We start from the raw sequence: 57,671 nt of genomic DNA, 5'->3' as shown, positions 1-57,671 counted from the left end.
AAACAGAATCGCAAAGTCCGTTGTATGGGGCGGTTCGATGTATTTTTCACGAATTTTTTTCGCTTCTAATTTAATACGGGTCTCCAATGCTTTCCCGGCAGATTCAATCTCCAGAATATCCACCCGGTCTTGCGCATCGGACAACCGCAAGTAATCCTCAATCGGAAATTTCGCATCAATTGGCAACCATACTGGCGCATCAATTTCACGTCCTGGTAAGCGAATCGCAAATTCAACCAAATCAGCGCTGCCAGGCCTTGTACTAATATTTTTTTGATATTGATCTTTGGTTAAGGTCTGTTCAATCAAAGCACCTAATTGCACCTCACCCCAGGTGCCACGAGATTTCACATTGGTCAGGACCCTACGTAAATCACCAACACCGGTTGCTAGCGTTTGCATCTCACCTAGTCCACGATGCACTTGTTCAAGTTGGGCAGAAACCTGCTTAAACGATTCACCCAGACGTTGCTCTAAGGTCGCGTGTAGTTTCTCATCAACGGTCTTACGCATTTCTTCGAGTTTTTCAGCATTATTTTTTTGGATTTCATTTAAACGCTGTACTAATGTTTCCCGCATCTCACGACCTGTTTGGGTCAGATTTTCAGTAACTACGGTGCGTAAAGTCGTAATATCACGATTTAAATCGGTCTTTAAGTCAGCGGCGGAATGACGATTCGTTTCTAAAATTTCCCGCCCCGTTTGGGCGAGATGTTCAGTCACTGAGGTTCGTAGACTCGTCATATCCCGGTTTAATTCAGCCTTTAAATCATTCGCCGAATTACGATTGGTATCGAGTAAAGCCATCACCGCACCATTCAATTGTGCAATCTTCTCTTTTAACTGCTCCATCTCAGCTTGTGCGCCTGGATTATTTTGGGAAGTAGCTAATTTCCAGATGATGAAAACCAGTAAAACGCCGATAACGAGGAGCCCAATTTGTAAAAAATCCATATGACTAAAATTCCGAAAAGTTGTTGCAAAAAAGAATCAATTCAGCGTAACAGTTGATTAGCTCATTATATGAGCCATGTAAAAAATACACTGCATCAGTGTAATATTTGAATAATACATTGTAGAAAACCTTAAAGGGAGTCGTAAAATGAACGAATTACTTTATGTAGTCCTCGTGTTAGGAGGCATCTTCTGTTCAATCATTGTTTTTACGGGAATACGGGTTGTAAACCAACAAACTGCCGTGATTGTGGAACGTTTTGGGAAGTATTCTAGAACCTTACATGCCGGATTAAACCTGATTATTCCGGGCATAGAGCAGTGTATTGCCAAAATCGATTTGCGCGTCACCGAAATCAAATCCGAAGTAGAAGTCAAAACCTCGGACAACATGTTCGTGAGATTACCGATCAACATCATGTTACAAATCCGGGAGAATGCTGTTGCCAATGCACACTATAAATTATCGAATCCAAGAGAGCAAATTGCCACTTGGGTTCTCAATACCATTCGGGCTACTACGTCCTCGATGAAACTACAAAATCTGTTCGAGGATCGCGAAAAAATTGCGCGTGAAGTACAAGAAGAGCTAAAAGAAAAAATGGAAAGTTTTGGCTTTGAAATTATTAGCGTACTCGTTGACCAACCCATGGTTTCGCATGAAGTCCAAGCGTCCTTTAACCGCGTCGTTGCGTCTGAGCGAGAAAAAGAAGCTGCCACCCAAGAAGCGGAAGCCAAGAGAATTCGTATCGTAGGCGAAGCTCGTGCTGAAGCAGAATCACAGCAACTCAGAGCGCAAGGATTATCAGAAGCCCGCCGCATTTTAGCGGGCTCTATTTCGGAAGCCGTAGAACTTGCTAAACAAAAAGGGATTGCTGAACATGATATTCTGCATCTACTGATTGAAACCAATCGCTTAGATACCATTAAATATGCGGCTGAGCACGGCAAACTGGTGGTGATGGATATTCGTGATGGTGTGAAACCAAATATCAATTTATAGCCACTGTCCCAGTGGCATGATTTCAAAAGTCGACCGTGACAATAATATTGTCCATATAAACACCCACATTAGCATCTTGTCTTTCGGGGATTTGACCAAAGATGTTCAAGGTTGTAGTCGTATTATTACTGTTGATGTTGTTCTAGAGATCGCTTCGTATTAGAATTTACAAAATCAAAAAAGTATTTCATATCAAAAAAAATCGGAGACAAGATGGTCCACACCAATCTTCATAGCAACTATTCAATCTGTCGGTTTAGTCCTTTTTTATCTATCTAAGGAAAGCTGATGCAACTCAACTTTGATCAGCAACATGTACTTGTCTCTGGAGGTAGCAAAGGGATTGGTCTTGCCTGTGCGACAGCATTTTTCAACGAAGGTGCCAACGTCACCATCATCTCTCGCAGTCAAGATAACCTCAATAGCGCGTTGCTAGAGATTTCAGGACAATCAACGCATCCGCGCCTCCAAGCGATTGCTGCCAATTTATCAGATGCCTCTGCAGCCTTAGAGGCTTTAGATCTTTCAGAAATAAAATTTGGTTCGGTCAAGGTTTTGATTAATTGTTCGGGAGCAGCGAAACGGGTAGGTCCTGATGATCTAAACCCACAGGCTTGGCAAGCCTCGATGGATGCCAAGTTCTATCCCTATATCCACCTCATCGATCCCGTCATCAAACGCATGGCGAAACAGGGTAGTGGCAATATTATTAATGTGATTGGCCATGGCGGCAAAATTGCCAAAGCAGTGCACATTTCTGGAGGAGCTGCGAATGCTGCCCTGATGCTAGCGACCAATGGCCTCGCTACTGCGTATGCGGCGCATGGTGTAAGGGTCAATGCCATTAATCCTGGCATCACCTTAACCGGTCGCTTAGAAGGTCTCATCGAAGCGCAATCCAAACAAACTGGGAAATCAAAAGAACAAGTACTTGAAGAATTTACCAGTGATATCCCAATGGGACGTCTTGCTAAGCCTGAAGAAATTGCTAATGTAGCTTTATTTTTAGCTTCTCCCCTAGCTAGTTACATTACTGCTAATATTATTACGATGGACGGGGCAATGTACCCCTTTATTTAATATCAGGAGACACGCGTGATTATTTATCGACTATATGCAATGGCAAATGGTGATTCCGCCATGGAAAAAAGACAGATTCCTTTGTCCGGGGAAAATCGTCCGATTTCCGAAATTTTTCCGGTGAAAGAAATGTTCTTTCGGGAAACGCCCGAGGGCCATGTGCAGATGCATCACAATGCACCGCGTCATCAACTCATTATTATCACTTCAGGCATCCTAGAAATTGAAGTCAGCTCTGGTGAAAGATATATCTTAAAACCTGGCGATTTACTTTTGCCAGATGACTTCACGGGCAAAGGTCATATTACCCGCTCGCTGAGAGATGTTAGAGGTTTTGCCCATATTATTTTGCAGGATGATTTTGATGTTTCTACATGGCCTATCTTGAAAGGATAAACATGCATCTCTTACTCAAATCGTTGATTAGTGCGTTTGTCCTTGCCGGCACTTTGATGACTCCACTCAGTTACTCTCAAAGCGCAAAACCTCTCAAAATGATTGTACCGTTTGCTGTTGGTGGTGCTTCTGACACCTATACTAGACTCGTCATTCAGAAAGTAAGTGAACAGACCGGTAGAACTATCGTGGTAGAGAACAAGACTGGTGCGGGTGGCAGAATTGCCTTTGATTATGTCGCCCATCAAACTCCCGATGGTTCAATGGCCGTTTTGATTGATGCCACCTATGCCATGCTGCCAGGTTTATTTAATAACCTCACCTGGGATGTGAGTACGGATTTAGTCCCTAGTGCATTTATTACGCAAACACCATTTGTTATTTTGGTCCGATCTGAGTCTTCCTATATGACTCTGAAAGATTTAGTCGCTGCCGCAAAAGCGAACCCCAACCAACTTAATTATGGCTCGGCAGGGGTTGGTAGTACCAATCACATTGTGACGGAACGCTTCAATGCATCGGCAGGTATTAACCTGACACACGTCCCATTCAAAGGCATGAGTGAAGCAAATTTTGCCTTGCAGTCCGGCAATATTGATTTGATTATTGCGGCTTTGCCTACTGCACTAAGTGGTATTCAATCTGGCAAATTACGCCCGCTCGCTGTGAGTTCTGCGAAGCGCGCAGCTTTATTCCCTAAAATACCAACGGCTGAAGAACAAGGTGTGAATGGCTTTGTCACCTCCAATTGGTTTGGCTTTGCTTTTCCGAAAGGAACTCCTAGGGATCAAATCCAGTTACTCAATGACTCCGTCAATAAAGCTTTAGCAGACAATGAGGTGAAAGAAAAACTGAGCGCACAGGGTGCAGAAATTATCAATCTAACAGTCGATGAATTTGCCAAGTTTGTGCAAGAAGATACCAAGCGTTGGACGGAGATTACCAGGTCAAAGCAAATCAAGATTAATTAATAGAATTAGGATTACTAAGTATTCCTAATAGTCAAGAATTGCCTTGATGATGAGATAAATTCTGTAACTCACTAAATGAGTGAACCGCCCTTAGAGAAATGCTTGGCCTAATTGAATGAACACACTTGCTAAAGTTGTTCCTTTTGGGTGATTTAACCCACTTAAATCAATATTCTCCTCTTTAGCTAGTTCTAAAAATTGCTGCATATCACTTAGTATCGTTGGTGGCAATGAGTATCTAAAATCAGTTGGGAGAATGGACACTAGCCTCAAGATATCTCGCAAATGTTTCCTAACATCAGATGAATCAATCCTCTCACCAATACGTTTACGTCTACTAAGGTCAAGCCACGCTCTTGCTTTTAATGGGATAAGAACCTTTGCGTCAACCCAAATAAAATTATCTTTTTTATTATTTTTAATTAACTCATAATAATCATCTTCCAACAAAATGGCGGAAAGACTAGAAGCTTGTTCTACTAGAGGAATGACTATTATTTCTCGATGATTTCTTTCACGAAGAAAGTCAGGCTTCCTTGAAAAGAGTTCAAGAATAACTGGATAAGCAAATGTTTGAGGTTTTTTAAATCGATAAAACTGTTTGGTACCATCACTCTTTTGCTGGATTTGATATTTACCCTCTTTGATAAATTGCCAAAATCTTTCAATGAACTCCATCGTCAATGCATCAACTATTACTACAATATCTAGGTCTTTAGTGGTACGACTGAATTGCTGACCTGCATCTTCCATCGCTAACTGGGTTGCACTTCCACCGATGAGAACATACTGATCTTGATACTCCTTAAATACTTCTTCAAAAAACTTAAGCCCTAATTGCTCTGCCATTAAATCATTCCTGTCATTAACTCCTTAAGAGATAACTTTACCCTATCGTCATCTATCTGCTCTAAGGATAAACACAAAGAGTATGGGTCTATAACAGAGTGAACATGGCCCCATTCTTGGATATTAGAAGTTTTGACCCTTTGGGGTGCATAACGCCAAATCTCCAACTCTAAAGCACCATCAATTTGCTCAGGTACTACTTGATTAGCGTCTAACTCTTTTTCTATTTTTCGCCAATCTACTTCCCCAATCGCTCGCACAACATTTTCTGGTTCTCCTAAGTGGGTTTGCTTTGCTAAGGCACTAAGTCCTGCGAGGGGAAATTCCCTAAGCGATTGATTAGGACTTCGAATCCAAAGACGTTTTCGTGTAGGATTTTGCATGTACGGCTTGGAAGCCTCCCACAGCGGAATATCTTTAATCCTAAGTTGCAATAACCCGTCTTTTTTATATAAATCCATATCCAACCAACTATGCGCTAATAGCTCGTTCTTTATACGTGTCATCGTCATCATGCTGTAACCCATAGATAACGCAAGTTCTTTGGCGTTTAATTTATTGGGTAAATTGTTAAGTAATGCATTAATTACAAAAACTTGTGTTGCCACTTGTAACTTATCATGGGTCTCAGATCCGTTCGCTAATTCTCGCTCTTGAAACTGAACCCCTAAAAGAGGTAAATAAGCCTGTTTAAAAGGAATGATAAAAGGAGCACGCTGAGCAATCATCTCTTTACGGAAATAACCCTGAATTGATTCTCCAATCCAAATAACAGGAATCCCAGCTGCTCTTTCTATCAGGGCCCTTTGCTTAATTAAAGCTGATAATGCTTGAGTACCTTCTTTGTTAATTATCAGAAGTACCTGATTATTAGATAGTTTAGCTTTACGAATTTCATAAGTTTGAAGGATGTATCGCGGCAAGTTCACGGCTCCTTCCCAAGCACCCTCTGACAACAGATCTTCACCTAGAGTCTGTTGCAAATAATTACCCACTCGATTTATTAGAACATTCTGATTCTTCATTGCTATATTTTAACATTGATATTTATTACTAACATAGTGTATGTTAGTAATTTTAAAAAAATGTTAATTAATTGATTTTATTAAATTAAATTTAAATTTATTAACAACAATGATTGAGTTCATCAGGTTCATCTCAGTGAACTCAAGAAATCTCTTAAAAAACTTATTTATCTATCGAAAAACGATGAATCGTGGTTGCGCATCGCTCTTCAATTAATGAAATAATTTTGGCAATAATTGGGTGATAACAACCCTTGCTCTCAAATTGAGTTTGTACTTCTTTTGCAAGATGTGGTAATTCCTTAGCAATCTCTAGTACTCTTTTCTTTAATGGAGAGTAGCCCAATTGTGCAGCCGCTCCCATCTGTTGCCAATGACGCGCATACAGTTCTTCAAATCGATACTTACTACCAATTTTCATCGCCATTTTATCGGTAAGATCCGGATAGACTGCGGTTGATAGAACATCATACAGAGGTGCTAATTGCGGTCCATTTTTGCCATACAATAATGAAAAATTTTTAGCATGAGCATCGTTATTACCCACCAAACAATTAAAAATAATGTAATCCAATAATCGTAAAAGATGAGAGGCACTCGGGCTGGTTACTTTACGGATTAATGCAAAGCCATCTCCAATAGTTGGTCCACCTTCATTTTGATATTTAAGCTCAGGCGGAATACCTAATGCTTGGCAGAAATCTTCTTGGTGCAATCTTTTTAATTGCCCACGATGGTCTAAAGTACGATCGTAACGCTCGACTAACAAATATGTCCTATTTTTTGTATGGCCAATCTTGGCATTGGCAGTCAATAGCTTTAGTTCCTTAGCTAAAGAAAGACAAAATGCTTCATTGTAGACACTGCCCTCAACTCCGGATATCTCTGGCTTTAAAATATACGAACTTGGTACATTATCCTTCGGAAGACCAATCTCAAAAGGACTTACCGATTCATCCCTTTTTTGTATTTCTCTAACAACGACTGGTAATTTTTCTTGAGCTCCTGCAAGTGAAAGTCTCAATCCAGACTCTCCAGCTAGTAATGGTTTCTTCGATAACCTCTCTAGCACCCCAAATAACTGATCGTCATTAAGCCACTCAATAGATTCAGTGACATGTTCTTCGATGGGAGGAGATTGACCAGGTTCCAAAAAAACTAAAGCACCCGCACATTCGCCGCCAATACCATCCAAGATTGCAAAATCATTTTTACTAGATACTTTTAAAATTTTTGCCACCGCTGAACGTTTATTTCCCTCTGGTAATAGTCCAGCAAAAAAAGGCCTTGCAATCTTATCTTCGAAAGGCTCGGCAACTAAGGGCAAGGATTGAGAAAGAGGCTGAGCATTCTTCGATTCTAGCCACATCGGTAAATATCGAAAGGTGAGTTGCCCCATATTTTGAGTAAGCATTCCAACGCACTCTCCAAAAAACCAAACATTGAGATCTCTAACCATTTATTGATCTCCATCAAGTTCATTACGGTTGAATGGGGTCATACCATCTACACTTAACACGCCACCCACAACCTGTAAAACTCTCATAATATTTTCAAATCGAAGAGTGGGTTTACCAGCCTCTAACTCGACAATAAACCTTACCCCCACATTAGCGGCTAAAGCTAATTGAGGTTGCGTTAGTTTTAAGCGCTTGCGGGTCTCGCGCACCACACGACCTAAGTCTACAGAGTTTTGTATTATTGAGCCCATAAATATTTCCTTATCGGGAAATATTACTAGAGTTTGTTAAGTTTTTCAACATAATTTCCCGTTCGGGAAATTTATCTACTTATTGCTTAAATAATGAACAAAATTTCCCGAACGGGAAATAAATAGATGCATTACTGATGAGGATTTAATGCAAAAAGGATCCACGATGTCCCTAGGAGTGACACTAGTCACCAACAACGAAGCAGATTTTTTGAATTACCCCAACCTTATCGTAGAAAACTGGGTCAGCAATCACTAGGATTTATTCTAAATAACGACTTAGCATAATCAGATTGTTAATTTTTATTTAGATTTTTATGCAATATAAGAGGTATTACACCACCAAAGTGTAGGAGTTCTAATTCCATCTTAGTATCCACCGCAATGTCCGTTTCAATCTCATCAACATTGCCATTGATTCGTGTAATCTTGACTACTATTTTTCCTCTTACTTTTATCTGGTCTTTTTGAGCGGGAATACTTACGGTATCACCAATCATCATCTGTAAAGTGTTTGGAGTGACTCCAATTGGCAGCACAAGTGGCAATATACCCATACCAATTAAATTCGAACGGTGGATACGTTCATAACTGACTGCAATCACCGCTCTTACCCCTAACAGCCGTTGCCCCTTAGCTGCCCAGTCACGCGATGAGCCCATCCCGTATCTTTCACCGGCAACAATAACGACAGAATCACGGTCCTCTTTGTACTTTGCTGCTGCTTCCCAAATCGGCATGACTTTGCCAGATGGAACATGAAGAGTATGCCCAACCGGTAGATCTGATGTGATGTGATTGATTAGAGACTTTGCATAAAATGCTGCGCGCATCATCACTTCCCAGTTCCCTCGCCGAGAAGCAAACACATTGAGATCCCCACGGTCATCACCTTTGCTGACTAAATAGTCAGCAATAAAACTGTTCGGTGGAATGGCGCTCGCCGGGGATATATGATCCGTAGTAATGTCATCACCTAAAACTAATAATGGATAGGCCGTGTAATCACCCAGTAAGCTACCTTCATTCACGCCAGCAAATGGCGGCCTCCTTAAAGTGGTAGAACTTTGCTTCCAGGGGAATAAGGGCGATTCACTAACTTGTATCGCCTGCCATAGTGGATTGTTGGTAGCAAGCACAAAATCATCTTTGAAATCTTTGGTATCCAAACCTTTTAATAGATACTCTTGAATTTCAGAATCAGTGGGGAGAAGGTCTTTTAAAAATACAAGCTGGCCATTTAGATCCGTCCCGAGAGGATCTTTATTGAAGTCTACCTGTGCATTACCTGTCAAGCCAAAGGCCACCACTAAAGTCGGTGACATGATGAAACTTAAATCAATCTCAGGATTGACTCTACCTGGGAAATTACGATTTCCGGAGAGAATTGCAACTGCTTTGCACTCGCCCTTTTCTTGGGCAAGTCGCATGGACTGGGTCAAAGGTCCAGAATTCCCAATACAGGAGGTACAGCCATAGCCGACAATATCAAACCCAATCGCAGCAAAGTCTTCTAATAATCCAGCCCTTTGTAAATACGATGCAGCGGCAGGCGATCCTGGGGCTAAAGAAGTCTTTACCCAAGCTGGTGGCTTTAATCCTAAAGGCCTCGCTTTCCTCGCCATTAATCCAGCAGCAATTAATAATTTCGGATCGGAGGTATTCGTGCAACTCGTAATCGCAGCAATCGCAACTGGAAATTTTGGCATGTGTAAGTCGTCACTCTTTGGCACAAAATCCACCATGGCCAGCGCATTCACAATCTCTGATGCGTCCATCCGGTCCTGCGGTCTTCGAGGACCTGCGACAGAGGGTACCAAAGCGTCAAGATCAATCTCAATTTGTTTGGTGTATCTCGGGCATGCATCAGGATCAAACCAGATACCAAGGCGGCGACAATACTGCTCAATCAAGGCAAGATGTGTCGCACTTCGGCCGGTCATTGTTAGATACTCTAAAGTACTCTGGTCCACCGGAAAGTAACCCGTCGTTGCACCATACTCAGGGGCCATATTGGCGACGACTGCACGATCACCTGCAGATAAGGAACTCACACCTGGACCAAAGAACTCTACAAAGTCACCGGTCACATCTAACTGACGTAAGCGCTGTGTCACGGTCAAAGCGAGATCCGTTGAACTAACGCCAGATGGCAATTTACCAGTTAATTGAACGCCAACCACATCTGGAATTTTCAACATCGTTGGCAAGCCAAACATGACAGTCTGGGCTTCCAGTCCGCCAACTCCCCAACCTAACACACCAATGCCATTGATCATCGGCGTATGGCTATCGGTACCAATCATCGTATCCGGAATTGCCCAGGTTACTCCATCACGAACTTGTGTTGTCACCACAGTTGCGAGTTGCTCTAAGTTAATCGTATGCATGATCCCCGTACCCGGCGGATGAATTTTCACATTCGTGAGTGCCTTCGAGGCCCAGCGTAAAAATTGGTAGCGTTCTTTATTCCTTTTAATTTCTAGGTCAATATTGAATCTTGCGGCATCTTTATTGCCATATTGCTCCACAGCTAAGGAGTGATCGATAGAAATATCAACCGGCAAGGAAGGGTTTAATAATTCAGGATTTAATCCCGCTTCCGATAAAGCGTCACGCATCGCAGCAATATCCACAAGTGCTGGGGTACTCGTCGTGTCATGCATTAAGACACGATTCGGCTGAAAAGCAATTTCGGCTTCACTACTTCCAGTCGTGAGCCACTCGAAAATCGACTGCACGGCATTATCCCTCTCACTACCGTCCATATTCCGCAGCACATTTTCTAGTAGGAGTCGCATGACAACCGGGAGTTGATCGAATTGATCTCCAAATAATTTAGGTAAATCGATGATTGCTAACTCTGTGCCATCCTCAAGCTGTAGCATTCCCACATTTGCATTTTTTAATTTTTCCATCAAGGGATTTTGCATATTTTTAGCAAATATTGCAATACAATAAAGTCGACTTCTAATTCATCAAAGGGATTGCTCGTGCGTTCATTCATTCAACAACTCTCCATTTATACATCGTTGATATTCTCCTTATTTGGGGCCTTAAGTAGTAATGCCCAGGAATATCCCTCCAAGCCGATTACGATCATCGTGCCTTTTTCAGTAGGTGGTGGAGTGGATACCGTAGCCAGACTTCTCGGTGAAAAGCTAAAAGACTCCTTAGGTCAAAGCATTATTGTGGATAACAAACCAGGTGGTAGCGGTATGATCGGTGCTCTTGCGGTAGTGAAGGCCAATCCAGATGGTTACACTTTACTGTTAGGCTCTGCTGGCGAAACAGCGATCAATCCATTTGTTTATAAAACAAAAATGCAATATAGCCCTTCGAAAGATTTGGCGCCGATTAGCTTAATTACTAAAATCCCAAATGTATTAATTGTGAATGCCTACTCGCCTTTTAAAACCATTGGTGATATTGTTACTTTTGCAAAAAATAATCCTGGAAAACTATCTTATTCTTCCAGTGGCGTGGGTAATCCACAGCATTTAAATGGTGAACTGTTAGATGAATTAGCTGGCACTGAAATGATACATGTCCCCTACAAGGGAGCAGCGGGGCAAATTATTGATGTGACTAGTGGTAACGTTGATATGACCTTTGTGAGTTACTCAGGAGCGAAGAACTTTATTGAATCAGGCAGAGTAAGGGCGATTGCATTTACCTCAGCAAAACGCCAAGACTTTTCACCAAATGTGCCAACAATCAGCGAATACAAGCCACTTCAATCTTATGAACTTGAAAACTGGTTTGGGCTCTTTGCACCAGCGAATACCCCTGAGCCTATTTTGCAAAAAATCAACCTAGAAGTAACCAAGGCTTTACGTGATCCAGCATTAGTCAAAAAATTACGTGAGCAAGGTGGCCAACCAGCGCCAATGACGACACAACAATTTAATGAATTTATAAAAAAAGAGTCGTTAATTTATGCTCGCGTTGTTGAAAAGGCAAAGATTACAGCGGACTAATTACTATCTCATTTTAGTAATCAATGCTGTAATCAATGGTTTTTTAATCATGGATGCCCATTATTAGAAAATCTCAAACAACCACTGTGTATCCAGGTTGCTTAAGATTTATCAAATTTACACTTGATTTCAGACAAACTACTACGTGTATTGATTAGGAAATGTTCATCCAAAATAATCAACCATAAGTGATGGTTCCATTTACTAGTTGGGCATGAGAGCTAGTAACACCTACTAACTCAACTAAGTTATCACCATGACCTACTCCACTACTCGTATGGCCATCAGTAATTAATACATAGGTATTGCCGCCATTCTCCCATTTGGCAAAATGCCCAGAAGTGGGATCATTACTATAAGCAATAGCTGCTTCAGCCGCACTAATTTGCTTTTGAAGTGTATTATCTTGACTACTGAATACTAAATTACCAGTAGATAAATCAATATGAGCCAAACCTGCCAATTCGGAACCGGAGTTTCCTGTAACAGTCAGATGATTATTAGCGTATTCAATGAGATCCCTACCACCCCAATTAAATATCCGGTCAAAATGTGTATCAGAAATATCACCTGATTGATTATCTTGTAAGAAGTAATGCTCACGACCAGATCTACCATCCCAATCATGGGTAGTACTTGGATTCACTGGTTGATAGACTGCTAAGTCCGCAAGAGCTGTATTAGTGAGGGAGATTGTATAAGTCTGACCACCATTCGTAATATCTACTTCAGTACCAGCACCACCATTAATCGCATGCTCTGTAATCGTCGCAGTAGAACTAAGGCCTGCCACATGTGTCAGATCTAAAGCAGTAACCTTCGTATTTTCAACAATATCACCCAATGTCGTTGGAGCAAATTCAATGTACGGATTCTTGACATGACTTAAATCCAAGCCATTTAAATTTGCTGCTGTGTCATGCACTGAGAGTAAATAACTCGAGTTAATATGGTTAAGTACTTCAACATCACTAACTACCTGTGTTGCACTCACATTGATTTGTGGCGGTAGAACATCCGATAGTACGATTGGCATAACGCCTAAGTGACTAGCTAATGGTGCTAAAAGGTCTAAGTTTGCTTGGAAGTTCGCTGTAGTATCAGTTAAGGTACCTGCTAACTCAAATTGTAAGTGCTTGTAAAAAGGTGTTTTGTAGTAGTTTTCAAACTGCTCAATCGTTGGGGCTTCCACCACAAAACTACCTCCATTCATTTCGTAAAAACCATTACCACCCAAAGCATTGAGTAGTTGACTATTAGTGATGTGGTTTACAAAATCTAAAAGGCTCGAAAAAGGGCTTTGAACGACCCACCGACTATTTGTGATACTCCAACTAGAGTGTGCATTCAGCAGAGTATTGAGAGTATCAAACGAAACTCCTCCGTTAGGGCCGTAGATATCACCGTTAGTCACCAAAGTCAAATTATTGAACGAATAGTTTTCATTAGCAATCGCTTGTAGGCGCCAATCCAGAACCCAGTTAATGTACAAATTAATCGGACCACTAGTAGTAACATGAGATAGTAAGTCATAACTCTGTTGAGACGAATCACTCACAGTAAGTAGGTTGCCATCGGACACCACGATATTAGCAAGATGACCAGCATTATTCAACGATTCTAATTGAGCCCAATAAGTTTGAATATGTGCTGCAGTATCACTCACCCCAACTTGAGTAATTAAGTTATTAGTCAATAGACTACTGACATTAGCTGCCAAAACACCACTGACAGCATACTGATGAGGAGTACCAATCAGTCCAAACACTGCGCTATCTGTAACGAACTGATCTTTAGTAATTGCTAGTACTGGCGTACCACTATCCGTCAAGCTAATACTATTCAATACTCCCGCTTTAGCTAAATCCTCAAAGTACGTAAGATGAGATAGTAAATAAGTACTAGAAACCTGTGGACTCACTGAGAAGTGTTGATGCGGTAATTTTTGAATAACATGAGGACCATCATTGATTTGGGCTTCACTTAAGTTCAGAGTTATGTTGTCCGTTAAATCAATCTTTGAAATTTTAGAACTTAGTGTTTCAAGACTAGCTAAGTTAGCAATAACATTAATGGTTAAATCAGAAATTTCAATGCTAGCTACATTTGCCTTCGATGCAATAAGCGATGCTTGATCAACACCGACTCCAGAAACATTTAAGGCAACGCTATAGCCAATATGCGCTTGAATCGTATCAATTAAGTTCGATTGCGATACTGATAGGTTGATATTTGTATTGGCACTATCGCTCAATAGAATCTTACTAGGCAGATCTACTGTAAGACTCTGTAATTGACTTGCATATAACTGAATATTTGCTGCACTATCACTCACAACCAAACTGTTCACTACAAAGTTCTTATAAAGAATAGGATTTATAGTTAGTGCTTGGCTGGCAGTTAATGTTTCACCATCAGCAAGTTGGACACTAAATGCAGGATTAGTCGAACTTTGTCCTTGAGCCATCAACAATAGAACATCTTGGTCATTAATGAACTGCTGGGCAGTTAGAGAGATAATTGGTCTAGTCAAATCTGTCAAATGAATAGCACTTATTTGACCAATTTGAATAGCAGGTTTTAATAAATTCAGACTTGAGAGAATATGATCTGAGGAATCTGAAATTGCCACTTTACCATTCGTAAATAATTTTAAGGTGGCAGAATCATTCGAAAACTGAGAGGTTGAAATAGATATGAAATTACTAGGGTCAGTCACTGTAATAGCGGTAATCTTAATACTTGAATTCAAATCTACCTGAATGTTATTGAGGTAAGAAGCAATATGACTTGAAGTATCAGTAATTGAAAACGATGCATAAGCTGAAAGATTTGAGATTGATCTAAGTTGTTCAATACTAAGATTAGCAGCTGGCAACACCACACTATATAAATCGGTTTTGTTTGGGTCAAGAGCTGTCATAATATCAATCACTACCTGATGACCATATTGATCACTAATAGTCAATTCTGCTCCGCCAGCAATTGCAGACTCACTAGCCGTTACATTACCCACAAATCCTCTCGCTTGTGAAAAATCAAAGATGGGCAATTGACCATGAGTAGAGTATTTAGTACCAGTGCCAGCGATCAGCGGTGAAGTGGCACCAGAAATATCTGTAAAAATAACCTTATTGACCTCATAGCCTCCGCCAGATAAGCTCATAGAATATCTTTGAAGACTAGCGACATAGTCACCACTAAATAAGCTACTTGCATAGCTTTGCACATTAGCAAAACTATCTTCCACCCAAATATTATTGGCTAAAGCGATAGCAGATTGCCAATTATTGACCTTAGCAAGATTAACTATCTCACTAGCAATATTGGCTGCTGTATCTTGCACTGCTAAGTAGCTAACCAAAGGCCAAAGAGTAGAATCTTGCTGATTTTCTAAAAACGCATTGATATTGGCTACCGTATCGTGTAACCGAATAATAGGTACATTATTATTCGCACCTACTCCGGAAAGCATATTTGTCGTAGCCATTAAGGCCTGAATTTTCCCTGTAATATTTGCAGCTTCAATATTAGCAACGGTATCAAAAATCTCTATCAAGCCATTTGTTGATGAAACTCCCGTGAGTGTAGATCCTAAAGTAGAGTTCAGTAAAACTTTAAAGGTATCAGCACTTGAAGAGTTTCCAAAAGTACTGTAAAGATTATCTACCGTATCCCGAATAGCTATACCTAGCTTACTTTGTGAATGGTTCTTTACAAAATCAATCAAACCGGACACAGCAGAAGAGCTGAGTTGCTGGTAATTTGATACTGTATCAGATATCTGCACCATATCTAATTGATAGTGAGAAGTATAGATAGCAGCCATTGCGTTCTGATTGCCGGTAGAAGTTAATGAGGCTAAAGAGTCTGACCAATCCACACGGCTTACTCCATTGGTACCACTTAAATTATATGCATTAAAAGCCGAATTAAGTCCGGCGCCATACGAGGTCAAATTCGTCGAGGGAGTTACTGCAGCAGCTTGGGTAGCAGCGATACTCGCTAAACCAGGGCTCAATAAACGACCAATCGAGTCACGGATTATGACGAAATTTCCAAAACCCAAAGAGTAAGAACTACTCAGGGCCTCTTCGGCATGATAGGCTGTATCAACAATAACAGTAACATCCACATTACTCATTGGCACATTACTTGTTACAGTTTCAAGCATTGAGTAAAAGTTCAATGGACCGCTAGCTATGCTGTAAGCAATTAAACCCTTACTAGCTAATAGATTCAGAACCCCACTAGCATTATCACCGTGATTTAAAGTAAGATTTTGAATATTTCTAGGGAGATCCTTAACGATATATAAAGTATTTGCATGAATATCATTTAAGCTCGTTGGTAACTCCGCAGCACTGCCGATCCAAATTGACTGACTACTGGCAAAATCATTCGGAAAACCACCTCCAGGAGGCGCAACACCAATACCAGCTCCACTTGAAACTAAAAGGGTGTGATATCCAGAAAGATTTTTTAAAAGCGAACTACTATTAATACTTGGTAAAGCAATTCCTACAACCCCATTAACAGATCCCAAATAGTAGCTAGAGAAAAGGTAATTACTTTTTGTAGTATTGAACTGATGAGAACTATCCGCATAATCAATATAGACATTAACATTTTGAGTACTACTAGTTTTGAGCGCTAAGACAGAATGACCTATTGGAGAGCTATTGGAACCAATAGTGTACCCAGTGTTGAGAGGTAAGATAGAGTTACCTAATTGACTACCAGCCCAACCTATAGTATCGATGTAATTAGTATGGCCAACTCCGTCACTAATGGCAACTGGAGTATATCCACTGGTGCTAGAGTAAGGTATTGGTGCGAATCCATTATTTAGAAATGCTCCTATTAGAGCTCCAGAAGCTTCTAAATTATAAAGTGCTGAACCTGCAGCGCGAATATTGTTAATGGAATCAACAATTGTAAACACACTACCTACCGGTGCGGTTTGAGCACTCGTTAATACTTGAGACACGCTGCCATTGTAAACAGTGACTGCAGATTCTAAGGAACTGCCCACTGCTATCACATTGGTAGAGGTTAACAAGCCACCAGACAACGGAATATGAGCCAACTTCAACCCATTAACAGCTTGTCCGCTCGAATCTGTGAAGTAAATTTGAGTAGATGAAGCCAAAGAGCTATAAGTATTACTGATTGCACCAATAAAATCATCAATCGGGAAATTAACAGCAACACCTGCTTTCAGGTGGAGTATGTCTTTGACCCAACTATAACCCGAGCTACTCACCATATGAACTTGAATGTCAGTATCTATCGGTGAATAGATAGCTAATGGAGTCGAATTATCAACCGGAGGATTAATAATCGATAAAGTTACCCCATTAATCTGCAGAGTTGATAACGATGGATTGTATCCTAAAGAATCAGCCGTAAACGCTATGTTAGATAAAGCTAACTGACCATTATTAGCTAAAGAAAGTAGTGATGTATTAGTTTGCAAAGCGATGGAAACATCTGCCGCCGAATAATTACCAGTGACAAAGTACACGCTATCTGCACTTGCTGATGGGGATGGTTCAGGATCGCTTAGTGAAACTCCATGAATCGATAAAGAAGTATTGAAATTTAAGCCTCCGTTATTAAGCGTCGCAAAGTACCCTGGTGTAAATGACAAATTACCAGTCGCAACATTAATACCCTGACTATCCAACCCTTTTGCAGAAATCGTATAAGTAGTGCCAGCGATGATTTGATCAACCATCGGCCCAAAGGTAATATTTGCACCCGTTGAATCTTGATGGAAAGTGATGTTAGAGCTTGTACTGACCCCATTAATGGTTGCAGTAGAAGTGACCACCCAATTAGCAACAGCGGCATTACCCTGCAGAGTAATGGGCTCAACAGCAATATTTGACGGTTGATAGGTTGCTGGTGAAGGTGAATAAGCAGCAAACTTGTAATTAGCAATTAATTGCAAGACTGTATGATCAGCAACAAATTGAGAACTTGAGATAGTTACCAAGTTACTAGGGTCAGTCACTGTAATGGAACTAATCGATGTAAGATTTTGTTCAAGATAGTCTAGTTGAGAAGCGATGTTAGCTGCTGTGTCGGAGATCACAATTGAACCATGATTTGTAATCTTGGCAATTACATCATGATCGCTAGCAAATTTGGTCAACGAGAGATTAATGAGGTTACTATCACTAACAGTAATTGACACCACACTGCTAATGTTTTGATGTAAAACATCTAAGTGGCTAGCAATGTTGGCTGCCGTATCTAGTAGTTGATAAGTTGTAACGCTCGCTGTATTTGCTACAAAATTATTATCAAATACTGTGCTTGGGGCATTAAGAACAATTAGATTTGCGGAAGCATCTCCACCATTCAAATTAGCCACATGGTATTTCACCATCTTGTCGTAAGTGGTATAACTAGTATTCGCATTTGAACTCGTTAAGGAAGCTCCATAAACACTAGTATCGTTCGCCAATAAAGCAATCAGATGATCTAGAGTATCAACATTATTTACCTTTGTACTTGCTAAGGTTGTCCCGTCATTATCATAAATCTTATGCATGATGGCTGAGTCATAGATGCTGTAATCTGGCCAATTAAAACTACCGTCGGTTGGTGAATTTGTCAGAACCACCTTATCTATTTGGCTATTACTTGCTAAAGAGTATGCATTTGTTCCGTTTGTGAAAGAGATCACAAAGTTATTTACTGTGACAGAATTAGGTCCAAGATTGCTGACCTGAGCCAAGAAACTCGAAGATGAACTGCCACCAAACGTTCCATTACCCCAGCCTGTAAAGTCAATTAAGGTTAAGTGGGTTAATTTATTACCTAAAGCTTGTAAGGCACTTATCGCAGCAGCGTTATGAACATTGGCACTGTTATCTTGTATAGTTACCGAACTAATGTTAGTAAAATCTGTAATCGCTTCTAGTTGAGCAATACTGATATTGTCAGTTAGGGCCGGTGTTGGAATTACGCCATCCACAACAAACTGATAACCTGATTGGGATAACAAGTTATAAACACCCTGATCGGCGGTGTAAGTTGCTTGACTAATGTGAACTAAACTAGTTGGATCAGTAACATTAATTGAAGCAAGGCTACTTAAATTGAGCTGTAAAACATCCAAATGGCTGGCAATATTTGCAGCAGTATCTAATAATGCAACGGAAGTAATATGGCTATTATTAGAAAGAATGGTTAACGCATCCACAACCTTAACATTGCTTACTGCAATGCCGTAGTTACCATGGATTAGTGCGAGAGCTCCTGAATCATTAGTAAGTTGAGGATAAGATAGGGTGATAGTTTTATTATCAATCAAGACAATACTTGTGATCAACTTATCTACCGATACATCTGCTTGGATTATATCGAGACTATTAGAAATATTTGAGGCTGTATCAGAGACCGTAATAGTGGATGGATTAGTAATCTTAGCAATCACATCGTGATCATCAGTCAGCTGGGCAACAGAGACTGTTAATGGCACAACATCTGTTAAAGTAATACTTGTTATTTTGCTATTAATTGCCTCAAGACTATCCAAATTAGTAGAGATATTGGCTGAACTATCAGCAATCAACATTGAAGTAACATGCGGATTAGTCGCGATAGTTGATGCATCGGCGGCTAGAACGTCAGTGATATTTAGATTATATGAATAACTATAACCTTTAAGGCTAACATCATACCAATCAGCTCCGCCAGCAGGATCATTAAATTCAATAACAGATTTCCAACCATTACTTACTGATGGCTCTTCAAATACAGCGACCGTGCAACGGGCGTGTTGAACAGTTAAATTGATATTCGTTGCATCTTCTACATATGGCAGTGTTGCAAGATCTAAAACATCTGAAAAACCATGTCCTCTAAAATTAGCTTCAAGACCTGTCCAAGTAGGCATCCAGTTATAACTTGAAACTAAAACACCGTTTTGGACAACTGAGATTACTGTTGGAACATCAACCCCGTATTTTCCAACGGCTCCATATTCCAAATTCTCCCATTGCAAAGTGTTATTAGAAATAATTAAATGAGAGCGACCATCGACATATGCATGGATTTGAAGCGCTTGATTATCCACCCCACCCACTATCTTATTTAAGACTGCAGCATCAGCAGTCAATTGATGTGAAGTAATGGTTAAAGCTTGATGGTCAGTAATGACGATGCTACCCAATTTACTGCCCATAGCTGCTAACTGGTTTATACCTGCAGCAATATGATTGGCGCTATCTGATACAGTAATTGAGGAAATGTTTGTAATCTTTGCAATCACATCCGCATCATGAGTTAATTGTGAAACAGATAAATTAATTGGCGAGTTATCACTTAAAGTAATACTTGTTATTTTGCTATTAATTGCCTCAAGGCTATCCAAATTGGTAGAAATATTGGCTGAGCTATCTGCAATCAACATTGATACGACATGCGAGTTAGAAGTGACTGAAGTTGCATCAACTGCCAGTACGTCAGTGATTATCAGAGTATAAGAAGTATCCGTCAGTTTATTGACTGCAATCGAAATACCGCCGCCATTATCTACGTAGAAATTATCAGATATGAAGAAATCTACTGTTGTTTCTGTTGTCAGGCTAAAGGTATATGGATGTGCCTTACCGCTTACGCTTGTATTATCAAGACCATAAATAAAAGTATTTCCGCTCCACCTCGCAACATAATTCCCATTAATTTCAATGTTATATTCAGATGAGTAATAATTATTTCCTGGGTCTCCCCAAGGACCCCATCCGCTATAAATTGCGCCTAACTCTCCTTTTTGCAAATAATCAACGACATACTTTCCAGGTGCTAATGTAATAGAATTCAACCCTAAAACATAAAGGCCATCCCTGTAACCTGAGTAAACCGTCGAATCTAAATTAAGTTCTGTGATTAAAGTTTTAGAATTATTTCCATTAGTTGATCCTACATTTACTATTTTCTCAAGCACATGAGAGTCAGCAGTTAACTGATGTGCGGTAATGGTTAATGACTTTTGGTCAGTAATCACAACACTACCTAACTGACTTCCCATCGCTTCTAATTGATCAATCGCAGCAGATAGATGGTCTGCTGTATCAGAGACTGTAATAGCAGATGAATTAGTAATTTTAGCAATCACATCATGATCAGTAGTTAATTGAGCTACTGAAACCGTAATTGGATTTTGATCACTTAAAGTAATACTTGTTATTTTGCTATTAATTGCCTCAAGGCTATCCAAATTAGTAGAGATATTGGCTGAACTATCTGCAATCAACATTGATACGACATGCGAGTTAGAAGCGACTGATGATGCATTGGCAGCTAGAACGTCAGTGATATTTAATTTGTATGCAGAGTCGGCAGTTGAGTATTCAACGATGTACCCGGTTATTCCGCCGCATAGATTTGGTGCGTCATCCCATAATAGGCCTATTGGCGAACTCCAATCATAGGATCCAGGCGATGCAATCTTGCCATAAGGCGCCCCACCAGGAACATCACCTGCCCAATTATCTAACCAAGGCAAATACCAATTCGTATAGGCATCACTAACTGGCGTACTTGATCTAAATCCAGTATTCGAAAAAACTTGTCCAGCTTCTGGACCATCTACCCATTCCCACGCGGCGTTATTTGACGGCATTCTAGATGCGCCAATCCAGTACCCTCCGCTATTTACAGTTTGCGGTAGCTGAGCAAATAATTTACCAAGCTCTATATTTTCAGCAGCACTAGTGATGTTGACTAAATAACCATGCACACCATTGATTGTAGAATTTAATGCGAGTGTCCTGGCTTGCGTCCAACTGACATAACCATTATTTAAATTATTCGGATCAAGATCTTGTGTTTGAATTAATTGATAAATGTGTCCATTCTCTGCATCAAAAATTTGCGTTAATGGGTTCGTAATATCCTGAGCAGAAAGTCCTCCACCAGCTATCTTACTTAAGACAGATGCATCAGCAGTTAACTGATGTGAAGTGATTGTTAAAGGTTTGTGGTCGGCAATGACTACACTTCCCAACTGACTTCCCATCGCTTCTAATTGATCAATCGCAGCAGAGAGATGGTCTGCTGTATCAGAGACCGTAATAGTAGACAGATTAGTAATCTTGGTAATCACATCGTGATCAGTAGTTAATTGAGCTACTGAAACCGTAATTGGATTGTGATCACTTAAGGTGATGCTAGTGATCTTACTATTAACTGACTCAAGGCTATCCAAATAAGTAGCAACATTAGATGATGAGTCAGCTATTAGCATTGACACAACTTGGGGATTCGAGGCAACACTCACAGCATCAGCTGCCAGAACACCATAGATCACTAAACTATCATTGCTGCCGTTTATTGTGATTGTTACTTTTTTGATTGTGCCATCAGCTGATAAGACGCTAAAGGTATCATTTAACGATTGGCCATCATTAAGCGCCTGAACTGCAGAATTGCTATCGTCAATCGTATAAGTCCAGTTACCAGATGCATCTACATTATATGAGCCATATGCAAAGTCACTTACAGTACCGGTACTCACAACCTGAAAAGTATTGACATTGTCTACATCGGAAGCGGTTAATGTACCAGTTACTATTTGGGTTCCGGTGATTGCATTGGCGATACCACCCGCCTCAACTACCGTACCTGTAGAAGTGCCACTGATCACGGCCGCATCATTGGTTCCATTAATGGTGATGGTGATGTTTTTCTGGGTACCATCGCTCGCTTGAACAGTAAAAGTATCAGTTGTGCTTTGGTCTACATTAAGGGCTTGCACTGTGCTGTTTGTATTATCTAAGGTGTAAGTCCAAAGACCATTCGCATCCATGGTGTACGTACCATATGATGAAGCGGTTGGATTGGTGATAGCAGTAAAGTTATTGGTAGCGTGATTAATATTACTGGTTAAGGTACCAGTTACCGTTGGAATTCCTGTAATTACGTTATCAACCCCGCCAGCTTCAATCACCGTACCAGTAGAAGTACCATCGATCACGGTTGTATTATTGGTCCCTTTAACAGTGATCGTAACATTTTGTTTAGCTGTTGCACCCTTGTCATCAGTCACCGTTACGGTAAAGGTTTCAGTATGACTTTCGTCTTGCACTAAATCGTGATGATTTGCGTTATCTAAGGTATAAGTCCACACGCCAGTAGCAGCATCAATCTCAAAGCTGCCATATGTTCCTATCGCGGCGCCGGTATAGGTCGCAGTTGCGCCATGATCCACATCAGCTGAACTTACTTGACCAGTTGCCGTGAGACTAGTATCTTCTTTTACTTCACCTGCTTGGGTGGTGCTGGTAATAACTGGCGCATCGTTGGTGCCTTTAACAGTGATGATGACATCCTGCTGAGCCGTTGCACCCTTATCATCAGTTACTATGACAGTAAAAGTTTCATCATGGCTCTCGGACTGTGCCAAATCTTGATGATTGGCATTATCTAAAGTGTAAGTCCATTTACCCGATTGACTATCAATTACTAAGGAGCCGTAAGTGCCGACGTTATGATTTACACTATAGGTAGCAGTTGCGCCATGATCCACATCATATGAAGTCACTTGACCACTGGCAGTTAAGTCAGAATCTTCCTTCACTTCAGCAATTTGTACTTTACTTGTGACGATTGGAGCATCATTAGTGCCAACAATAGTGACAGTAATCGTTTGAGAAGTAGATCCTCCTTTGCCATCATTTACGGTCACAACATAGATTTCATCACGGCTCTCACCTTCAGAGAGGGCATGATCTTCCTCGTTATCTGAGAGTGTGTATGTCCATTGACCTGTCCTACTATCGATTCCTACAGAGCCATAAGTGCCATGAGTATGATCCACGCTGAAAGTAGCCGTTGATCCATGATCACTCTGTGTTACATTTATTTGGCCACCAGTGTTATTCGTACCACCTCCCCCAACAATACCGTTTTGCGTGCCACTGGTGATAACGGGGGCATCATTAGTGCCATTAACTGTGATGGCAACATCTTGCTTGGTTGTTGCACCTTGATCATCCGTCACAGTTACGGTAAAGATTTCAGTATGACTCTCATCTTGCGCTAAGTCCTGATGATGCGCGTTATCAAAGGTATAGGTCCATTGACCTGTTTTGCTATCTAGGGCCAAGGAGCCGTAAGTACCAATATTATTGTCAATGCTATAGGTCGCAGTAGCATTGTGATCCACATCAGCAGACGTTACTTGACCAGTAGCAGTTAGGACTTCGTCTTCTTTGACGGTACCAGATTGTACGGTGCTAGTAATGATTGGATTATCATTGGTGCCAACGATGGTGATGGTCACCTCTTGAGAAGTACCCTCTGCGGTATAGACCGTAAAAGTATCCGTCGTGCTGTCACCCACATTCAGGGTTTGTATATCGACGCGATTGTTATTCAGCGTGTAAGACCAATGACCCGTCGCATCAATCGTGTACGTGCCATAGTTGGTTTGCGCTGGTGTACTAATTACGTTAAAGGTCTTGGCGCTATCCCAATCACTGACCAATAAAGTGCCAGTCACTGTTGGTGTGTTAGGGATCGCATTAAAAAGACCACCCGCCTCTACTACCTCACCCATCGAAACACCCTCGATGAATGCCGCATCATTAGCGCCATTAATCGTGATGGTCACCTCTTGAGAGGTGCCATCTGCGGTATAGACCGTAAAAGTATCCGTCGTGCTGTCACCCACATTCAGGGTTTGTATATCGACGCGATTATTATTCAGCGTGTAAGTCCAATGACCCGTCGCATCAATCGTGTACGTGCCATAGTTGGTTTGCGCTGGTGTACTAATTACGTTAAAGGTCTTGGCGCTATCCCAATCACTGACCAATAAAGTGCCAGTCACTGTTGGTGTGTTAGGGATCGCATTAAAAAGACCACCCGCCTCTACTACCTCACCCATCGAAACACCCTCGATGAATGCCGCATCATTGGTTCCATTGATGGTAATAGTGATATTTTTCTGGATACCGTCAATACTGCTTACTGTAAAAGTATCCGTCGTACTTTGACCTACATTGAGGGCTTGCACTGTGCTGTTACTATTATCTAGGGTGTAAGTCCAATGACCGCTATCATCAATGGTGTAGGAACCATAGCTCGCGGCAGTTGGAGTACTAATGGCAGTAAAGGTATTGTTGGAATTAGCAACATTCAAATGACCTGTTACAGTTGGGGTCTCTGTAATGGAGTTATTAACACCACCCGCTTCAATCACCTTACCTGTTGTGTTGACCAACTTTGCTAGGACATCAGCATCATTTATGAGCTGTGATTCGCCAATCTCTAATGCATTATCATCGGTTTGCTCAATGGCGGTAATTTTTGTGGCATTGGTATGCAAAGCATCAAGTTTGGCAGCGATATTGGCTGCCGTATCAGAGATACTGATTGACTTAATGTGGGTGTTAGACAACAACCCCGCTACATCCGCAGCCAATACTTTGGTCACAACCAAATTATAAGCCCCCAATTTCGCTAGGACATCAGCATTACTAGTGAGCTGTGCTACGGTAATGGTTAATGGATTAGCATCGGTTTGCGTAATCGCGGTAATCTTGTTCAGGTTGGCATGTAAAGCATCGAGTTTGGCAGCGATATTAGGGCCTGTATCAGAGATACTGATGGAAGTCACATGGCTATTACCTACTAAGCTAGTCGCATCAGCAGCTAAACAATTAGCCACTACCAAGGTGTAGGTACCTAGCTTCGCTAAAACATCTGCATTATTTGTAATCTGCGATGCGCTAATGGTTAATGGATTAGCATCGGTTTGCGTAATCGCGGTGATCTTTGTTCCGTTATTATGCAAAGCATCAAAATTAGCAGCGATGCCAGCAGCCGTATCCGAGATCGTAATCTCACTCACCTTCGCATCAGCACTAGCTACTCCTGCAAAAGTTGCTGTTACAGCGCTTAAAGTTGCGGTGAAGTTTGTAAACTTTGCAGTCAATGCAGCGCTGTATTGTGAACTAGTTAAGGCAATATTCGCAATCGTACCAGTTTCTGTAATGGCAGTTAACTTACTACCGGCATTGATTAAAGCCGCCAAGTTGGCAGCCAATGCAATATTGGTAGCTGTATCAGTTACGGCAAGAGAGACAACATGGGTATTAGCTGATATCGTGGTAGTGGTAGCAGCTGTGACGTTAGTGACATTTAAGGTATAGACCCCTGCATTGATTTTGGCTAGGGTCACTGCATCTGCAGTAAGCTGTGCGCTAGTAATTGTTAATGGACCAGTATCAGACTGAGTAATCGCAGTAAGCTTGACGCCAGCAGTCTGTAAGGCATTGAGATTATTCGCTAAATTAGTAGCAGTATCTGTAACTGAAATGGAGGCTACTTTGGCGTCAGTGAGAACGGTTGCGGCATTGGCCGATAGTACCCCACTAACTGTCGCAGTAAAATTACTAAACTTGGAAGTTAAGGCATTACTGTACTGTGCTGCAGTCAAACTAATTGCTGCAATTGTTCCAGTTTCGGTAATGGTGGTAATTTTAGCTAAATTACTAATCAGGTTCGATAAGTTAGTGGTGATATTTGTGGCACTATCAGTGATCGTCACCGCCCCAACTTTAGTATCTGCTGTTATAGAAATAACGTTAGCAGCTAAGACGCCACTAACTGATGCAGTAAAGTTACTAAATTTGGCAGTTAAAGAACTGCTGTATTGTGCAGTTGTCAAACTAATCGGAGTAATCGTTCCAGTTTCAGTAATGGCAGTAATCTTTGCTAAATTACGAATCAGGTTGGATAAATTGGTGGTGATATTCGTGGCACTATCAGCGACCGTAATCGAAGTCACATGAGTATTACTAATAGTGGTAGAGACATTCGCAGCAAAGACGTTGGTAACTACTAAAGTATATGAACCGGCGATTTTAGCTAAGGTTGCAGCATCGTTAGTTAACTGAGTTGCAGTGATAGCTAATGCGGTTACAGTACCACTTTGAGTAATGGACGTGATTTTAGCGATATTAGCCTGCAAAGTATCCAATCCTTTTGCAATATTAGCACTTGTATCTACCACTAAAATCGACGCTACCTTAGCATCAGACGCCACTGAAGCAGCATCCGCAGCAGCGACACCACTGACTTTCGCAGTAAAGTTAGTGAACTTAGCAGTTAAGTTACTGCTGTACTGCGCTGCAGTAAGACTAATTGGAGTAACTTTGCCAGTTTCAGTAATGGAAGTGATCATTGCTGAATTACTGATAATGTTCGACAAACCAGTGGTGATGTTTGTTGCACTATCTACAACCGTAATCGATGTCACATGCGTATTGCCGATGGTGGTAGTGACATTAGCAGCTAAAACATTTGTAACCGACAGGGTATACGTGCCGGCGATTTTAGCTAAGGTTGTAGCATCACTAGTTAACTGAGTTGCTGTGATAGCTAATGCGGTTACGGTACCACTTTGAGTAATGGACGTGATTTTAGCGATATTAGCTTGCAAAGTATCCAATCCTTTTGCAATATTGGCGCTAGTATCTAAAACTGAAATCGATGCTACTTTTTTGTCGCTAGCTATTGATGCAGCATTAGCCACTAAGGCACCAGTAATGGTCGCAGTAAAATTACTGAACTTGGCCGTTAAGCTACTACTGTATTGTGCAGCATTCAGGCTAATTGGAGTAATTGTCCCAGTTTCAGTAATTGAGGAGATTTTCGTAATATTACTAATCAGGCTAGGTAAATTGGCGGCAATATTTGTGGCATTATCTGAAACAGTAATTGTTGTCACATGCGTATTGCTAAATAAGGTAGCAACATTCGCTGTTAAAACGTTAGCTATGTTTAACGTATAGTTCGATGGCAATAGCGCAATAATTTTATTATCATTATTGAATTGAAGCGCTGTAATCGACAACAGTGTGGGAGTAGTTGAAAACACAACCGATGCAATCTTTCCGTTCGATGCCATCGTATTGAGAGTATCTAAGTTTGCAGCAATATTTGTAGCTGTATCAGATATTGACAGTGGAACAACCGCTAATGGGTTGGCATTATATGCTTTGATTGCATTTACAACATTCACTAGGGCCATGTCGAACTCACTATTTAATTCAAATAATTTAAATATTAACCTTGATAATAAGTGCAAGAAAATTAATCAACTTCATTAGATAATTATTATTTTTATAACCAATTTTTATACTTGTTATTCTTAATCTTTATTGCATTAAGACATAGTTCAAAAACAATAAATAATCTCACCATGGAGTTGCCACTATTAAACCAATCATTGAGACATCCCATCATTGTTTTTGCATGCTGACGATCGTTGATGTCGGCAAAATCCCGTTTAAACGTGTTAACAAATGCTTCTGCGATACCAATTGATTGAAGGCTTCTAAATGTTTTAAAACAAAAGATCTCAAAGCCATCAGAGCACCAACGAGAGTTGGAGTGTAAAGTAACTACTTTCCCTTTGTGGACTTTCTCAGACTTCGGTTTACCGGTGTGCCTGGTTAAGCACAAGTTGTTTTGCTTCATGAGTCGATCAACTTGTTTATGATTCAAAGCGGGCTGCTCTGAACATTTACGGAGACGATTGAGTAATGTTCCAATCCGACGATAACCATACGTCGGCCTTTGATCGACTAGAGTGCAGATTGACGCAATACCTCGGTATCGCTCGTCTCTTGATAGTTACTGTGTGCTTTATGAGTTCCTTTCATCCCTTGGCTTAAATGAGATCTCGGGATGCCGAGCGTGTCTGCAATCATTTTCATAGAATGTCGTCCTAGAGCAACGAGCGCAACTGCAAGATCAGTTTTCTTGGCTAGCCAAGTCTACAGCATCCTTCAAGATCCCATTCTCTAAGGTTTTTTACCTAATACACCTTTTTATTCGCAGATACGACATTTCAGTTCCTTGACTTCCAAAGCTGCCACAAAATCATCATCTACTTAAATCGTTTTTTTCAACCTTCAGACTTATGATTTTTCCAAAGAAATAACAGCCTAGGAGAAACACCATACTTTCGTGCAATATGCGAGACCGTCATGCCAGGTTATTTGGTTTCTTGCACACAACGCATCTTTTGTTTTACTGAAAGACGTCTTCTTCTTTGGGCTTCAGTTACAACTTGAATGGTTTCCATATTTTTCCTTAAACATAGTCTTATGACTAGGCTTACGCCTAGTCTTTTACTTAAAAACTATGTTCGGTTGAAATAGCGGCTAATACAGGAACATACCTCTGAAACTCTTCAATTAAAACATCTGGGGTTAACTCAGTGGACTGAACAGAATTAAAGTTAACACTTACTACCAAGAAAAATACGACAATTAAAAAGGGATTGCAGAGTTTTTTTTCAAGCTGGCGTATATTAAGAAACAAATTGCAACCTATTATTTAAATTTCAGAAAATCATAAATATTGATTATTTTTAATATTTTTTAATCCTGAGTCTTTTCACTCATCTTTTATTAATATTTTGATGTTTTTTTGGAGGAGGTTGTAGCGCCATCCTTTGATCCATCGACTCACTCACCTTTCATCATCATCCAACAATTAGCAAATCATTTAGATATAAAGACGATGTTTAATTTATAACTGTTCTTATTAATAATATATTGATTTTGATCAATTTGTGAGGAAAATGAAAGCGCTTGCGCGAGTCAAACTGTTTTGCTGGCAACAAGACCTGTTTCGACAGTTTGCCGAGAGTTTTCTATGAAGCCGTGATCTGGAGAAGCAATTTCTACTAGTTAGCGACATTGCGATAATTGCCTTAGGAAAACAATCAGGCGACTGACCTAAAGAACTAGAAATTCAATGTTCAATGCAAAATAATAAAAGTAGTATAAAGTAAACTCTCTTTAACGCTGATTTGAGTTCTATTCGAACAAGCTAACGATATGTTCATGGGCCCAATCAAGCAAATCATTGTTTTCAGGTTTTGCTAGTTCAACCGCCAGTTTTTCAAAAAAAATTACTTTTCCATCCTCATCTACCTGAAATGGTAACTGGGGTTCTAGCAAAAACGCATCATCCCAGACAATCGTGTCAATAATGTCTAACAGCCGAGTGGCTTTCACTTCATAGTCTTCGTTCATGTTTGTTATTTTGTTTAGTGATCAGCTTTTGACATTTTATAAAAAATATAAAATAAAGCCTAGTATAGTAGGAAGTAGCTTGAAGATGTTTCTAGGAGTTTCAAATTAATTTTGATAAAAAGCTAATTGCTTATATACGCTACTTAAGGTCAGAAATAGCTGTCAATGACCAATACGGTTTAGATCCCATTCAGATTCGGGTTCTAAATGAGATATTGTTTAGCCATACTGCAGGTAAAAACATCCGTGTCGGTGATATTTTGACACATCAAGAAATTGCCTCGCAAGCCACTTTACATGCAGCCCTCAAAAAACTCGTCGCTCAACAAATCCTCACCTATCGAACAACTACTGAAAATCGCGCTAAATATCTAGAAATCACAAAATTAGGCTTTGCGAGGTACAAGGAACTTTCGAAACATTTTATTGAATAGATGCGTCGTTGTAATAAATATTCACTGTACCATTCTATAATGAAAAAATCAGTCAATAGCTTTACAACGTCAGAAAATTTCTCAATAAAATGAACCCTCTTTCTCTCACTTGCGACTCTCCATCTTGACACAACTCATGCCTCCTTATGCTGGCGAAGGCGGAATTCGCACCATCAGAGAAGTCGCTGACGACTTGAGGCAATTTCATCTAAAAGCCACTTCTCTAGGCAACAAATATAGATTCAATACTGCTATTAGGAATTTCACCCACACCTTCCGATTACGCATAGGAAGCGCTTGGGTAAATAACGGCATGGTTCAGGGAGTGCTTTAATGCGAGCGTTGATTTGTGGCATAGGTGGTCAGGATGGCGGTTACCTCGCTAAGTTTCTGCTTGGTAAGGGGTATGAGGTATATGGTACCTCTCGCGACATCCATCTGATGTCAAACCGCGGCCTGCATGTACTAAACATTGCCGACCAAGTAGTATTACGCTCGATGGCAATCAACGATTTTCGCAGTGTTCTCACGGTGTTGGCCGAAGTAAACCCAGACGAGGTCTATAATCTTGCCGGTCAAAGCTCAGTTGGTTTGTCCTTTGAGCAACCCGTGGAAACCATGGAAAGCATTGCGATTGGCACGCTCAATCTACTAGAAGCCATTCGTTTTTTAAAGCCATCGATCCGCTTTTACAGCGCAGGTTCGAGCGAATGCTTTGGTGACACCGGGCATGAAGTTGCCGACGAAACTACCGCGTTTAAGCCACGTAGCCCGTATGCGGTTGCCAAAGCGACGGCCTTTTGGCAGGTAGCCAATTACCGAGAAGCCTACAAACTACATGCCAGCAACGGAATCCTGTTTAATCATGAGTCACCGATGCGACCCGAGCGGTTTGTCACCCGCAAAATTGTGGCGACCGCTTGTCGAATCGCTCGTGGCTCTGAAGAGATATTAACCCTAGGCGACACCAACATTTGTCGTGATTGGGGCTGGGCGCCTAATTATGTGGAAGCAATGTGGGCCATGACCCAGCAAGATCAGGGCGGGGACTACGTAGTGGCTACAGGTCGGACTGTATCACTCAGCTACTTTATTGAACAAGTATTTGCTGAATTGAATCTAGACTGGCGAATGCATGTGAATAGCGATCCGCAACTCTATCTCCCCTCAGACATTCGCCAAAGTCACGGCAATCCAGAACGCGCTCGCCGGGTACTTGGCTGGCACCATACCCTAGAAGTCGATGAAGTGGTGCAAGAAATGGTCCGTGCACAATTGAAAGCTGAGTCCAATGCCTCTTCAGTTTGAGCCATTCATTGAACAAGATCTGACACACTCCCTTTATAAAATTGGGGGCGATTGTTGCTGGGTCGACCATAAGGCGATAAATCCTCTATGCGGAGATTATCGATGGCAATGAATCAACTCAAAAGACTGTTTAAATTAGCGAAGTCACGATTGCGTGCAGTACGCTGCCAAGTCTCCACCTTGACCGAGCCACCCCATCGACGCTTTCTATCGGATAAGCCTGTTGCTTATCAGCAAGCGATCGCAGCAGCAGAAGCCTATGTTTCCCAATTAGAACCTGGTGCCGTTAGCTGGCTCCATTACAAACCCTTTGACCCGACTCCTGGCAACCCGCAGTACTTTCGACTGATGTTTGATTTACTAAATATGTTACAGGTCATGCAAATCACACCTCGAGGTCGAATTCTTGAGGTGGGTAGTGGTCCAGGTTGGGTTACTGAAATTCTTCTAATGTTGGGCTTCTCGGTCGAGGCTTTAGAGCCATCGACCGATTTGATTGACATCGCCAAAGAGCGCTGTGGAGCACTAACCACCCACTATCGACACACCGACCATTCAAGCGTGAGATTCCATCAAGCCACCATTGAAGATATTGAGTTCGACCAAGAAAGTTTCGATGCCATCTTGTTTTTTGATGTGCTTCACCATGTCGTGGATGAAAATCTTGCTCTCGAGAAGTGCTTTCGTTTCTTGAAGCCAGATGGTTGCGTAGGTATTGTGGAAGGCGCATGGCATCCTAGTTTCAAAGCTTTGGAGCAGGCGTGTATCGATGAAATGGCTCGGTTTGGCACTTTGGAAAATCCCTTTTCTACCGAATACCTCGATCTACTTCTAACTAGAACCGGATTCATCGAGGTGCAAAGGTATGCCGCAGTCAATGGCTTTTTCTCTGAAAGTCAGCTTACCCAACCCCTCAATATGTTTACTGTACAACCCTTCGTCGGCTCCAATAATGTGACCGCGCGTAAGCCGAATCAAGGGGAAGTAAGATACCCCCCCTGCACCGTAACAAATTTTAAAACCGATGTGCACTTGAAGTTGCTTTCAGGAGGCATTGACGCTGAACAGAAGCGAGCAATTGTTCAAATTCGCCTAAAAAATAGCGGTGAAACGTTGTTCAATCATCGCACCCAACAAATCGGACACATTACCATAGCACTGCGGCAAGGTAAGCCTGACACGCCGCTATTTATAGAGTGCCGCGAGCGTCATGTATTACCCTCGTCACTAATTCCTGGTGACGAGCTAGTCCTAAAATTGGAGTACACATTACCTGCAACGACCTCATCATTTGAGCACTGGGAATTAGACCTTGTCGCCGAGTCGTGCTACTGGTTTTCTAGTCGTGGTATCGATACCTGTTCAATTCCGAAGCTCATCACGCCATGACAATCCTGACATCACTATGGTCCTACCGAGGATTTATCCTAGGCAGCGTCAAGCGCGAATTTCAACACAAATACCAGCGCTCCCTGCTCGGCCCTGCTTGGACTGTGATCAATCCACTGGCCATGATTTTGGTCTACACCATCATCTTCGCCCAAGTCATGCAAGCTAAGCTTCCCGGTGTTGAAACGACTTATGCATACAGCATCTACCTTTGCGCAGGAGTTTTGACCTGGGGTCTGTTCAGTGAAATTTTAATCAGAGCACAGAACACTTTCCTAGAGAATGCCAATGTCCTCAAAAAAATCAACTTTCCTAGATTGTGCCTACCGACGATCGTAGTGCTCAATGCCGTCGTAAATTTTTCCATCATTTTTGGTCTATTCACTGCTTTTTTACTGCTAAGTGGCCACTTTCCTGGTTGGCCATTTTTAGCCCTACTACCTTTGCTTAGCATCTTAGTCTTCCTCGCCATTGGCCTGGGTATGACTTTGGGCGTACTGAATGTATTTTTTCGCGACGTAGGTCAGTTTTTTGGGATCTTTTTACAATTTTGGTTTTGGCTCACGCCCATTGTTTATCCACCACAGGTCTTGCCACCACTCGTTTCGAACTACATGACATTGAACCCGATGGCACCCCTCATGGCAGGCTTTCAAACCATCTTAGTCCATGGGCAGTGGCCTGAGTGGATGACATTAATTTATCCAGCTATTCTGGCATTACTGGTATGTTTACAGGCGATGCATTTGTTTCGCCGACATGCATCCGACATGGTGGATGAACTGTAATGGGCACGATTTCAGTTACTCAGGTCGCCAAGGCTTACAAACAATATCCGAGTCGATTGGCCCGTCTTGCCGAATGGCTAATGCCGACGCGTAGCCCGAGACATCAATTGAAGTGGGTGTTGCAAGACGTAACTTTTACGGTGATGCCGGGTGAAGCATTGGGGATTGTTGGTCTGAATGGCGCGGGTAAAAGCACACTTCTAAAAATCATCACCGGTACGACATTGCCGACTGCTGGGCAGGTTCATATTACTGGGCGCGTGGCCGCTTTACTGGAATTAGGACTGGGTTTTCACCCTGACTTTACCGGTCGCCAAAATGTTGTGATGGCTGGCCAATTACTCGGCTACAGCCTGCAAGATCTCACCGAACTAATGCCAGACATTGAGGCGTTTGCAGAGATTGGCGACTACCTAGATCAACCGGTTCGTACTTATAGTAGTGGTATGCAAATGCGTCTAGCGTTTAGCGTAGCGACGGTGCGACGCCCTGATGTACTGATTGTGGACGAGGCCCTGTCGGTAGGCGATGCTTACTTTCAACACAAAAGCTTTGAGCGTATTCGTGCATTTCAGAAGCAAGGTACCACCCTGCTAATGGTCAGTCACGATAAGCAGGCCATCCAATCTATCTGTGATCGGGCCTTGCTATTAAAAGCTGGTCGTGTGGTCATGGAAGGAGCGCCCGAAGCGGTGATGGATTATTACAATGGTCTACTCTCGGAGCACCAAGAGCAGTCGCTGCGCCAAAGCACAGACAATGCCGGCCAAGTCAAAACCGTCTCAGGCACTGGTGAAGCAAGTATTGAAGAGATCGAACTCTGCGATTTAACAGGTCAGCCCCTCGACATCGTATTTGTCGGACAACCAGTTCGTGCTCGGATTCTCGTCAAGGTGAACGCAACTATCGACAGTCTGGTGCTGGGATTTGGCATCAAGGATCGTCTGGGACAAATGATGTTTGGAACGAACACCTACTACACCAGTCAAGTCCTGCAGCACCCTGAATTAGGGACGCACTATACCTATGAAGTCGAGTTTGCCGCGAACCTTGGGGTTGGCAGCTATTCGATTCACACCTCATTGGTTCGCAATTTTTCCCATATTGAAACCAATTATCAATGGGTAGATGGTGCGCTGGTGTTCGAAGTAGTTAACAAAGATAAGTATGAATTTGTCGGTTGTAATTGGAACGAACTGACATTCAACATCAAAAAATCAGCTCCCAAACTAGCAATCCAAGCGCTAGGTAGCACCGTGGCCATCGCCAAACAGGACGCTACCCTAGGCCGTAAACTGGTGGTGCTCGATGTCGGTTGTCGATGGGGGTTTGCGCAGAAGTTTATGGCAGCAAACGATCTGTTCCAAATCTTTGGGTTTGATCCGGACCCAAAAGAATGCGAACGTCTGGCTAAATATTATGCAGATCCTGCCATCACATTGATCCCGTTGGCATTGGCACAAACTGTAGGTTCACGTACGCTATTCATCACACAGGAACCGGCTTGCAGTTCTTTGTTGGAACCCAACCCAGACCTCACAGAACACTACCCAGCCTTAGCCTGTGCGCGCCAAGTGTCGACCACCGAAATTGAGACTACGACCCTAGATCTTTGGGCGGCAAAAAACAAAGTGGCAATCGTTGATTACATCAAGATCGACACCCAGGGCTCTGAGTTGGAAATTCTAAAAGGCGCTGAAGATATGCTGCAAAAGGTACGCTGCCTAGAAGTAGAGGTTGAATTCAACCCGATTTATCTGGGTCAACCGATTTTTTCAGAGGTAGATATTTTTCTCAGAAGCCAAGGTTTTGTGCTGTGGAAACTCAGTAATCACGTGCATTACTCTCGGCAGGGCTCACCAGATAAACCTTTGGGTGAAGACCATATTTTTTATGACGACAAACAGGCAGTCAAACACACCGTGTACGGTGGGCAAATTTATTGGGCCAACGCGCACTATGTCAAACAACACGTTTTGAGTACTACTCCAAGATCTCCACAAGAGTCAGCTTTAGATATTGCGCTATTTGACACTTTGGGGATGCCCGATGTGGTAGATCATTTACGCCAGAGGCCAGGGACTGAAGACGTCAAATGATGATTTCCTACGCCCAGAATTTTGAGGATGTCATGCTTTGGCGGGCACTCAAACACATCGAACACGGTTTCTATCTGGATGTCGGTGCCAATGACCCCACTGTCGATTCCGTCACACAATTTTTTTACGAACAGGGTTGGTGCGGTATCAATATTGAACCACTGACTAGCCATTGGCAGGCCTTACAAGAGGCCAGGTTGCGGGATATCAATCTGCAATGCGTAGTTGGCAGTTTCGAAGGAGAGATTAAACTTTGGGAATGCGACGTGCGCGGCTGGGCAACCACTGACGAGGAGGTGATTGCCCACCATGAGACCAATGGCCATTTGGGGCGTTACACCAAGGTGCGTCAGACCACTTTGAATCAGTTGTGGTTAGAGCATGTGCCTTTAGAAGTGCATTTTTTGAAGATCGACGTTGAAGGATCTGAACGCTCGGTCCTCGAAGGGCTGGATCTCCAACGCTTTCGCCCTTGGATTGTGGTCGTCGAAGCGACACGCCCGAACACCATGATTGAGGTGCATGCACAGTGGGAACATTTACTACTAAATGCGAATTATCAGTTTGTGTATGCAGACGGTCTAAACCGTTTTTATATAGCAGGAGAGCATCAAGAACTGAAGGCCGCATTTAGCTATCCGCCTAACTTCTTCGACCACTTTGTAACAGCACCGCACTTGGAAGGCAACCTTTGGGCACAAACCATTGCAACCCGTGCCGAGCAAGCTCTGCAAGACCTGGAGATGGCCGAACAGTGTGCTGCTCAGGCGCTAGCATTGGCCGCAACCACAAATTTACGGGCCAACCAGTTAACAGAAGAGCTGAAAGTGTTACAAGCTCATGCGAGCGACCTTGAAGCCAAGCTTGAGAAGTTTTTAAACAACCCCTTTGGGCGACTCACTCGTACCATACGCCGAATTTCCAACATACTACAGCAATTAAAAGCAAGCCGACTCAAGGGCACTCTAAAAGGCTGGTCTGCTAGCGCGGCGCGCTACATCGTCTCGCGGCCACTGCTCAGAAAAACCGGCGCGCAGTTACTGACCCGGTTTCCAGCAACAAGGTCCCGCCTCAAAAACCTCGTGCGCAGCGCTCCCACAACTCACTCTAGGCAGGGTGTAATTCCTTTGCATCTAGCGCATCTAGCGCCCCGAGTTCGAGCCTTGTACGCGGCTTTGCAAGATGAGTGGCAAGGTCTTAAAAGTAGCTCCAACCATGTAACCGCAACAAGTGCCAGCCGCAGACTTCGGCTCGCCTATGTATCCCCATTGCCTCCTGCACGCAGTGGCATTGCCGACTACAGCGCCGAATTATTACCAGCTCTAGCGCAGTACTACGACATTGACATCGTGATTGAGCAGCCTAGTTTATCGGACGCTTGGATCAATACCCACTGTAGGGTTCGAGATGCAAAGTGGCTGCTAGACAACCCGAAGCTTTACGACCGAGTTCTGTATCACTTGGGTAACTCTAGTAACCATCAACATATGTTTCACCTATTGACCAAAGTACCCGGTATCGTAGTGTTACACGATTTTTACCTAGGCGATGTCCTTAATTACTTGGAAGCTTATGCAGTGGACGCCTTCGCCTGTCAGCGTGCTCTGTACAAGTCGCATGGTTATGGCGCTTTGGCGGCCCGATCACTACCTGGCCAGTTCGCTAAGATTGCTGAGCAATACCCAGCTAATCTCGAAGTGTTGCAACTCGCACAAGGAGTGATTGTTCACTCCCAGTACTCAAAACAACTTGCCAAAACTTGGTATGGACCGCAGTTGGCAGAACATTGGTCCGTTATTCCGCTCCTGCGCCTGCCTAACAGCAAGATGGACCGCAACGCGGCCCGACAGGCACTGGGGCTGCAGCCAAGTGATTTTATCGTCTGCAGCTTTGGCCTTATGGGACCGACCAAATTAAACCATCGTCTGCTAAAAGCATGGCTTGATTCATCCATGGCAGATGACGAAACCTGTAAATTAGTCTTTGTCGGTGAGGTACCGACCACGGAGTATGGGGCACAAATGAAACTGGCAGTGCAGGCAAGTGGCTTGCAGCACCGCATTCATATTTCTGGCTGGACGGACCCTACCCGCTATCGCCAATACCTCATGGCAGCTGATCTTGCCGTACAACTTCGGGCCAACTCAAGGGGCGAAACTTCGGCAGCCGTGCTGGACTGTCTGAACTATGGACTACCCACCATCGTCAATGCCCACGGGTCCTTGGCCGAATTGTCGCCCGACACAGTCTGCTTGCTAGCCGATGATTTCGAGGATACAGCACTGACCCAAGCCATTGATACACTGTGGCGAGACGCCAACCGCCGGCAGGCGATGGGGCAACTAGGGCGGGAAAGCATCCAAACCATACATGCACCAAACACTTGTGCAGACCAATACAGACTTGCGATTGAACGCCATCACGCAACAGCCAGTCTATCAGCGCAGGCTATCGCTCAGGCGACCCAAACACTAACGTCAGTCACAGGGACTCCACCCGCAGATGCGCAATTGATTCAAATCGCCCAAACACTAGCCCGTCAGCTGCAACCGATCCGCACCAGTCGCCAACTGCTAGTGGATGTATCGGCCACCTGTAAGAATGACCTTAAAACAGGTATTCAACGTGTCGTGCGTGCGCTAGTTTGGTCGTTGATCCAGACGCCACCAGAAGGATTCCGCGTCGAACCAGTCTACCTGAACTGCGACACCGGTATCTGGCACTACTGTTACGCCCGTGAATGGACCTCTCAAGCACTGGGAATTAGTAGCGGCTGGCTACCCGATGATCCAGTAGACCCTATCGATGGTGATGTCCTGTTGATTGCTGACTTCACCTCGGGGCTGGCCGTTGCAGCTAATCAAGCAGGCGTTTTTTCTAGCATGCAGGAAGCTGGCGTGGGAGTCCACTTTTTTGTCTACGATCTGCTACCGATTCAAATGCCACATTGTTTTCCACCCGGTGAATTTGGGTTTTCTGAATGGCTAAACACCTTGACGGCCACCGCAGATAGCGCGATTTGTATTTCCCAATCGGTCGCCTTGGACTTACAAAATTGGATAACCACAGCAGGCCCACAGCGAGATCGACCCTTGGGTATTAATTGGTTTCATCTAGGTGCCGATCTCGTGAACTCAATTCCGACCAGTGGTCTGGCGCAGAATGCACCCGAAATTTTGCATGCCCTTCAGGCCACTCCTAGTTTTCTGATGGTAGGCACCATAGAACCCCGCAAAGGGTATTTGCAGACTATTCAAGCCTTCACCCAACTATGGCAGTCTGGAGTAAATATCAATCTAGTGATTGTGGGACATGAGGGCTGGACTGGACTACCCAATGACCAGCGCCAGACTATTCCGCAGATCATGCGCCAGATCCAAACACATCCCGAACTAGGCAAGCGACTACTGTGGCTAAAAGATGTCAGTGATGAGTACTTAGCAAAGCTCTACAGCCACAGTGTCTGCCTCATTGCTGCCTCGGAAGGCGAAGGGTTTGGCCTCCCCTTGATCGAAGCAGCACAACAGGGACTACCCATCATCGCTCGGGATCTTCCGGTATTCCGGGAAGTAGCCGGCGAACATGCCTTCTATTTCGAGGGTTTAGATCCACCAGATCTCGCCCAGGCAATTCAAGCTTGGTTAGTACAAAAGGCAGACCATCAGCAGCCCCAATCGCAGTCGATACCATGGCTCACCTGGGCACAAAGTACAAAACGGGTAATTGAGGTATTGCAGCATGCAAATAGCATTTAACGCAACGGCGCTGCTGAGCCCGCTGACTGGCATCGGTCAGTACAGCTATCACCTAGCTATGGGTCTGATGGCACAACAAAATCTAAAACTTGATTTTTTTTACGGCGCCTTCTGGAGTAAGCAGCTACGGAGTTCGCCGAACGGCACCTTAGCAGCCTCGCTACCGTGGTTACGACGCCATATACCCTACTCCTATGAATTGCGACGCTGGCTGCAGAACTCGCAGTTTCGCCAGGGAACTCAACGTAAGCAATTTGATCTGTACCACGAGCCAAATATATTGGCACTTAGGTTTGATGGCCCCACCGTCATTACGGTACATGATTTATCCTGGATTCGGCACCCAGAGGCCCATCCAGTAGAGCGCGTCAGGGCGATGAATCGCTATTTTGAAACCGGTCTTCGCCAAGCGCATGCCCTCATTACAGATTCGACCTTTGTGAAGCAGGAAATCATCGATGTATTCGGAGTTGCGCCAGAACTCATTACACCAATCGCACTAGGGGTGGATACACTTTTTAAACCCTTGACGCCACATCAGACACTTGCTGTCTTGAGCCGTCACCATCTGGAGCATGGGCACTATTTTTTAGCCGTAGGCACGCTCGAGCCGCGCAAAAATCTTGCGCTAGCGCTCAAGGCATACCTGCAGTTACCAACTGCCATTCAACAACGAAATCCACTAGTTCTAATTGGCATGAAAGGTTGGCACACTAGCGCACTAGAACAACAAATCGCACCATTGATTCGCAAAGGGCTAGTGCGCCAACTGGGTTACTTAGAACGCGCTGACTTGGCGGTTTTGATGGCGGGTGCGCTGACATTGGTGTATCCCTCAATCTATGAGGGGTTTGGTTTACCACCACTCGAAGCCATGGCCTGCGCCACACCTGTGATTTGCGCAAATTCTTCTTCGCTGCCCGAAGTCGTAGGAAATACTGGTGTGTTAATTGACGCTCATAACGATCTAGCGCTTGCCAATGCCATGGTGCGGATGGCCGAAGATGACGAGTGGCGTACCGAACTGGCTCATCAAGCAGTCGAACGCGCCGCCTCCTTGACCTGGGCTCACTGTGTGGACAAGACGATCGGCGTGTACCGGACACTCATGTCCTAACGCCAAGGGAAAACATCATTATGCGCGTACTCCATTTTTTCAAAACCTCTTTCCCGGACTCCATGGGTGGCATTGAACAGGTAATCAATCAGATTGCTCGTGGCTCCCAACTGTTAGGTGTGCAAACCGATGTGTTATCGCTGACCTCTAATCCATGCCTAGCCACCATAGCCATCGACGGTTACCAAGTGCACCGCGTCAAACTCAACTTTGAAATCGCCTCCACCGGATTTTCTTACTCTGCATTTGCCCGCTTTGCCCAACTGGCAAAGCAAGCGGATGTCATCCACTACCACTATCCTTGGCCATTCATGGATCTGGTGCACTTTGCCACTAGAGTAAAGAGACCAACTCTCGTAACCTACCACTCAGACATCATCCGACAAAACCGCCTATTAAAACTCTATAGGCCCTTACAACAAAAGTTCCTGGCTAGTGTTGACAAAATCGTCGCCACATCTGCCAACTATGTTCAATCCAGTCAAGTATTGGACGAATATGTACATAAGCTAAGTGTCATACCAATTGGCTTAGATAAAAGTACCTACCCAAAACCGACGCACGAAAAACTAAACTATTGGCGGGATCAAGTGGGTGAGAAATTTTTTCTGTTTGTGGGGGTGCTGCGATATTACAAGGGACTCCACATTTTGTTGGAAGCAGCCCAAGGACTGGATTACCCGATTGTCATTGTCGGTGCTGGCCCGACTGAGATCGAGTTAAAGAACCAAGCTAACGCATTGGGTTTAAAACACATTCATTTTCTAGGGTACTTACCTGACGAGGACAAAGTTGCGCTTTTAACACTTTGTTTTGGCGTTCTCTTTCCGTCCCACTTACGATCTGAGGCTTTCGGAATTGCACTACTAGAAGGTGCCATGTATGGCAAGCCGATGATTTCTAGTGAAATTGGCACAGGCACCACATACATCAACATTGCTAATGATACGGGTTTGGTCATTCCCCCCAGCGATGCAGTCGCTTTGCGACAGGCGATGCGTTACCTTTGGGAGCACCCAGAAGAGTCCGCAGCGATGGGAGCAAATGCACTAATGCGCTACACAAACCATTTCACGGCTGAAAAAATGGTTCGTTCTTATGTGGATTTGTACAAAGATATTGTTCTTTAAAGTACACATAGCAACGCTCATTTCCCACCTTCATTAGTGCTAAGAGGATGATATGAAGTGAATTTAAGATTAATTCAAGAATTCAGAAATATTGAATCTAGTAGTGAAAGATAAGCGTACAAAAGAATAAGAATCTTCCCTCGTGAGATTTTTAAAATGAGCCTACTACCTTCAAAAATTCAGCCTCAATCGCATCGAATATTTCTTCAGGTACTGTGTTGGCGAATTTCTTGCGACGATTCACCGAAATTTTTCCGTTTTGTTCCATACAAACCAATATTAACGTATTAAGATCTTTACCTCGGATATCGTACTGATGATCAATAGCGCGATAGATGAGATCGTACTTTGCCAAAAACTCGGTCTCTTCTTTTAGGTCTTTTTCTAATGCTTGCTTGGCCATTTCCAGACTAAATTCAACGCATGTGGTGGCATTCCAATAGCGGTACAAGGAATCATCTGATTTAAATGTCATTTGATAGTCATCACCATCAATCCAAATGACCTCCCAACGCTTACGAGCAGGTTCAGAAAAACTTTTGAGAGCTGCTAGGTATAAATCTTCGTTCCGCTTCATCGCGATGGATACCGGCAATAATAAGCCATTCTTTAAAGAGTTTGATTGACACAAAGCATGATGAAATAAAAAGCGTGATAAACGACCATTACCGTCCATAAAGGGATGAATGAAAACAAACCCGAATGAGACAATTGCTGCCGCCACTAAAGGATCTATTTGCTTTGTTGTAACATTTGCAAAATCTAGTAAACCCTTCATTAATTGACTTACGATTTCGGGTGGAGGCGGAATATACGTTACTCCAGCAGCACCTCGAAGTGGACTACTTAACCAGTTTTGTTCATGTCGGTAAAATACTGCTCTATCTAGTGGATTAGTAATTACGGTGTTTTGCAATCCAACTAAGAACTCCTCATCCAAATGGGTGGTGAGATGAGCTTTTTTAAGCAGCTCTACAAATGCTTCTGCTTTTGTTGAACTTGGGGTTTCACGTTCAATCTCAAATGAACTTTTGGTCTCACTTAAATAAGCCCAAGACATTGTCCGATCTGATGTAGTTGAACCAAGTTTCGACAGAAAATCATTTGCCTTTTGCAAAATATTCAATTCAAGCAAACGATTGATGATTTCGGTTCGCTCAACGATTACGCAGTAATCCAAAGAACCTAGGCCATTGAAATTAATTCGCCATTTAGCATTGCGTATGCTTGGGCCAGTAATGTATTTTTCAGGATCAAATAAATTAACCATTGCCCCTTTAATTACTGGGACACCCTCTAATTCTTTCTGATTAAAGGCTTCCCACAAAAAACAAGCTGTACGAATATAAACACCAGTTGGTGATTCGCGAATTACGGCTAATATTTCTTGAGCCGAGATTTTTCTTAGAGCCTGCGATAATAATTGAAGATTAATTCCTTCATACTTCAGCGCAAATAAAAGATGACTCAATGGGCTATCCTGTTTCGGCGCTACCTTTGCTGGTATCAATAGTGCGCTCAATGTAGGCGTTACACTCGTTACCGAAGCAAGGCGTGAAGGTCGTTGTGGCTCAAAGGCGCTTAAATTAAGCTGATTTTTTAATTTTGAATAACCGACATCACTCATATTTTCCGTAGCCCCACTTTTTCTTACGAAAAGATATCATCGCACACTTTTTCTTACAAAAACACACTTTTTCTTACAAAATAACACATTTAAACACTTTTTCATGCATAGATTAATAAATCTCTTCATTTTCAAACATATTCGTACTTTTTTATACGAAATAGTGCGTTAGGAGATTGAAACAGAATGAAATCAAGATGATGGTACTGTCATCGTAATCAAATCAGCAATATTTGCCATTTGTATAAACTTACTTAGCTTCTCAAGCAGATCATCTGCATTGCAATGCGGTGCCCCAAACGCAACGAGTTCCCTAAATTTGTTTTCTAATGCCTTTGAGCTCATAGGTGACTGTGCTCCATTCATCACACGAGTGATTACCTGACCATTATTCAAATGAATGACTACCTTTGCCTGATCTGTACTCAGTTGTTCATCTCCGGTAATTTTGATTTTTTCACGGCAAGCTTTCACTACTAGATCATTCGCAGCATCGTCAGTGAAGACGCGCACACCAGCTTCACCCTTTAACAGGGCAACAGCAACTGCATGCTGAAGGCTGAGCTTGGCTTCCAGTCCATCAACCGGATGGATTCGATCCGCACGCATCTGTGATAGCGGATGAACCCTCACCGTGATACGTTCAATATCCTCTACAGCATAGATTTGGGCACCGGCACTAGTAAGGCAAGCTTCCAGTGTTGGATGCAATAAAAAGCCACATGGGTAGGGCTTGAAAGTATTGTCTGCCGCAATCCAGTTTTGACCTAGCCCTTCGCAAAGACCTTGATCGAATGGTCGTGAGCCCATTACCTCATTAAATCCGAAACGAGCTTCCAGCACTCGGTCATTGGCCGTGATGGAATGTCTTGCGAGCTGCGCGGCCATTAAGCCATTACGCGCCGCATGAGCGATATTTAAACTCTTGGCCATGCTCCCTAAACTAGCTACCAAGCCGCCTGACTGGGTGGCTGCGTGACCTATAGCCCAAGCCATTTGTTGTGACGAGAGTTGCATGAGACGGCCTACAGCAATCGCTGCCCCAAAGACGCCGCAAGTGGCCGTAATGTGCCAGCCCCGCTCGTAGTGACCTGGCGAAACGGCAAGACCTATACGACACTCAACTTCCATCCCCAACAAAAAAGCGTGCAAGAAATCTTCGCCGCTCACAATCGTCTGACTAGACCAAGCGACCAAAGCCGATGCCACGGTTCCAGCAGGATGAATACCTGTCGGCCAATGGGTGTCATCGAAGTCGAGAATGTTGGAAGTAAATGCATGAATCAATGCAGCATTGGCAGGGTCAAACTTTTCAGCACGGCCAACCAGTTGTGAATCACCGTGACCGAAAGGCGCTAGCGCTCGAATGAGTCGATCTGATTCAGGACTGTTTGCGCCACCAAGGGCGCAACCTAGCCAATTCATCCAAGAGGCAGCAGCCGAGGTTTTTGTGCTAACGTCAACATCGGCCCATTGCGAATCTACCACCCACTGGGCAAGTGCATGCGTAGGAGACAGGATGCTTATACCCATCCTTAGTTTGGAACAATGCCAGCTTTTTTGACCACTGGACTCCAGCGATCAAATTCATGCCGCACATAACTTGCCGCTTGTTCAGGTGTGCCACCCAAAGCTTCTGTTCCCTGAGATGCAAAGCGTTCGAGAACATCGCTGGACTTCAGTGCTTGGTTCACTTCACGGTTTAAGCGAGCAATGATGTCGGGCGGTGTTCCAGCTGGGGCCATCAAACCATACCATAGTGCAACATTCACCGAAGGATAGCCTAACTCAGCAAAAGTTGGCGTATTGGGTAATAGTGGATTTCGGCGTGGACTCGCAGCAGCTAGGGCTCTGAGCTTTCCGGTCGTAATGTACGGTATTAGCGAAGGTGCGCCATCAAACATCACTTGTACCTGCCCACCGACAAGATCAGCTACAGCAGGGCCACTACCACGGTAAGGGGCGTGGATCAAAGCGGTTGATGTTGCTGCGATAAATAACTCACCGGCCATATGCGGTGCACCACCGTTGCCAGACGAAGCAAAGGCTAACTTATTTGGCGACTGCTTCGCAAGCGTCACAAACTCAGGTAAGGTTTGTGCTTTTACATCAGCGTTAATCGTCATGATTAGAGGTAAGCTTGCCAACATCGTGATGGGTGTAAACGATGTAATCGGATCATATGGCAACTTCGTCATTAAATGAGGGCCAATGCCATGGGTAGTGATCGAGTTTTGTAATAAGGTATAACCATCGGGCGCTGACTTTGCTACGAAGTCACTAGCAACAACACCGCTGGCCCCCGCCTTGTTCTCGACGATCACAGGTTGGCCCATTGAAGTTGAAAGTTTTGACGCCAGAAGCCTAGCGATGAAGTCGGCAGCTCCCCCAGGTGGTACCGTCACGATGAGTTTAATCGGGCGATTGGGATATGCGCCGGCGTCTTGTGCCTGAGCCCAAGGCACCATTAAAGTGCAAAGAAATACGCAGACATATTTAGTCAGTTTGGACGGCATTAAAAAATCTTTCAATGAAATAACTTCAAGGAGAAAACGCGTGGAAAAAACCAGATGATTAGCTCTGATCATTTGAAGCACTACTGTCAAAGCAGTTCAACGTAGGCAACAAAAAATTCCAGTGGTATTGTCCTGAATATTTGTTTAAAAAAATTCCACTTCAGATTACATCTTACTAGAGTTGACCTATTGAGTTGGGCAGTTATTCACTGAATTGAAGCGATGCTTTAACTGCATTGCAACTCAACAGCAATGACTCGTAACCTACTTCTTACTTCAAGGTTACAAAATATTTCTGAGGAATTAAATATTTCTCTCTTTGGGAGGGGTGTTAAAAATTAGGAGAGATCATTAATTCGAAAGGAGTCAATTTAACTAAAAAGACAGACTAGTCTGACTGTAGGGTACACCAAACCTCAACGATTTGACGGCGTTTTACCTATTAGATGGAAATATCAGGCAGACCTAGGATAGAATCTAAAGAGGACATTGGTATTGCCTCTATTAAAAAAGTTTGCAAAAAACTAGTTTAATCAATGCTTGCGTCCGCTCTTTATGCTGTACAGACCAAATTATAAATAAGTAGGAGACCAAATGATTCCATTAAAAAAAACAGCTAACTTTTTAGTTAGCTGCCTTGCAACAATTCCTCTATGTTTTTCCTTCATTTTTTTGCAAAGCCTGCAAGCACAAACGAAGGAAGAGTTACTTAGTCCTAAAAAAAATCAAGTTACGACCTATGGGATGGGATATTCTCAGCAACGGTATAGTGATTTAAAACAAATTGATCGAAAAAATATAAAAAATTTAAGTCCAACTTGGGCTTATAGTATGGAAAATTTGTCCGGGGAGCAATCTCAGCCGCTGGTTTATGACGGTGTTTTGTATGTGACAAATGCGAAGTGGACAATGGCGGTGGACGTTGAAACCGGTCGACAACTATGGAGAACTCAGGAAGATTTTGATCCTGCTGCTTTAAGGGTTGTCTGCTGTGGTGTTTCAAATAAAGGTGCTGCGATTTATGATGGCAAAGTTTTTAGAATGACCATTGATGCTCACATTAAAGCCTTGGATTTAAAAACTGGGAAAGTACTATGGAAGAAAAAATTTGCTGAATGGCAAGACGGTTTTTCGGGAATTGCAGCTCCGCTAATAGCCAATGGTGTTTTGATCTCGGGGACCTCTGGTGCTGAATTTGGTGTAAGAGGATTTTTAGATGGCTGGGATCCTCAGACAGGTCAACATTTATGGCGCAAATATACGACTCCAGCCCCTGGCGAAGCAGGTTCTGAAACTTGGCCTCAGGGTAGCGATGCCTATAAGCGTGGTGGAGCAACTCCATGGATCACAGGTTCTTATGATCCTGAAACAGATTTAACGTACTGGGGAACAGGAAATGGCGGGGCTTGGAATCCGATTGATCGCCCTGGTGATAACTTATATATTGCTTCAGTCATAGCGGTTCGTCCAAAGACTGGTGAAATTGCTTGGCACTATCAATTCACGCCTGGGGATCCTTTTGATTTCGATGCCGTCAATGAGAATATTCTTGCGGACATTAAAGTCAATGGTAAGTTAAGAAAAGTGTTGATCCATGCTGATAAAAATGCATTTCTATATGTACTTGATCGGGTGACCGGGGAGTTGTTAGCTGCCAATGAATTTGCCAAGCAAAACTGGGCAAAAGGAATTGATTTGAAAACAGGTCGACCTGTACCAACAGATTTATTAGATCGCATTAAGGCCGGTGAGGAAGTAGAGTTTTGGCCTGGTCCTAGAGGTGGTAAAAATTGGGTACCTATGGCATTTAACCCTAAAACTGGACTAGTCTATTTAAATGCAGCCAATCAACCGCGTATCTTTAAATTCTCCAAGCTAGACGAGTACAAAGTTGGTCAACGGTATCAAGGTGTTCAAACCAGCGTGCCACCACAAAACCCTAATGAACCTAATGGCTTTTATATGGCATTGGATCCTTTAACGGCCAAACCTAAATGGAAAATTCCATTGATGGATTACATGCAATGGGGTGGCATGTTAGTGACTGATGGTGGGATACTTTTTTCAGGTAAGCAAACCGGTGAATTCGTTGCATTTGATGCTGAAAATGGCAAAAAGCTTTGGGAATTCCAAACCGGTTCTGGAATTAATGCACCCGCGATTACCTACGAGCATAAAGGTAGGCAATATGTCACCGTTTTATCTGGTCGTGGAGGTGGAGCACCAAATACACCAACCGAATTACGAGAAAAAATTCCTTTAAGTGGCATGATGTGGACTTTTAGTCTTCCCAAAAAGTAACAGGATGTAAATGAGTAAAGGTAGCGGATTAAAGTAGTTTAGATAATCCGCTTTTTTTTTATCTTACTTTTAGAGGCTAGATTTATTGAACCCCATAGACCACGGAGCTTATGTAAGATAATTTTTATTTACAACAATAACGAAGACTTCTTTGCGGGCAGTACATACCTCATCAAAAAGCTACCTAAAAAGGGCCTCAGCGAAACTCATCACCCCCTTGTATCGCTATAAAACTTAATGACTTTTTACTTGGGCTTCAAGACTACAGAAATATCCCGTGCGCCGTGCAATATGCGAACGATAGTGACCTTCTTTGTTGTGTACTCAAAAAAGACCACGTAATTTCCATGCGCACATGAGCGCAAGTCATCAGACAGTTCGGGCCGCAACCGATAGCCTGCAGGGTTGAGACAAATCTTTTCGCAATGAAAACGCAACTCAGCCACAAAAGTTACCGCAACAATTGGATTGTCTTGTGCAATGTAGTCGCTGATCTACTCAAGATCGACCGCCGCCAATGGCGTAATCAGCAACTGTATTAGTAAACTTTGCGAGTCACCTGCAGAGCATATTTGGCTTGTAATCGATCAAACACTGGTTCCGCAGCAAGGGCTGTGCCGCTAGCCTTGCCTGCAGCGATATCATTTCTCAGCGCTTGGAGTTGGATGGCGTGTTGGCTCTCTATGTCCTCGAGCAATCGCAGCCCTGCATGGACGACTTCACTGGTGTTGTTGTAGCGACCGCTTTCGATTTGATCACGGATAAAGGACTCGAAATGCGGGCTCATGGCAACGCTAGTGGGCATTACTCACTCCTAACAGTTAATAACTATTATTTTTTACCAGCCAGCGCGCCTTGTCAAGATTGACCGGATGTAAGCAGAAAAGAATCCTCAGCCACTCGCATGAGTACCAACCCCGGCAACTCTGCTGCACTCCAGTAACCGTAAACCTATCAGGGCAACTCCTTCGCCGCACCTAGCCTGTCCCGCTGATGACCCGTCGTCGAATAAGATAGTTCGCGAGATCGCTGAGGCAATTACAAATCAAAATTTGAGGGCGAAAAATTGGTGGGTAGAAATAAAGTATTTAGAAAACTATTATTTTGGAACAAGGATAAATAGAGAGTTCAGCTCTCGCAAAATAGTTTCTTTACCTCATTGACCACCCGTGTGCATAAAATTACTATGCTAATGGGGGTCAGACTAATTGTAATCGTCTTCCCGTTGGTGCTTTATGGCCAGAATTGTTAACACATCTAATGCAGGTTCAAAACGGTAAAGCGCCATGTAGCCATCAGCGCCAAAGTCGATGACTAATTCACGCAACTCTTCGCGGTCTAAGACAGGTCTGCCAATCATAGGCGCATTGTTTAGGAGCAAAAAAGCGTCACGGATAGTTATCATTGCACGATTTGCTACATTGACATCTTTGTGTACAAGAAACTTATGTAACCGTAACAAATCAGAACGAGCTCTAACTGAAAGTCTTACTTGTGGCATTCAGTTACAGGTGCGTTAGGATTGTCTTGAATCTGGTCAACCCAGTTGCTGAACTCGCTCAGGGTAATATGAAGCCCAGTTTCTTTATAGTGCTCAAAAGAAGACTCGGCTACTTTGATGAAGTTTTGGCGTGCTTCCTCGTTTTTTATATATTCAAGGATAGCCTCCTTCATAAGGTAATGAGGAGTTCGTTTTTTGGCAGATGCTAAGTTAGCAATACGGCTACGATCTATGTCGTCCAATTTAATGGTAACTGTACTAGAACGAGACTTTTCAACTGAAGAGGTTTTCATGGTGTCACTTAGTAACAAAGAGTAACACCTATTCTAATTAATTTCCCTATTAACGTCAAGAATCCATTTTTACTCCTCAAGTGACTGACTCTTGGATACAGGGCAGTAACTCAATATCAAAAAGTACCAGGCATCCAAGCTCTAGCAATTAAGGAAAAGGTTTCAGCATCCTATATCAGCAAAGTCATCGATTGCGCTTTACTTGCGCCCGATATCGTAAGGGTCATCATGATCTGGAACATCCCCTGCTCATAGAGAAATTTACAGGGTGTTTGATTATCAATTCAGATGCTCTGTACTAAATCAAACTAAAAATACTGTAATCAGTTAAGGAGATTCAAAACCCAACTTTCTTGAACAGGAAAAAAGAGGGAATTTATACTCTATCGAATATTCATATTTTTTGCTCAAATCTAAAACCGACCATACCAGAACCAATTCAATAAAAAACAATGATTGACTCAGTAATGCAATTGCATTACCATAAATAAAGTTGATAAATTTTCATTTATAAATGGGAGTCCGATGATGAATATCGCAATACTCGAAACCGAATCCACCCTTACAGACCGCTACCAAACCACCGTGCCCGAGTCAGTTCGTCAGGCCTTAAAGTTAGGTAAGCGCGATAAGGTGCACTACTCCATTTTGGATAACGGAGATGTACTCCTCAGTCGGGTGCAAAAGACAGAGCCTGATGATCCAGCTCTAGACCAATTCTTAAGTTTTTTATCGAATGATATTGCTACACACCCCGAGCGCATTCAAGCATTAGATGGAGCCTGGGTCAATCGCTTACATACCTTAGTTGGTAATATACAGATTGACCTAGATGCACCACTACCTGAAGATGAGGTTTAATCATTTCTTTAAATTTAAAACCTCTTACCATTTCAGGTTGGACTATCTTTGCCCATCCTTTATTTCTTGATCAAGTTCAAGCCTTAGTTGATGAAGTAGAAATACTGAAACAGAAAAATCCTGCCTCATATCAAAATAAAAATGCATCCAAAAGATTGGCAGCGATTTTAAAACTTACCAATGAAATAATCCCACAAGATCCTTCTCTAGCCATCTACCGCCAAGGCAATACCCTTGGCGAACATCACAAGCACTGGTTGAGGGCAAAGTTCTTTCAGCAATATCGATTGTTCTTTCGATATCATGTGGCCAGTAAGATCATTGTTTATGCTTGGGTTAATGACGAAGACACGAAGCGAGCATACGAGAGTAAGAGTGATGCTTACCTGGTGTTTGCAAGAATGCTTAGGCAAGGTCATCCACCAGATGATTGGGAGTTACTGGTTAAAGAGGCAAAGACTAACTCCACTGCCAAATCCTTGGAATGAGCAACGTAAGTACCTTGGCTTTGCCTCAAATGGAAAAAGTTGGACCGGAAAAGATGTTTGGTATGTTTTATGGTAGATAGAAATAAAAAAAGCCCGTAAGGGCTTTATCTATAAGGACTACTGGCGGTGGACGCAGTCACCGCCCATATTGTCTCAGCATCCTACCCTGCTTACAGGGAAATTTACAGGGTATCTTTTCAGAAATTTGCCCAATCTCTAATAAAAATATTATTAGAGCCATTAAGTAGTTGGAAATAAATAAAAATGCGAATTATGAAACAGGGAATAACAAGGAATTAACCCCAATTAATCGCTCTTATATTCATCAATTACAGATCGAGCCTCCCGAACATAAGAATCCGAAAGTCCTCTTAGGGCTGAGGCCAAATTTATAAAACCTGCATTTTCAACATCATCTGCCTTTTTTTCATAATCTTGGGAAAGTGAAAGCTCTTCGCTTCCTGATGGATCAACCGAATAGACACCCCTCTTATTAAATAATCCATTTATATACCCATTTTTCGCTTTTTCAAATCTGATATCGTCTAGTATTTCTGCAACATTCTTATTTAGCCACAAACCATCAGAATCAGCTGGAGCATAGGCAAGCACTTGACCGATATTATTTAAGCCTACATTTAAGTGACCAGATTTCTCAATTAGCTCGAAAGTTTTATTGAACCAATCTAAAAATTTCATCTCTTCAAATTTTCCATCAAGACCCATCCCAGGGGGAGTTTTCCAGCTATGTAAAAGAGTCCAAGCAAAATTAGCTTCCATACGCTCTTCTTCGGTAAATTCAACCTTATCCGCGACAGAATTAGAAGACTTATAAATCAAAGAAATATTTTTTTGAAAAAACTCAGGACTATTTGAAAGTTTATTGTGGAGTGCAATAGGGGTTGCACCATGATAACCATCTAGAATATCTAAGTATCCCCACTCTATCTCACATAAACTTTCCATAGAAACATATTTGGATTGTTGTAAATACTTTAATAATTCTGCAACATTGTATACATCGAGTCCCCCAGTTCTACGAGGAAACTCTAAAGATTTCTTTAGCGCACTTAAACATAAATCAAAATTTGGGGATTGTTTAGCATATAACAACCTCATCAAACAATCAATTGCAGAGCCGGTTGCATCATATTGAATTAATTTTTTTATTGCAACTTCCAAATTTTCATCAACTTGTGATGGAACGAAATTTGGATTCGCCCAGTACATTGACTCAAACTCAGTAAGTAAAATGGGTATTCGGTTCCAAACCTCAATTTGAGCAGGTAAATCAGACAAAAAAGATGCTTTTGAATGGTCAGACCAATTACCAATATTTAACCTGTCCACCCAATCCCAGCCTAATATTAAATGTCGTCTCCAAACATATCCCTTGATAAAATTTCTTAATTTCTTATCTGATTCATCATATATCAGAGGTAATAGGTATTCATCGACTTCAAAAGTCGAAATAAAGCCAAAAGCGAATCCAACTTCATACGGATAAATTACTGACTTAGAAAAACTAATAACTGCTTCGACTCCACCATCACTATAAATTTTAGAAATTGCACCAACACGAATTTCATCCAAATCTTTCCGCTGCGTCTCCCAGTCATCAATTTCATTAAATAACTCAAAATCACGTGCATTAAAGTAGTGTCTATAAAAAACAAAAATACTTTTTGGTTTAATTAATTCAGCAATTTCAGAAATTTTTTCTAGATATGAATTATCCAAGGCCCAAATAGCGCCAGAATATTTATGATGCTTTGTAATAAATAATGTTAATTTTTCCCATAAAATTTGACGATCGTCATCATTCATTCCATCATCTAACAATTCTCTTAAGGTCAACGAAATCCTATCAATTACTGACCTAGATAGCCCATCCAAAACATCAAAAAGCTCGGAAATTTTACTTATATTTTTTCCAGCCAGATCAAGTAAAAGATTAGAATAGGCCCTAACTTGAACGAGATAATCCTCATTACTAATTCTAGGAATACGCTCAATCAGGTCAATATTATTCCATTTAGGCTTTTTGATACTACTGGTTGAGTTTTGTCTATTCGGCAATAAAGAAATCAACAACATCCACCCCACTTCAGGTGATTTTTTTACGATAATCCTCATCGATTTAAGCCGTTTTTCTTGACTTGCCAAAGTTTGAGGATACCAAGGTAAAAACATTGCCGATAATGCCCTAAATTCATTTCCAACATCACTAAATTGCTTAATCTCGATTAATTTTGATAGCAATATTGAGGCTTTTAAAAAATTTCGCTCATCCCATCCAAGAACTTCAAGACTAGAAACTATTTCATTGAACAAAAAATACTGCGAACCAGGGGTATTGTGTTTTTCAAGTTTCATTTTTCTACCGTAACATCAATAATGAATTTATTTTCTATAAATGAAAAAAACTGATTAGGCGAAAGCTCCGCAAATAAAGGGAAAAATTTGACAAACTTGGGGTATGAATTAGCTGTAATTAATTCATAAAAATGAGTAATTGATTGAAATACAAGATTATCAATTTTATTTACAGTGCAATTTTTAAAAATAGAAGAATGAAACTTAATGTAACCCAAAGAATTGACGACGCCATTAAATAGCTCATCAGATACAAATTCCTCCAATTCAAAGATAGAGCAAAATAATCTTTTAAATATTTCAATATCTTCATCAAATATCTGCTTTGAAAACAACTGAAAAAGTTCATTTTGGTTTTTAATTTTCCAAATGCCGTTTTTATGCGTAAATGGACAATTCGAGAACTCAAGAATTTTTCTAAATTCAATAATCCAATCGAAATATTCTTTTCCAATAAATTCAGAAATAAGGTGTCGATCATTCTTATCTTTTTCATTCCATCCACCCAAAAAACATAATTTCAAGATTTCTGGAGCATATTGATGTTGGGTAAAATTTATTTGCTGTGCTGAACCCAAAGAGTAAGTCAATCCAATGTTATCTGGTGATATTGTTTGAGGTAGATTTATAAATAAATCCTTTAAGTACTCAGGCAAAACATCGACTGTTATAGTTCCCCCATTTTGATTGCAACTCATAACATAAGTAACAATTTGTCCCCAAACAGAGCTTGGATTCATATGCTTGAACTGAGAAATATGTGAATGAAGCAAAGAAATGGCCACCCCATATTCATGACCAAGGTCATAACCTAAGTAATAAAAATGCTTTAAAAATAACCAAACCTCGTCCTTCGATAAAGCAACATTTTGATTAGCTTTTTTTAAATGATGCTCAATTACGTTTAATTTTTCTTCACTTTTATTTGGACTATATTTTGCAGTGGCAACATGAATGTAAAACTCATCAGAACTTACAGTATATTTTGCTTGATGTAACAACCACTGAAAATTGACCTGATCAACTTCAGTAATAAAGTTTGTAATTAAGGCAATGCAATCTCTATTCTTTGAAAAAATAGCTGAATTATTGAAATCTATCCATGCTGCAGATATGACTGAGCCAAAAATTTCATTTTTCTCAGTTACTGCTATAGAGTTCTTTATTTGTGCTAACAGCTTTCTTTCCTCACCAGTTGTAAAATTTGTAACAGTGACTATCAAATCATCTACCTCATAGCCATCAATTTTTCCCTGCAAATTAATCTTGCTAATTGGCCAGGGTGGCAAACAAGGCGTTCGCCCTCCGGTTAACATCAACGTTACAAATGAAGCTTGGATGTGGGTCTCAAAATGCACTCCTCCACCACCCGTAGAAAAGGGATTACTCAGTTGTTTTTTTGCGCTCATGTAAGCACCTGGTTATTTAAACTTATATCAGTTTACTAATATACATAGAAATTTATGTACAAATCAGTGTATACGAACTGAATACAATTATTTGATAAAGCTTTAATTTAATAAACTCAAAAATGCTGAGAAAGAAAATTTAACTTCCATCATGACACAATAGAAAATATAATTTTTAAAAGACATCGCAATGAAGTCTAAGATCCATGACTGAAAAGCAATTCAGAGAGGCTTTAGGTAACCCTAAGCACTTTCACCAATGTCAAAAGGGGTTTTACAGAGCTGATAAATTGATCTAGGTATGTGATTACTATATTAAAAGACTAACTAATACTGTACACATGAATCTGCCCCAAATGAGAAGAGTCATTAGGCAGTAACCAAGTACAAGGCTCAGCCTAAATAATCCTGAGTAAGGCGACAATAAATACCTATAATTTAATTCAAAGATTTGTCGCGTGCCTAAAGCTACGATCTTCAATAATCTTAAATGATCTTTTTGCCATGCCAGCTTTTAACACTCTAACTTTAGAATCTGAATTAATCAATTTTAGAATGTTTACCATTGAAGTTTGGCAGTTCATCCCTAGAATGACCTCTCGCAGAACCAAATCCTCTGAAAAATTTACAAAATTTAAGCTTAATTCACTTTGAGATGTATTAAGGTTTACGTACATCCTATGTATGCGTCCGGTGAACACATATTGTTCTGAATTCATTATTAAGTGAACATGTCTCCACTTAAAAAATAAGTGGAGAAGTGTACACTATGGATCTTACTAGTCCAACCGGAACACGAATAAGACAACGATACAGTAAAGAGTTTAAATCGGAAGTCGTCGCTCAAGCGCGTCAACCGCATATATCAATCGCATCTGTTGCACTTAGCTATGGGTTGAATGCCAATTTATTGCGGCGCTGGATGTATGATGCTGACCCAAGTTATCTTAAACGAGGAAACGGTCTCACAGGTACAAGTGGCTCTGTACCGATGAGTAATACGCGAGGGTTTTTACCCCTGAGTCTTCCCCATCCCTCTTCTAAAGCTGATGGCCAATCGATTGAGATCGAAGTTCACAAAGGTAGCTCGACCATCAAAGTGAAGTGGCCAATACAGGCCAGTACGACTTGCTTAGCTTGGTTACGGGAGCTTACCAAATGATTCGAGTTGACGCTGTATGGATTGCAACCGAACCGATGGATATGAGAGCAGGAACCGATACTGCCTTGGCACGCGTGGTGAAGGTGTTTGGGGCGGCGTATCCAAATCACGCTTATCTATTTGCCAATCGTCGCGCCAATCGAATGAAAGTGCTGGTACACGACGGTTTTGGTATCTGGTTAGCTGCTCGCCGCTTACATGAAGGTCACTTTATTTGGCCTCGAACAGACACTGCAACACAGATGCAAATCAGTCGGGAACAGTTCGATGCATTGGTAATGGGATTACCTTGGCATCGCCTCGGAGAGGCAGGTATCATCACGGTCTTATGATGTTTTTTTGTTGTTTTAATAGGGTAAATTTTTCCTTAAATTACCAAAAAAATCAATTAGTAAAACCTATAATTACCCCCTCATCACGAATGTGAAATACTATGGTTATGGTTACTTCACAAACTCTTGAACACATGAATCCGCAAGCATTGCGTGAGCTGGTATTGAGTTTGATGTCAGAGAACCAAGAGCACAAACAAGTCATCGCTCGCAGTCAGGTGGAAATTGAGCAGCAAAAAAAAGAGCTGTTATATCGACAAACCAAGATTGATCAACTCACCCATGAGATGGCCATTACGAAGCGTTGGAAATTCGGGCAGCAAAGTGAGCGACTGGATCCTGAACAGGCTAGCTTACTAGAAGAAACGCTCGACACGGATATCGCTGCCATGGAATCAGAAATGGAGGAGCTGGCAACTCCTGAAGTTTTTAAGCGTCAGCGTCAAACACCAAAGCGTGCTCCTTTACCTGCTAACTTACCTAGGGTCGACTTCCAACATGAGCCTGACTCAACCCTCTGTCGTTGTGGCTGCCAACTAAAACGGATTGGTGAAGATATTAGCGAGAAGTTAGACTATACGCCGGGTGTTGTAACGGTAGAGCGTCATATCCGTGGTAAATGGGCTTGTAGTTCTTGTAAAACCTTGACGCAGTCACCAGTCCCTGCCCAAATCATTGATAAGGGCATTGCTACTTCCGGTTTATTGGCACAGGTACTAGTTGCGAAGTACGCAGACCATTT

The 57,671-nt window shown here is 42.2% G+C and carries 40 protein-coding genes and 1 pseudogene (1 of these 41 running past the window's edge); 19 read left to right on the top strand and 22 right to left on the bottom strand.

Annotated elements, in window-relative coordinates:
- Positions 1-954, bottom strand: the 5' portion of a protein-coding gene (locus B8983_RS09045; protein ID WP_084283829.1) for a DNA recombination protein RmuC. 384 nt of this gene lie to the left of the window's left edge; 954 of the gene's 1,338 nt are visible here — the first part of the coding sequence; its start codon is at positions 952-954; its stop codon lies beyond the left edge, outside the window.
- A 148-nt stretch (positions 955-1,102) separates the two neighbouring features.
- Between B8983_RS09045 and B8983_RS09040 the strand changes: the two genes are divergently transcribed.
- On the top strand, positions 1,103-1,957 hold the full coding sequence (locus tag B8983_RS09040) for an SPFH domain-containing protein (protein ID WP_084283828.1): 855 nt from the start codon (positions 1,103-1,105) through the stop codon (positions 1,955-1,957).
- Positions 1,958-1,979: 22 nt separating this feature from the next.
- On the opposite strand, the gene B8983_RS14370 is transcribed toward B8983_RS09040, so the two are convergent.
- Positions 1,980-2,093 carry a spore coat protein U domain-containing protein gene (locus B8983_RS14370; RefSeq protein ID WP_159460877.1) on the bottom strand — a complete coding sequence of 38 codons (114 nt, stop codon included), beginning with the start codon at positions 2,091-2,093 and terminating at the stop codon, positions 1,980-1,982.
- A gap of 152 nt (positions 2,094-2,245) precedes the next feature.
- On the opposite strand from B8983_RS14370, the gene B8983_RS09035 reads away from it, so the two are divergent.
- From B8983_RS09035 to B8983_RS09025, 3 genes are read left to right on the top strand one after another with little or no spacing between them, the layout of a single operon-like run.
- Positions 2,246-3,037, top strand: coding sequence for an SDR family oxidoreductase (locus B8983_RS09035; RefSeq protein WP_084283827.1), 792 nt, complete (start codon positions 2,246-2,248; stop codon positions 3,035-3,037).
- 15 nt (positions 3,038-3,052) lie between these two features.
- Positions 3,053-3,433 (top strand): cupin domain-containing protein, encoded by a 381-nt coding sequence (locus tag B8983_RS09030; protein WP_084283826.1) that lies wholly within the window; start codon positions 3,053-3,055, stop codon positions 3,431-3,433.
- A 2-nt stretch (positions 3,434-3,435) separates the two neighbouring features.
- Complete coding sequence (locus tag B8983_RS09025; protein ID WP_159460872.1) at positions 3,436-4,404, top strand: Bug family tripartite tricarboxylate transporter substrate binding protein; 969 nt, start codon at positions 3,436-3,438, stop codon at positions 4,402-4,404.
- A 90-nt stretch (positions 4,405-4,494) separates the two neighbouring features.
- On the opposite strand, the gene B8983_RS09020 is transcribed toward B8983_RS09025, so the two are convergent.
- The 5 genes from B8983_RS09020 to acnA all read right to left on the bottom strand — a co-directional run bounded on the left by B8983_RS09020 (position 4,495) and on the right by acnA (position 10,922).
- Positions 4,495-5,253 (bottom strand): hypothetical protein, encoded by a 759-nt coding sequence (locus tag B8983_RS09020; RefSeq protein WP_084283824.1) that lies wholly within the window; start codon positions 5,251-5,253, stop codon positions 4,495-4,497.
- Positions 5,253-6,278, bottom strand: a complete 1,026-nt coding sequence (locus B8983_RS09015) for a hypothetical protein (protein ID WP_143736152.1) — start codon at positions 6,276-6,278, stop codon at positions 5,253-5,255. Before B8983_RS09015 ends, B8983_RS09020 begins: the two co-directional genes overlap by 1 nt.
- 163 nt (positions 6,279-6,441) lie before the next feature.
- Entirely contained in the window at positions 6,442-7,737 is a 1,296-nt protein-coding gene (locus B8983_RS09010; protein ID WP_084283822.1) for a type II toxin-antitoxin system HipA family toxin, read from the bottom strand.
- Positions 7,738-7,989 carry a helix-turn-helix transcriptional regulator gene (locus B8983_RS09005; RefSeq protein WP_084283821.1) on the bottom strand — a complete coding sequence of 84 codons (252 nt, stop codon included), beginning with the start codon at positions 7,987-7,989 and terminating at the stop codon, positions 7,738-7,740.
- A 296-nt stretch (positions 7,990-8,285) separates the two neighbouring features.
- Positions 8,286-10,922 (bottom strand): aconitate hydratase AcnA, encoded by a 2,637-nt coding sequence (gene acnA, locus B8983_RS08995; protein ID WP_143736151.1) that lies wholly within the window; start codon positions 10,920-10,922, stop codon positions 8,286-8,288.
- 60 nt (positions 10,923-10,982) lie between these two features.
- Between acnA and B8983_RS08990 the strand changes: the two genes are divergently transcribed.
- Positions 10,983-11,969, top strand: coding sequence for a Bug family tripartite tricarboxylate transporter substrate binding protein (locus tag B8983_RS08990; protein ID WP_234986978.1), 987 nt, complete (start codon positions 10,983-10,985; stop codon positions 11,967-11,969).
- Positions 11,970-12,147: 178 nt separating this feature from the next.
- Here the strand turns inward: B8983_RS08990 and B8983_RS08985 are convergent, their stop codons facing one another.
- From B8983_RS08985 to B8983_RS08975, 6 genes and pseudogenes are all read right to left on the bottom strand, one after another.
- Positions 12,148-28,026: a VCBS domain-containing protein gene (locus B8983_RS08985; protein WP_084283820.1), complete on the bottom strand. Its 15,879-nt coding sequence runs from the start codon at positions 28,024-28,026 to the stop codon at positions 12,148-12,150.
- Between the two features lie 92 nt (positions 28,027-28,118).
- Positions 28,119-28,502: a hypothetical protein gene (locus B8983_RS08980; RefSeq protein ID WP_234986976.1), complete on the bottom strand. Its 384-nt coding sequence runs from the start codon at positions 28,500-28,502 to the stop codon at positions 28,119-28,121.
- A 3-nt stretch (positions 28,503-28,505) separates the two neighbouring features.
- Positions 28,506-28,550: pseudogene (locus tag B8983_RS14365) on the bottom strand (hypothetical protein); the annotation flags it as partial.
- 32 nt (positions 28,551-28,582) lie between these two features.
- A complete protein-coding gene (locus B8983_RS14275) occupies positions 28,583-28,714 on the bottom strand; it encodes a hypothetical protein (RefSeq protein ID WP_255372804.1) in 132 nt (43 codons plus the stop codon).
- 191 nt (positions 28,715-28,905) lie between these two features.
- Complete coding sequence (locus B8983_RS14360; RefSeq protein ID WP_143736154.1) at positions 28,906-28,989, bottom strand: transposase; 84 nt, start codon at positions 28,987-28,989, stop codon at positions 28,906-28,908.
- Between the two features lie 835 nt (positions 28,990-29,824).
- On the bottom strand, positions 29,825-30,043 hold the full coding sequence (locus B8983_RS08975; protein ID WP_084283818.1) for a hypothetical protein: 219 nt from the start codon (positions 30,041-30,043) through the stop codon (positions 29,825-29,827).
- 215 nt (positions 30,044-30,258) lie between these two features.
- Here B8983_RS08975 and B8983_RS08970 point away from each other — a divergent pair, with 215 nt between their 5' ends.
- From B8983_RS08970 to B8983_RS08930, 8 genes are all read left to right on the top strand, one after another.
- Positions 30,259-30,477: a hypothetical protein gene (locus B8983_RS08970; RefSeq protein WP_084283817.1), complete on the top strand. Its 219-nt coding sequence runs from the start codon at positions 30,259-30,261 to the stop codon at positions 30,475-30,477.
- Between the two features lie 333 nt (positions 30,478-30,810).
- A complete protein-coding gene (locus B8983_RS08960) occupies positions 30,811-31,785 on the top strand; it encodes a GDP-mannose 4,6-dehydratase (RefSeq protein WP_084283815.1) in 975 nt (324 codons plus the stop codon).
- Between the two features lie 102 nt (positions 31,786-31,887).
- A complete protein-coding gene (locus B8983_RS08955) occupies positions 31,888-33,174 on the top strand; it encodes a class I SAM-dependent methyltransferase (protein WP_159460871.1) in 1,287 nt (428 codons plus the stop codon).
- Positions 33,171-33,962, top strand: coding sequence for an ABC transporter permease (locus B8983_RS08950; RefSeq protein WP_084283813.1), 792 nt, complete (start codon positions 33,171-33,173; stop codon positions 33,960-33,962). Before B8983_RS08955 ends, B8983_RS08950 begins: the two co-directional genes overlap by 4 nt.
- Positions 33,962-36,061 (top strand): FkbM family methyltransferase, encoded by a 2,100-nt coding sequence (locus B8983_RS14355; RefSeq protein WP_084283812.1) that lies wholly within the window; start codon positions 33,962-33,964, stop codon positions 36,059-36,061. Before B8983_RS08950 ends, B8983_RS14355 begins: the two co-directional genes overlap by 1 nt.
- The gene (locus B8983_RS08940) at positions 36,058-39,816 is read left to right on the top strand and encodes an FkbM family methyltransferase (protein ID WP_084283811.1); all 3,759 of its coding nucleotides are present in this window, start codon (positions 36,058-36,060) and stop codon (positions 39,814-39,816) included. Before B8983_RS14355 ends, B8983_RS08940 begins: the two co-directional genes overlap by 4 nt.
- Positions 39,800-40,933, top strand: coding sequence for a glycosyltransferase family 4 protein (locus B8983_RS08935; RefSeq protein WP_084283810.1), 1,134 nt, complete (start codon positions 39,800-39,802; stop codon positions 40,931-40,933). Before B8983_RS08940 ends, B8983_RS08935 begins: the two co-directional genes overlap by 17 nt.
- Before the next feature lie 20 nt (positions 40,934-40,953).
- Complete coding sequence (locus B8983_RS08930) at positions 40,954-42,063, top strand: glycosyltransferase family 4 protein (RefSeq protein ID WP_084283809.1); 1,110 nt, start codon at positions 40,954-40,956, stop codon at positions 42,061-42,063.
- 151 nt (positions 42,064-42,214) lie between these two features.
- Here B8983_RS08930 and B8983_RS08925 read toward each other — a convergent pair whose 3' ends face one another.
- From B8983_RS08925 to B8983_RS08915, 3 genes are all read right to left on the bottom strand, one after another.
- A complete protein-coding gene (locus B8983_RS08925) occupies positions 42,215-43,690 on the bottom strand; it encodes a Fic family protein (protein WP_084283808.1) in 1,476 nt (491 codons plus the stop codon).
- A gap of 192 nt (positions 43,691-43,882) precedes the next feature.
- The gene (locus B8983_RS08920) at positions 43,883-45,223 is read right to left on the bottom strand and encodes an MmgE/PrpD family protein (protein WP_084283807.1); all 1,341 of its coding nucleotides are present in this window, start codon (positions 45,221-45,223) and stop codon (positions 43,883-43,885) included.
- 2 nt (positions 45,224-45,225) lie between these two features.
- Complete coding sequence (locus B8983_RS08915) at positions 45,226-46,206, bottom strand: Bug family tripartite tricarboxylate transporter substrate binding protein (RefSeq protein ID WP_159460870.1); 981 nt, start codon at positions 46,204-46,206, stop codon at positions 45,226-45,228.
- Positions 46,207-46,800: 594 nt separating this feature from the next.
- Between B8983_RS08915 and B8983_RS08910 the strand changes: the two genes are divergently transcribed.
- Complete coding sequence (locus tag B8983_RS08910) at positions 46,801-48,507, top strand: PQQ-dependent dehydrogenase, methanol/ethanol family (RefSeq protein ID WP_084283805.1); 1,707 nt, start codon at positions 46,801-46,803, stop codon at positions 48,505-48,507.
- A gap of 245 nt (positions 48,508-48,752) precedes the next feature.
- Here B8983_RS08910 and B8983_RS08905 read toward each other — a convergent pair whose 3' ends face one another.
- From B8983_RS08905 to B8983_RS08890, 4 genes are all read right to left on the bottom strand, one after another.
- Positions 48,753-48,989: a type II toxin-antitoxin system RelE/ParE family toxin gene (locus B8983_RS08905; protein WP_255372805.1), complete on the bottom strand. Its 237-nt coding sequence runs from the start codon at positions 48,987-48,989 to the stop codon at positions 48,753-48,755.
- Between the two features lie 56 nt (positions 48,990-49,045).
- Positions 49,046-49,312 (bottom strand): type II toxin-antitoxin system ParD family antitoxin, encoded by a 267-nt coding sequence (locus B8983_RS08900; protein WP_084283804.1) that lies wholly within the window; start codon positions 49,310-49,312, stop codon positions 49,046-49,048.
- Positions 49,313-49,711: 399 nt separating this feature from the next.
- Complete coding sequence (locus tag B8983_RS08895) at positions 49,712-50,008, bottom strand: type II toxin-antitoxin system RelE/ParE family toxin (protein ID WP_084283803.1); 297 nt, start codon at positions 50,006-50,008, stop codon at positions 49,712-49,714.
- Entirely contained in the window at positions 49,996-50,301 is a 306-nt protein-coding gene (locus B8983_RS08890; RefSeq protein ID WP_084283802.1) for a CopG family ribbon-helix-helix protein, read from the bottom strand. Before B8983_RS08890 ends, B8983_RS08895 begins: the two co-directional genes overlap by 13 nt.
- Before the next feature lie 525 nt (positions 50,302-50,826).
- Here B8983_RS08890 and B8983_RS08885 point away from each other — a divergent pair.
- Both B8983_RS08885 and B8983_RS08880 read left to right on the top strand, forming a co-directional pair.
- Positions 50,827-51,162: a type II toxin-antitoxin system PrlF family antitoxin gene (locus B8983_RS08885; protein WP_439650356.1), complete on the top strand. Its 336-nt coding sequence runs from the start codon at positions 50,827-50,829 to the stop codon at positions 51,160-51,162.
- Positions 51,162-51,650: a type II toxin-antitoxin system YhaV family toxin gene (locus B8983_RS08880; protein ID WP_200806886.1), complete on the top strand. Its 489-nt coding sequence runs from the start codon at positions 51,162-51,164 to the stop codon at positions 51,648-51,650. Before B8983_RS08885 ends, B8983_RS08880 begins: the two co-directional genes overlap by 1 nt.
- A 306-nt stretch (positions 51,651-51,956) precedes the next feature.
- Here the strand turns inward: B8983_RS08880 and B8983_RS08875 are convergent, their stop codons facing one another.
- Both B8983_RS08875 and B8983_RS08870 read right to left on the bottom strand, forming a co-directional pair.
- A complete protein-coding gene (locus B8983_RS08875) occupies positions 51,957-54,026 on the bottom strand; it encodes a hypothetical protein (RefSeq protein ID WP_084283800.1) in 2,070 nt (689 codons plus the stop codon).
- On the bottom strand, positions 54,023-55,435 hold the full coding sequence (locus B8983_RS08870; RefSeq protein WP_084283799.1) for a hypothetical protein: 1,413 nt from the start codon (positions 55,433-55,435) through the stop codon (positions 54,023-54,025). The genes B8983_RS08875 and B8983_RS08870 overlap by 4 nt, the downstream gene beginning before the upstream one ends.
- 769 nt (positions 55,436-56,204) lie before the next feature.
- Between B8983_RS08870 and B8983_RS08860 the strand changes: the two genes are divergently transcribed.
- The 3 genes from B8983_RS08860 to B8983_RS08850 form a co-directional block, all read left to right on the top strand.
- On the top strand, positions 56,205-56,597 hold the full coding sequence (locus tag B8983_RS08860; RefSeq protein ID WP_084283797.1) for a transposase: 393 nt from the start codon (positions 56,205-56,207) through the stop codon (positions 56,595-56,597).
- Complete coding sequence (gene tnpB, locus B8983_RS08855) at positions 56,594-56,929, top strand: IS66 family insertion sequence element accessory protein TnpB (RefSeq protein WP_084283796.1); 336 nt, start codon at positions 56,594-56,596, stop codon at positions 56,927-56,929. The genes B8983_RS08860 and tnpB overlap by 4 nt, the downstream gene beginning before the upstream one ends.
- A 107-nt stretch (positions 56,930-57,036) precedes the next feature.
- On the top strand, positions 57,037-57,671 hold a 635-nt coding region (locus B8983_RS08850), incomplete at its 3' end, for an IS66 family transposase (protein WP_200806884.1).

The organism is Polynucleobacter kasalickyi (genome assembly GCF_900176405.1).
Taxonomy (GTDB): Bacteria; Pseudomonadota; Gammaproteobacteria; order Burkholderiales; family Burkholderiaceae; genus Polynucleobacter; species Polynucleobacter kasalickyi.
Note: the sequence above shows the minus strand (reverse complement) of the source record. Positions and strands in the feature narration are given on the sequence as shown.

What these genes read in the sequence shown, in the direction of transcription:
- B8983_RS08985 (WP_084283820.1), bottom strand. Translation starts at nt 28,026, where the DNA reads ATGGCCCTAGTGAATGTTGTAAATGCAATCAAAGCATATAATGCCAAC.
- B8983_RS08900 (WP_084283804.1), bottom strand. Translation starts at nt 49,312, where the DNA reads ATGCCCACTAGCGTTGCCATGAGCCCGCATTTCGAGTCCTTTATCCGT.
- B8983_RS08875 (WP_084283800.1), bottom strand. Translation starts at nt 54,026, where the DNA reads ATGAAACTTGAAAAACACAATACCCCTGGTTCGCAGTATTTTTTGTTC.
- B8983_RS08870 (WP_084283799.1), bottom strand. Translation starts at nt 55,435, where the DNA reads ATGAGCGCAAAAAAACAACTGAGTAATCCCTTTTCTACGGGTGGTGGA.
- B8983_RS08910 (WP_084283805.1), top strand. Translation starts at nt 46,801, where the DNA reads ATGATTCCATTAAAAAAAACAGCTAACTTTTTAGTTAGCTGCCTTGCA.
- B8983_RS08950 (WP_084283813.1), top strand. Translation starts at nt 33,171, where the DNA reads ATGACAATCCTGACATCACTATGGTCCTACCGAGGATTTATCCTAGGC.
- B8983_RS08885 (WP_439650356.1), top strand. Translation starts at nt 50,827, where the DNA reads ATGATGAATATCGCAATACTCGAAACCGAATCCACCCTTACAGACCGC.
- B8983_RS09020 (WP_084283824.1), bottom strand. Translation starts at nt 5,253, where the DNA reads ATGGCAGAGCAATTAGGGCTTAAGTTTTTTGAAGAAGTATTTAAGGAG.
- B8983_RS08960 (WP_084283815.1), top strand. Translation starts at nt 30,811, where the DNA reads ATGCGAGCGTTGATTTGTGGCATAGGTGGTCAGGATGGCGGTTACCTC.
- B8983_RS08935 (WP_084283810.1), top strand. Translation starts at nt 39,800, where the DNA reads ATGCAAATAGCATTTAACGCAACGGCGCTGCTGAGCCCGCTGACTGGC.
- B8983_RS09040 (WP_084283828.1), top strand. Translation starts at nt 1,103, where the DNA reads ATGAACGAATTACTTTATGTAGTCCTCGTGTTAGGAGGCATCTTCTGT.
- B8983_RS08915 (WP_159460870.1), bottom strand. Translation starts at nt 46,206, where the DNA reads ATGCCGTCCAAACTGACTAAATATGTCTGCGTATTTCTTTGCACTTTA.
- acnA (WP_143736151.1), bottom strand. Translation starts at nt 10,922, where the DNA reads ATGCAAAATCCCTTGATGGAAAAATTAAAAAATGCAAATGTGGGAATG.
- B8983_RS08925 (WP_084283808.1), bottom strand. Translation starts at nt 43,690, where the DNA reads ATGAGTGATGTCGGTTATTCAAAATTAAAAAATCAGCTTAATTTAAGC.
- B8983_RS08930 (WP_084283809.1), top strand. Translation starts at nt 40,954, where the DNA reads ATGCGCGTACTCCATTTTTTCAAAACCTCTTTCCCGGACTCCATGGGT.
- B8983_RS08860 (WP_084283797.1), top strand. Translation starts at nt 56,205, where the DNA reads ATGGATCTTACTAGTCCAACCGGAACACGAATAAGACAACGATACAGT.
- B8983_RS08940 (WP_084283811.1), top strand. Translation starts at nt 36,058, where the DNA reads ATGATGATTTCCTACGCCCAGAATTTTGAGGATGTCATGCTTTGGCGG.
- B8983_RS08955 (WP_159460871.1), top strand. Translation starts at nt 31,888, where the DNA reads ATGGCAATGAATCAACTCAAAAGACTGTTTAAATTAGCGAAGTCACGA.
- B8983_RS09010 (WP_084283822.1), bottom strand. Translation starts at nt 7,737, where the DNA reads ATGGTTAGAGATCTCAATGTTTGGTTTTTTGGAGAGTGCGTTGGAATG.
- B8983_RS14360 (WP_143736154.1), bottom strand. Translation starts at nt 28,989, where the DNA reads ATGACGGTCTCGCATATTGCACGAAAGTATGGTGTTTCTCCTAGGCTG.
- B8983_RS09035 (WP_084283827.1), top strand. Translation starts at nt 2,246, where the DNA reads ATGCAACTCAACTTTGATCAGCAACATGTACTTGTCTCTGGAGGTAGC.
- B8983_RS08890 (WP_084283802.1), bottom strand. Translation starts at nt 50,301, where the DNA reads ATGAAAACCTCTTCAGTTGAAAAGTCTCGTTCTAGTACAGTTACCATT.
- B8983_RS14355 (WP_084283812.1), top strand. Translation starts at nt 33,962, where the DNA reads ATGGGCACGATTTCAGTTACTCAGGTCGCCAAGGCTTACAAACAATAT.
- B8983_RS09005 (WP_084283821.1), bottom strand. Translation starts at nt 7,989, where the DNA reads ATGGGCTCAATAATACAAAACTCTGTAGACTTAGGTCGTGTGGTGCGC.
- tnpB (WP_084283796.1), top strand. Translation starts at nt 56,594, where the DNA reads ATGATTCGAGTTGACGCTGTATGGATTGCAACCGAACCGATGGATATG.
- B8983_RS09025 (WP_159460872.1), top strand. Translation starts at nt 3,436, where the DNA reads ATGCATCTCTTACTCAAATCGTTGATTAGTGCGTTTGTCCTTGCCGGC.
- B8983_RS08895 (WP_084283803.1), bottom strand. Translation starts at nt 50,008, where the DNA reads ATGCCACAAGTAAGACTTTCAGTTAGAGCTCGTTCTGATTTGTTACGG.
- B8983_RS09015 (WP_143736152.1), bottom strand. Translation starts at nt 6,278, where the DNA reads ATGAAGAATCAGAATGTTCTAATAAATCGAGTGGGTAATTATTTGCAA.
- B8983_RS08975 (WP_084283818.1), bottom strand. Translation starts at nt 30,043, where the DNA reads ATGAACGAAGACTATGAAGTGAAAGCCACTCGGCTGTTAGACATTATT.
- B8983_RS08920 (WP_084283807.1), bottom strand. Translation starts at nt 45,223, where the DNA reads ATGGGTATAAGCATCCTGTCTCCTACGCATGCACTTGCCCAGTGGGTG.
- B8983_RS14275 (WP_255372804.1), bottom strand. Translation starts at nt 28,714, where the DNA reads ATGAAAATGATTGCAGACACGCTCGGCATCCCGAGATCTCATTTAAGC.